General features: G+C 70.6%; 50 protein-coding genes and 1 pseudogene (2 of these 51 running past the window's edge). 24 read left to right on the top strand and 27 right to left on the bottom strand.

The window, feature by feature from the left end:
* Window positions 1-925, top strand: the 3' portion of a protein-coding gene (locus AB0B90_RS09650; protein WP_350944093.1) for a prolyl oligopeptidase family serine peptidase. The gene continues 1,076 nt to the left of window position 1, outside the view; the window shows 925 of its 2,001 coding nt (coding positions 1,077-2,001); its start codon lies beyond the left edge, outside the window; the stop codon is at window positions 923-925.
* A 63-nt stretch (window positions 926-988) separates the two neighbouring features.
* On the opposite strand, the gene AB0B90_RS09645 is transcribed toward AB0B90_RS09650, so the two are convergent.
* On the bottom strand, window positions 989-2,014 hold the full coding sequence (locus AB0B90_RS09645) for a hypothetical protein (protein WP_350944095.1): 1,026 nt from the start codon (window positions 2,012-2,014) through the stop codon (window positions 989-991).
* 160 nt (window positions 2,015-2,174) lie between these two features.
* Between AB0B90_RS09645 and AB0B90_RS09640 the strand changes: the two genes are divergently transcribed.
* Window positions 2,175-2,786 (top strand): TetR/AcrR family transcriptional regulator, encoded by a 612-nt coding sequence (locus tag AB0B90_RS09640; protein ID WP_350944097.1) that lies wholly within the window; start codon window positions 2,175-2,177, stop codon window positions 2,784-2,786.
* A gap of 71 nt (window positions 2,787-2,857) precedes the next feature.
* Here AB0B90_RS09640 and AB0B90_RS09635 read toward each other — a convergent pair whose 3' ends face one another.
* Window positions 2,858-3,769: an oxidoreductase gene (locus tag AB0B90_RS09635; protein ID WP_362921928.1), complete on the bottom strand. Its 912-nt coding sequence runs from the start codon at window positions 3,767-3,769 to the stop codon at window positions 2,858-2,860.
* A 54-nt stretch (window positions 3,770-3,823) separates the two neighbouring features.
* Window positions 3,824-4,192: a MerR family transcriptional regulator gene (locus AB0B90_RS09630; protein WP_350944252.1), complete on the bottom strand. Its 369-nt coding sequence runs from the start codon at window positions 4,190-4,192 to the stop codon at window positions 3,824-3,826.
* 127 nt (window positions 4,193-4,319) lie between these two features.
* On the opposite strand from AB0B90_RS09630, the gene AB0B90_RS09625 reads away from it, so the two are divergent.
* The 5 genes from AB0B90_RS09625 (at window position 4,320) to AB0B90_RS09605 (ending at window position 8,864) form a co-directional block, all read left to right on the top strand.
* Complete coding sequence (locus AB0B90_RS09625) at window positions 4,320-5,393, top strand: alkene reductase (protein ID WP_350944100.1); 1,074 nt, start codon at window positions 4,320-4,322, stop codon at window positions 5,391-5,393.
* A 355-nt stretch (window positions 5,394-5,748) separates the two neighbouring features.
* On the top strand, window positions 5,749-6,279 hold the full coding sequence (locus AB0B90_RS09620; RefSeq protein WP_350944102.1) for an EF-hand domain-containing protein: 531 nt from the start codon (window positions 5,749-5,751) through the stop codon (window positions 6,277-6,279).
* Window positions 6,280-6,328: 49 nt separating this feature from the next.
* Complete coding sequence (locus tag AB0B90_RS09615) at window positions 6,329-7,399, top strand: isocitrate/isopropylmalate family dehydrogenase (RefSeq protein ID WP_350944103.1); 1,071 nt, start codon at window positions 6,329-6,331, stop codon at window positions 7,397-7,399.
* Window positions 7,396-8,019 carry a cysteine hydrolase gene (locus AB0B90_RS09610; protein ID WP_350944105.1) on the top strand — a complete coding sequence of 208 codons (624 nt, stop codon included), beginning with the start codon at window positions 7,396-7,398 and terminating at the stop codon, window positions 8,017-8,019. Before AB0B90_RS09615 ends, AB0B90_RS09610 begins: the two co-directional genes overlap by 4 nt.
* On the top strand, window positions 7,989-8,864 hold the full coding sequence (locus AB0B90_RS09605; protein ID WP_362921924.1) for a class I SAM-dependent methyltransferase: 876 nt from the start codon (window positions 7,989-7,991) through the stop codon (window positions 8,862-8,864). Before AB0B90_RS09610 ends, AB0B90_RS09605 begins: the two co-directional genes overlap by 31 nt.
* A gap of 57 nt (window positions 8,865-8,921) precedes the next feature.
* Here the strand turns inward: AB0B90_RS09605 and AB0B90_RS09600 are convergent, their stop codons facing one another.
* The 5 genes from AB0B90_RS09600 to AB0B90_RS09580 all read right to left on the bottom strand — a co-directional run bounded on the left by AB0B90_RS09600 (window position 8,922) and on the right by AB0B90_RS09580 (window position 13,318).
* Window positions 8,922-11,312, bottom strand: coding sequence for an AAA family ATPase (locus AB0B90_RS09600; RefSeq protein ID WP_362921922.1), 2,391 nt, complete (start codon window positions 11,310-11,312; stop codon window positions 8,922-8,924).
* A 223-nt stretch (window positions 11,313-11,535) separates the two neighbouring features.
* Window positions 11,536-11,820: a hypothetical protein gene (locus tag AB0B90_RS09595; protein ID WP_362921920.1), complete on the bottom strand. Its 285-nt coding sequence runs from the start codon at window positions 11,818-11,820 to the stop codon at window positions 11,536-11,538.
* Window positions 11,817-12,302: a hypothetical protein gene (locus tag AB0B90_RS09590; protein ID WP_362921918.1), complete on the bottom strand. Its 486-nt coding sequence runs from the start codon at window positions 12,300-12,302 to the stop codon at window positions 11,817-11,819. The genes AB0B90_RS09595 and AB0B90_RS09590 overlap by 4 nt, the downstream gene beginning before the upstream one ends.
* Window positions 12,299-12,616: a hypothetical protein gene (locus tag AB0B90_RS09585; RefSeq protein WP_350944112.1), complete on the bottom strand. Its 318-nt coding sequence runs from the start codon at window positions 12,614-12,616 to the stop codon at window positions 12,299-12,301. The genes AB0B90_RS09590 and AB0B90_RS09585 overlap by 4 nt, the downstream gene beginning before the upstream one ends.
* Window positions 12,617-12,658: 42 nt before the next feature.
* Complete coding sequence (locus AB0B90_RS09580; RefSeq protein ID WP_362921916.1) at window positions 12,659-13,318, bottom strand: DJ-1/PfpI family protein; 660 nt, start codon at window positions 13,316-13,318, stop codon at window positions 12,659-12,661.
* Window positions 13,319-13,441: 123 nt separating this feature from the next.
* Between AB0B90_RS09580 and AB0B90_RS09575 the strand changes: the two genes are divergently transcribed.
* The gene (locus tag AB0B90_RS09575; RefSeq protein ID WP_362921914.1) at window positions 13,442-14,395 is read left to right on the top strand and encodes a helix-turn-helix domain-containing protein; all 954 of its coding nucleotides are present in this window, start codon (window positions 13,442-13,444) and stop codon (window positions 14,393-14,395) included.
* 284 nt (window positions 14,396-14,679) lie between these two features.
* Here AB0B90_RS09575 and AB0B90_RS09570 read toward each other — a convergent pair whose 3' ends face one another.
* The 3 genes from AB0B90_RS09570 to AB0B90_RS09560 all read right to left on the bottom strand — a co-directional run bounded on the left by AB0B90_RS09570 (window position 14,680) and on the right by AB0B90_RS09560 (window position 16,337).
* The gene (locus tag AB0B90_RS09570; RefSeq protein ID WP_362921912.1) at window positions 14,680-15,177 is read right to left on the bottom strand and encodes an HAD domain-containing protein; all 498 of its coding nucleotides are present in this window, start codon (window positions 15,175-15,177) and stop codon (window positions 14,680-14,682) included.
* Between the two features lie 205 nt (window positions 15,178-15,382).
* Window positions 15,383-15,946 (bottom strand): hypothetical protein, encoded by a 564-nt coding sequence (locus AB0B90_RS09565; RefSeq protein ID WP_362921910.1) that lies wholly within the window; start codon window positions 15,944-15,946, stop codon window positions 15,383-15,385.
* A gap of 106 nt (window positions 15,947-16,052) precedes the next feature.
* Complete coding sequence (locus AB0B90_RS09560; RefSeq protein ID WP_350944119.1) at window positions 16,053-16,337, bottom strand: hypothetical protein; 285 nt, start codon at window positions 16,335-16,337, stop codon at window positions 16,053-16,055.
* A 199-nt stretch (window positions 16,338-16,536) separates the two neighbouring features.
* On the opposite strand from AB0B90_RS09560, the gene AB0B90_RS09555 reads away from it, so the two are divergent.
* Both AB0B90_RS09555 and AB0B90_RS09550 read left to right on the top strand, forming a co-directional pair.
* Window positions 16,537-17,106, top strand: coding sequence for a GNAT family N-acetyltransferase (locus tag AB0B90_RS09555; RefSeq protein WP_362921908.1), 570 nt, complete (start codon window positions 16,537-16,539; stop codon window positions 17,104-17,106).
* A gap of 258 nt (window positions 17,107-17,364) precedes the next feature.
* Complete coding sequence (locus AB0B90_RS09550) at window positions 17,365-17,913, top strand: hypothetical protein (RefSeq protein ID WP_350944123.1); 549 nt, start codon at window positions 17,365-17,367, stop codon at window positions 17,911-17,913.
* Between the two features lie 141 nt (window positions 17,914-18,054).
* Here AB0B90_RS09550 and AB0B90_RS09545 read toward each other — a convergent pair whose 3' ends face one another.
* The 3 genes from AB0B90_RS09545 to AB0B90_RS09535 form a co-directional block, all read right to left on the bottom strand.
* On the bottom strand, window positions 18,055-18,732 hold the full coding sequence (locus AB0B90_RS09545; RefSeq protein WP_350944124.1) for a response regulator transcription factor: 678 nt from the start codon (window positions 18,730-18,732) through the stop codon (window positions 18,055-18,057).
* A gap of 417 nt (window positions 18,733-19,149) precedes the next feature.
* The gene (locus AB0B90_RS09540) at window positions 19,150-19,533 is read right to left on the bottom strand and encodes a hypothetical protein (protein ID WP_350944125.1); all 384 of its coding nucleotides are present in this window, start codon (window positions 19,531-19,533) and stop codon (window positions 19,150-19,152) included.
* A 157-nt stretch (window positions 19,534-19,690) separates the two neighbouring features.
* Entirely contained in the window at window positions 19,691-20,545 is an 855-nt protein-coding gene (locus AB0B90_RS09535) for a helix-turn-helix transcriptional regulator (protein ID WP_350944127.1), read from the bottom strand.
* A gap of 558 nt (window positions 20,546-21,103) precedes the next feature.
* On the opposite strand from AB0B90_RS09535, the gene iscB reads away from it, so the two are divergent.
* Window positions 21,104-22,459, top strand: coding sequence for an RNA-guided endonuclease IscB (gene iscB / locus AB0B90_RS09530; RefSeq protein ID WP_362921905.1), 1,356 nt, complete (start codon window positions 21,104-21,106; stop codon window positions 22,457-22,459).
* 2 nt (window positions 22,460-22,461) lie between these two features.
* Window positions 22,462-22,821 carry a nuclear transport factor 2 family protein gene (locus AB0B90_RS09525; RefSeq protein ID WP_362921903.1) on the top strand — a complete coding sequence of 120 codons (360 nt, stop codon included), beginning with the start codon at window positions 22,462-22,464 and terminating at the stop codon, window positions 22,819-22,821.
* A gap of 127 nt (window positions 22,822-22,948) precedes the next feature.
* On the opposite strand, the gene deoC is transcribed toward AB0B90_RS09525, so the two are convergent.
* The gene (gene deoC / locus AB0B90_RS09520; RefSeq protein WP_350944133.1) at window positions 22,949-23,692 is read right to left on the bottom strand and encodes a deoxyribose-phosphate aldolase; all 744 of its coding nucleotides are present in this window, start codon (window positions 23,690-23,692) and stop codon (window positions 22,949-22,951) included.
* A gap of 123 nt (window positions 23,693-23,815) precedes the next feature.
* On the opposite strand from deoC, the gene AB0B90_RS09515 reads away from it, so the two are divergent.
* The 4 genes from AB0B90_RS09515 (at window position 23,816) to AB0B90_RS09500 (ending at window position 31,193) form a co-directional block, all read left to right on the top strand.
* On the top strand, window positions 23,816-24,580 hold the full coding sequence (locus AB0B90_RS09515; protein WP_350944135.1) for a GntR family transcriptional regulator: 765 nt from the start codon (window positions 23,816-23,818) through the stop codon (window positions 24,578-24,580).
* 371 nt (window positions 24,581-24,951) lie between these two features.
* The gene (locus AB0B90_RS09510) at window positions 24,952-26,169 is read left to right on the top strand and encodes a hypothetical protein (protein ID WP_362921900.1); all 1,218 of its coding nucleotides are present in this window, start codon (window positions 24,952-24,954) and stop codon (window positions 26,167-26,169) included.
* Window positions 26,159-27,508, top strand: coding sequence for a hypothetical protein (locus AB0B90_RS09505; protein ID WP_362921898.1), 1,350 nt, complete (start codon window positions 26,159-26,161; stop codon window positions 27,506-27,508). The genes AB0B90_RS09510 and AB0B90_RS09505 overlap by 11 nt, the downstream gene beginning before the upstream one ends.
* A 154-nt stretch (window positions 27,509-27,662) precedes the next feature.
* The gene (locus AB0B90_RS09500) at window positions 27,663-31,193 is read left to right on the top strand and encodes a chromosome partitioning protein ParA (RefSeq protein WP_362921897.1); all 3,531 of its coding nucleotides are present in this window, start codon (window positions 27,663-27,665) and stop codon (window positions 31,191-31,193) included.
* Window positions 31,194-31,300: 107 nt separating this feature from the next.
* Here the strand turns inward: AB0B90_RS09500 and AB0B90_RS09495 are convergent, their stop codons facing one another.
* A complete protein-coding gene (locus AB0B90_RS09495) occupies window positions 31,301-32,227 on the bottom strand; it encodes an NmrA/HSCARG family protein (protein WP_350944140.1) in 927 nt (308 codons plus the stop codon).
* 104 nt (window positions 32,228-32,331) lie between these two features.
* On the opposite strand from AB0B90_RS09495, the gene AB0B90_RS09490 reads away from it, so the two are divergent.
* Complete coding sequence (locus tag AB0B90_RS09490; RefSeq protein WP_350944141.1) at window positions 32,332-32,901, top strand: TetR/AcrR family transcriptional regulator; 570 nt, start codon at window positions 32,332-32,334, stop codon at window positions 32,899-32,901.
* 257 nt (window positions 32,902-33,158) lie between these two features.
* On the opposite strand, the gene AB0B90_RS09485 is transcribed toward AB0B90_RS09490, so the two are convergent.
* The gene (locus AB0B90_RS09485; protein WP_350944142.1) at window positions 33,159-33,986 is read right to left on the bottom strand and encodes a metal-dependent hydrolase; all 828 of its coding nucleotides are present in this window, start codon (window positions 33,984-33,986) and stop codon (window positions 33,159-33,161) included.
* 210 nt (window positions 33,987-34,196) lie between these two features.
* On the opposite strand from AB0B90_RS09485, the gene AB0B90_RS09480 reads away from it, so the two are divergent.
* From AB0B90_RS09480 to AB0B90_RS09470, 3 genes are all read left to right on the top strand, one after another.
* On the top strand, window positions 34,197-34,988 hold the full coding sequence (locus AB0B90_RS09480) for a carboxypeptidase-like regulatory domain-containing protein (protein ID WP_362921894.1): 792 nt from the start codon (window positions 34,197-34,199) through the stop codon (window positions 34,986-34,988).
* A gap of 289 nt (window positions 34,989-35,277) precedes the next feature.
* The gene (locus tag AB0B90_RS09475) at window positions 35,278-36,441 is read left to right on the top strand and encodes a cytochrome P450 (RefSeq protein WP_350944146.1); all 1,164 of its coding nucleotides are present in this window, start codon (window positions 35,278-35,280) and stop codon (window positions 36,439-36,441) included.
* Between the two features lie 224 nt (window positions 36,442-36,665).
* Window positions 36,666-37,061 carry a VOC family protein gene (locus tag AB0B90_RS09470; protein ID WP_362921892.1) on the top strand — a complete coding sequence of 132 codons (396 nt, stop codon included), beginning with the start codon at window positions 36,666-36,668 and terminating at the stop codon, window positions 37,059-37,061.
* 50 nt (window positions 37,062-37,111) lie between these two features.
* Here AB0B90_RS09470 and tnpA read toward each other — a convergent pair whose 3' ends face one another.
* Complete coding sequence (tnpA, locus tag AB0B90_RS09465; RefSeq protein ID WP_362921890.1) at window positions 37,112-37,540, bottom strand: IS200/IS605 family transposase; 429 nt, start codon at window positions 37,538-37,540, stop codon at window positions 37,112-37,114.
* A 23-nt stretch (window positions 37,541-37,563) separates the two neighbouring features.
* Here tnpA and AB0B90_RS09460 point away from each other — a divergent pair, with 23 nt between their 5' ends.
* Entirely contained in the window at window positions 37,564-38,826 is a 1,263-nt protein-coding gene (locus AB0B90_RS09460; RefSeq protein WP_362921888.1) for a transposase, read from the top strand.
* A gap of 215 nt (window positions 38,827-39,041) precedes the next feature.
* On the opposite strand, the gene AB0B90_RS09455 is transcribed toward AB0B90_RS09460, so the two are convergent.
* The 3 genes from AB0B90_RS09455 to AB0B90_RS09445 form a co-directional block, all read right to left on the bottom strand.
* Entirely contained in the window at window positions 39,042-40,565 is a 1,524-nt protein-coding gene (locus AB0B90_RS09455) for a serine/threonine-protein kinase (protein WP_362921886.1), read from the bottom strand.
* 42 nt (window positions 40,566-40,607) lie between these two features.
* The gene (locus AB0B90_RS09450; protein ID WP_362921884.1) at window positions 40,608-41,306 is read right to left on the bottom strand and encodes a response regulator transcription factor; all 699 of its coding nucleotides are present in this window, start codon (window positions 41,304-41,306) and stop codon (window positions 40,608-40,610) included.
* A gap of 115 nt (window positions 41,307-41,421) precedes the next feature.
* A complete protein-coding gene (locus AB0B90_RS09445) occupies window positions 41,422-42,210 on the bottom strand; it encodes a histidine kinase dimerization/phosphoacceptor domain-containing protein (protein ID WP_350944153.1) in 789 nt (262 codons plus the stop codon).
* Between the two features lie 165 nt (window positions 42,211-42,375).
* Here AB0B90_RS09445 and AB0B90_RS09440 point away from each other — a divergent pair, with 165 nt between their 5' ends.
* Window positions 42,376-43,383, top strand: a complete 1,008-nt coding sequence (locus tag AB0B90_RS09440) for a DUF418 domain-containing protein (RefSeq protein ID WP_362921882.1) — start codon at window positions 42,376-42,378, stop codon at window positions 43,381-43,383.
* Window positions 43,384-43,470: 87 nt separating this feature from the next.
* Here AB0B90_RS09440 and AB0B90_RS09435 read toward each other — a convergent pair.
* Window positions 43,471-44,250: pseudogene (locus AB0B90_RS09435) on the bottom strand (EamA family transporter); the annotation flags it as partial.
* Between the two features lie 75 nt (window positions 44,251-44,325).
* Between AB0B90_RS09435 and AB0B90_RS09430 the strand changes: the two are divergent.
* Entirely contained in the window at window positions 44,326-44,841 is a 516-nt protein-coding gene (locus tag AB0B90_RS09430; RefSeq protein ID WP_362921880.1) for a MarR family transcriptional regulator, read from the top strand.
* A gap of 118 nt (window positions 44,842-44,959) precedes the next feature.
* Here the strand turns inward: AB0B90_RS09430 and AB0B90_RS09425 are convergent, their stop codons facing one another.
* The 3 genes from AB0B90_RS09425 to AB0B90_RS09415 all read right to left on the bottom strand — a co-directional run bounded on the left by AB0B90_RS09425 (window position 44,960) and on the right by AB0B90_RS09415 (window position 50,829).
* Window positions 44,960-45,256, bottom strand: coding sequence for a hypothetical protein (locus tag AB0B90_RS09425; protein WP_350944156.1), 297 nt, complete (start codon window positions 45,254-45,256; stop codon window positions 44,960-44,962).
* A 245-nt stretch (window positions 45,257-45,501) separates the two neighbouring features.
* Complete coding sequence (locus AB0B90_RS09420) at window positions 45,502-49,701, bottom strand: AAA family ATPase (RefSeq protein WP_362921877.1); 4,200 nt, start codon at window positions 49,699-49,701, stop codon at window positions 45,502-45,504.
* Complete coding sequence (locus AB0B90_RS09415; protein ID WP_350944158.1) at window positions 49,702-50,829, bottom strand: exonuclease SbcCD subunit D; 1,128 nt, start codon at window positions 50,827-50,829, stop codon at window positions 49,702-49,704. It lies immediately after the preceding gene.
* An 83-nt stretch (window positions 50,830-50,912) separates the two neighbouring features.
* Between AB0B90_RS09415 and AB0B90_RS09410 the strand changes: the two genes are divergently transcribed.
* On the top strand, window positions 50,913-52,490 hold the full coding sequence (locus AB0B90_RS09410) for a prolyl oligopeptidase family serine peptidase (RefSeq protein WP_362921874.1): 1,578 nt from the start codon (window positions 50,913-50,915) through the stop codon (window positions 52,488-52,490).
* 114 nt (window positions 52,491-52,604) lie between these two features.
* Here AB0B90_RS09410 and AB0B90_RS09405 read toward each other — a convergent pair whose 3' ends face one another.
* Window positions 52,605-55,916: a S8 family serine peptidase gene (locus AB0B90_RS09405; RefSeq protein ID WP_362921872.1), complete on the bottom strand. Its 3,312-nt coding sequence runs from the start codon at window positions 55,914-55,916 to the stop codon at window positions 52,605-52,607.
* 176 nt (window positions 55,917-56,092) lie between these two features.
* On the bottom strand, window positions 56,093-56,721 hold the 3' portion of the coding sequence (locus AB0B90_RS09400; protein WP_362921870.1) for a hypothetical protein. 268 nt of this gene lie beyond the right edge of the window; only the last 629 of its 897 coding nucleotides appear in the window; the start codon falls outside the window, past its right edge; its stop codon occupies window positions 56,093-56,095.

Below are 56,721 nucleotides of genomic sequence, written 5' to 3'. Positions count from 1 at the left end.
GGGCGGCCACGAGGTCTGGTTCACCTACACCGACAGCGTCACGCCCCTGGGAGTGCACCGCTACGACACGCGCACCGGGCGGACGTCGCTGTGGAGCCCCGCGCCCGGCGCCGTGCAGGTGCCCGAGCTCGAAGCCCGCCAGGTGGTCTGCGTCTCCGCGGACGGCACACCGGTGCGGATGGTCGTGCTGGCCCGCCCCGGCTCGGGTCCCCGGCCGACGATCCTGTACGGCTACGGCGGTTTCGGGCTCTCGCTCACGCCGTCGTACTCCAGCTACATCCTGCCCTGGGTCGAGGCGGGCGGGGTCTTCGTCCTCGCCCAGCTGCGCGGCGGCGGCGAGGAGGGCGCGGCCTGGCACCGCGACGGCATGCTGGAGCGCAAGCAGAACACCTTCGACGACTTCGCGGCGGCGGCCGAGAAGCTCGTCTCCGACGGCTGGACCACCCCCGCGCACCTGGCCGCCTGCGGCGAGTCCAACGGCGGGCTGCTGGTGGGCGCCGCGCTGACGCGGCGCCCCGACCTGTTCGCCGCCGCCGTCTGCTCGGCACCGCTGCTCGACATGGTCAGGTACGAGCGCTCGGGCCTCGGCCCCGTCTGGAGGTCGGAGTACGGTTCGGCCGACGATCCCGAGCAGCTGGGATGGCTGCTCGGCTACTCCCCCTACCACCGGGTCGTCGACGGCGTCGACTACCCCGCGACGCTGCTTACCACGTTCGGCGGTGACTCCCGGGTGGACCCCATGCACGCGCGCAAGATGTGCGCGGCGCTGCAGGCGGCGACGTCGGGGACGCGGCCGATCCTGCTGCGCCACGAGGGCGACGTCGGCCACGGCTCCCGCTCGGCGGGCCGCGCCGTCGACCTCGCCGCCGACATGCTCGCCTTCCTCGCCGCCCACACCGGCCTGGAGGTTTTCGAGACGCGGTAGACGATCCCGCCCCCCTCCGATCCGGTGTCGCGCGAAGACCGGATCGCCTCGGTATCGGCGCCCTCAGTCGCGGTAGCGGTCGGCGAGGGCGGCGAACGCCGCCTTGGGCTCCCACGGCATGTCGGGGTAGGTCCGGCCGGGACGGTCTTCGAGCACCTTGACCAGGCCGTAGCTCGCCATGTCGAAGTCCTCGCGAGGGTCCTCGCGGTGCGGCAGGTTGTAGGACGCGAAGGTGCACCAGAACGCGGTGTCGACACCCTCGGCGGCGAAGACCTCCAGCGACTCCCTCAGGTATGTAACCTGCTCGGCCTCGTCACGGATGTAGTCGCCCTTCAGGCCGATCGCCTTCGCACCGTCCCATTCGACCATGAACATGCCACGCGCACCCAGGTCTGCCGCGCCCCGGTGGGTCGTGCACCCGAACTCGGTGATCGCGACGGGCTTCCCCCGCGCGACGAGGGAGCGGATCGCCTCGGCGTACTGATCGGCCACCTCGATCGACGTGTAGGCGTCGACCGAGACGATGTCGAAGGGCGTCCAGTCGATCCGCTCGGACGGCAGCGCGGCGTAGGTGACCTTTCCTGCGAACCGGTCGCGGACCGCGCTCACCGCCTTGGCGAGGAAGTCGTCGAGGAGGGCGGGGACCCGCGCCATCACCTCGCGCAGGCGATGCGGCTCGGCCAGCAGGGCGAGCCGGTCGGCGAGGGTGTCGCCGGGCAGGAACCCCTTGGTGAACAGGGTGAGTTCGGCGCCGGTGACGAGGACGACCTCGGCTCCCCTCCCGCGTAGCCGCTCGGCGCGTTCGGCGCAGTCGGCGAGGAAGGTGAGCAGCTCTTCGGTGGTCAGGTCGCAGGTGAACGGCGAGAACCAGACCTCCAGTCCGGCGTCGGCGGCGTGACCGGCGGCGATCTCCAGCCGGTCCGGGTCACCGCCGGTGATCCGGACCGCGTTGCAGTGCAGGTCCTCGCGAATGACGCGCATCTCCCGCTTCACGACGTCGGGGTCGAACGGTTCGCGGGTGCTCGGCCCCGCGTCGGCGAGACCGGTGTCGATGAAGCCGGTGTCGTAGGTGATGCCCTTGCCTCGCATGACTCGTACCCTTCTCAATGCCGATTGGATACCGCCGCACGTCAGAGCACAGACTCTCCGACGGGGAGGCATTTACGGTACTCATCGTACCTTAATCGGATGACAGCGCCGATTTTCGGCGGAAAAACAAGGTACACAGAGTACCCACTAAGGAGAGAAGATGACCGAGGAGCCCACCGCCGCCCCGACCAGGCGGCGCGGCGCCGCCCTGGAGCAGGCGATACTCCGCGCCGCGGTCGACGAACTCCTCGAATCCGGATATTCGGGCCTAAATATGGATAAAGTCGCCAGCCGAGCCGGTACCAACAAGAACGCGATCTACCGCCGCTGGCCGAACCGGGCCGCGCTCAGCATCGCCGCCTACCGGCAGCTGAGCGCGGCCTCCGCACCACTGCCCGACACCGGCGAACTGCGCGGCGACGTGCTGGAGCTGCTGCGTGGCGCGAACCGCCACTGGTCCTCGCCCACCGGCGACATCCTGCGCAGCCTGCTGTCGGGCGTCGCCGACGATCCGGAACTCCTCGCGCAACTCCACGAACAGTCCGGCGACGCCGGGTCCGGCATGTGGTTGACGATTCTCGGGCGCGCGGTGGCCCGCGGCGAGGCTCCGCCCGAAGTCCTCCACCCCCGGGTGGCCACCGTCGCCGTCGTACTGCTGCGCAACGAGTTCGTCACCCGCGGAGTCCCCACCGTGCCCGACAACGTCCTCGTCGAGATCGTCGACGAGGTGTACCTGCCCCTGATACGCGGACACCGCCGGACCCCGGACTGACCCTTCGTCACCTCACCCGCCGTCGCGGAGCCGTACCGGATCCAGGTCGTCGCGGACCCGGCGAGGGTGCTTCAACGTCCACTCCTCTGGACGGAGCCGAGACGGGTCATCTCCTCCTCCGAGAGCCGCAGGGCGCCGGCGGCCACGTTCTCGGCCAGGTGGTCGGGGTTGCCGGTGCCGGGGATGGCCAGCACGTGCGGCCCGCACCGCAACGTCCAGGCCAGCCGTACCTGCGCGGCCGTCACGCCGTGCGCGCGTGCGACGGCGAGCACCTCCTCGCTCTCGGCGACGCTCGCTCCCGCCTCTCGCCCGGTCCCGGCGATCGCGAAGAAGGGGACGAACGCGATGCCCTGTTCCCCGCAGGCGCGCAGGAACTCGTGGTCCTCGGGCCGTGCGCCGATGCCGTAGGCGTTCTGCACGCAGACCACCGGCGCGACGGCCTGGGCCTCGGCGAGGTGCGCGGGCGTGACGTTGGAGACGCCCAGGTGCCGGATCATCCCGGCGTCGCGCAGGTCGGCCAGCGCACCGAAATGCTCGGCGATCGAGCCGGGCGCCATGCTCCGCGGGATGCGCAGGTTCACCACGTCGAGGTGGTCCCGGCCGAGCTGGCGCAGGTTCTCCTCGACCTGGCCGCGCAGCTGCTCCGGCCCGGCCCACAGCCACTCACCCGACGGATCCCGGCCAGGCCCGACCTTGGTGACGATGACCAGGTCATCGGGGTACGGCGCGAGCGCACTGTTGATCAGCTCGTTCGCCGAACGCAGCGCGGAGAAGTAGAAGGCCGCGGTGTCGATGTGGTTCACCCCGAGCTCGACCGCACGGCGCAGCACGCCGATCGCCCGGCCCCGGTCGCTCGGGACGCCGTTCCCGAACGCCGCACCGCTCTGTGTCAGGCGCATCGCGCCGAACCCGATCCGGTTGACCGGCAGGTCGCCGAGCTCGAAAACGCCCGCGGCCGCGGCGGTTACCGTCTTTGCGGTCATCGAATCTCCTTGTGCGTGGAGCCCCGCCTGCGGGCGGGGGAAGGAAGTCCGGGATCAGTGAGTCGTCAGTCGATCGCGGTGCGCTCGATTGGCGTCGATGAGCCGGTCGAGGGCGTCGCGGGCACTGAGGATCTCCTTGATGTGCTGGTCGATCCGGCCTCGCTCGTACACCAGCCGCTCGAACGCCTCCTCGGAGTTCTGCTCGCTGGGCGAGTCGACGCACGGCAGCAACTCGACGATCGTACGGCTGGAGAGCCCGGCGGCGTACAGCCGCTGGATGAACACCACCCGCTCGACCTCGTCGTCGGTGTAGTGGCGCTGGCCGCTGGAGCTGCGCGTGCTGGTGAGCAGCCCCTGCTCCTCGTAGTAGCGCAGCGACCGGACGCTCACCCCGGCCCTCGACGCCAACTCGCCGATCCGCATCGCGCCTCCCATCGAAAAAACCTCGGCCGAACACTTGCCTCTGACGTCAATGTCAGGTCTTAGCGTAATCGTCGTGTCCAGCCGACGGACGCGACCGTTCTCAGGAACCTCGGAAAGGCGTACGCAGATGACGACCCTGTTCGACCGCTACCGGTTCGGTGCGCTGACCCTGCCCAACCGCGTGGTGATGGCCCCGATGACACGGGTCCGCGCGGGTGCGGGCGGCCTGGCGACACCCTCGATGGCGACCTACTACGCCCAGCGCGCCACCGCCGGGCTCATCGTGACCGAAGGGGTGCAGCCCAGCCTGGTCGGGCAGTCCAATCCGGGCACCCCCGGTCTGTACACCGACGAGCAGGTCGCGTCCTGGCTACCGGTCACCGACGCGGTCCACACCAACGGCGGTCGTGTCTTCGCCCAGATCATGCACGGCGGCAGGGTCTCCCATCCCGACACCACGGGGACGCGGCCGGTGGGCCCCTCGGCCGTTCCCGCCACCGGGGAGGTGTTCACCCCGACAGGCCCCAAACCGGCGCCCGTGCCACGGGCGCTGGAGACCGCCGAGGTGCCCGAGCACGCCCGGTCCTACGCCGAAGCCGCCCTCCGGGCCGTCGACGCCGGCTTCGACGGCGTGGAACTGCACGGCGCGAACGGCTACCTCATCGCCCAGTTCCTCTCCAGCAACGCCAACCTGCGCACCGATGTCTACGGCGGATCGATCGCCAACCGGATCCGATTCGCCGTGGAGGCGGTGTCCGCGACCGTCGAGGCGGTCGGAGCGCACCGGACGGGCATCCGGCTCTCCCCCGGCGCGGGCATCTGGGGCGCGCAGGACACCGACGTCCCCGCCCTGTACGGCGCGCTGCTCGCCGAACTCGCCCCCCTGGACCTGGCGTACGTCCACCTCGAGGCCACCGCCGACGAGGACGTGCTCGTCGGGCTGCGCAAGTCCTGGCCCGCCACGCTCGTCGTCAACCCGGTCTTCCCGATGGGCCCCCGGCAGACCGACAGGGCAGCCGCCGACCACTGGCTCGGCCTCGGCGCCGACCTGATCAGCTTCGGCCGCGCCTTCATCGCCAACCCCGACCTCGTGGAACGGCTGCGCCAGGGGCTCCCGATCGCGCCGCACGACGAGTCCACCTGGTACCAGGGCGGCGACGCCGGCTACCTCACCTACCCCGCCTACCGGCACACCGCCTGAACCCGAGCCGCATCGGTCCTGTGCGAACAGCCACGCCCGCTGCGCACGCGGCACGGGCCGCGACGGCGTGTGCAGCACGCCCAGCCGCTGGGTGGCACAACACCTTTTGCCCGCGCCCGCATCGCCACCACGCGAGGCCGAACAGCGGGCGGCCAACCGGAACGACCCAAAAAATGACTGGAACAATTAGGCTATTTAATGCCTTGGCGTAATTCGTTCCATTATTAACATTTGACTTCTTTTGGTCGCAGATCACGATGTAAACGTACGAGTCACGGCCCCACATAATCGTGTACAGTCGAGGCCACGATTTCCCTCTTCGTTTCGAGTGGCGACCAAAGAAAGGTCATGCAATATGCAGAAAGAAGCAATTGATCGAGTAGGTCTTGTCTTCACCCTGCTCGACGCCGACGGCACCGGCTTCCTGGAGTCCGACGACTTCGAGCTCATGGCGAGCCGGGTCGTCGAGGCGGCCTCCGACTCCGACGACGCGACCAAAGCCGCCATGCTGGCCGCCTTCCGGGGCTACTGGGCGGCCCTCTCCTCCGAACTGGACGCCAACGACGACGGCCGCATCAGCTTCGAGGAGTACGCCGCGTGCGTCCTGTCTCCGGAGCGTTTCGACGCGGCGATCAGCGACTTCGCCGAGGCGCTGGCCGAACTGGGCGACCCGGACGGCGACGGGCTCATCGAACGGCACGTCTTCATGGCGCTCATGACGGCCATCGGCTTCGAGCGCGCGAACATCGACGCGCTCTTCGACGCGTTCGGGCCCTCGGAAACCGACCAGATCACGGTCTCGGTCTGGGCCGCCGGCATCAAGGATTACTACCGCCCGGAGAAGGCCGGAATTCCGGGCGACCATCTGGTCGGAGGACTGATCTGATCGAGACAACGGCAGCCTGACACCCCTGGCCTTCGATGAAGGAGTACACGTGAAACTCGTTATCGGACTTTCCGTCGGCCGGGGAACGGGTCCCGAGCTCGCGACCGTCTTCGAGCGGGTGCTGGCCGGAATCGCCGATGCGTATTCGGTTGAAATCGGTGTCACCCGGTCACAAAGGCTCTATCACTCCTACTCATCACTGAAGGCCGGCACCGACGTCGAGCGGGTCCGTGAACTCACCGGGGAGGACGCCGATCACTACGCGGACTTCTGCCGCACGCTGGCCGCTCTCGGCGTTCCCGCCGTCTTCCGCACGGCTGTCAACGCCCAGTCGCTCTACCTGGTCCGCCGACGCCTGCAGGCGGTGAAGGTCGACGTCATGACCACCCCGGAGGCGTCACTACTGCTGGTTCGGGACCAGGCCCAGGGCTTCTACACCGGGGAGAACACCCACGTCCCAGGCGCGCTGGTCCGCACCATGGCGTTCAGCCGGGAGATCACCGAGAAGGTCATCGCCTTCGCCGTGCGGCGTGCGCGGCAGGAGTGGCCGGACGGCGGAATCGGCCAGATCGTCATGGCGTACAAGTTCCACCTGCTCGACGGGGCCCTCGACGAGTGGGTCGCCGAGAGCGCCGCGCGGCACGGCGTCGAGATCCGCCTGTTCCAGCCGGACACGGTGAACCGCAACCTGATCGAGCACGGCCCGCATCCCCGCACGCTGATCATCGCGGGCAACGAATGGGCCGACATCATGCACGTGGTCCTGCTGGACCGCTTCGGCTCCGAACGCCAGGAGAACCGCTGCACCGAGAACGTCTATCTACATCCCGACGCGGCCGGACTGGTCGAGTACCAGACCGTGCACGGCTCCGCCGACGACCTGGCCGGAACGGACACGGTCAACCCGGTGGCGACCGTACGCGCCGCGGCGGCGATCGCCGAGCGGCACGCGGGCTGCGCCGGAGCGGTTCGGCTGGTAGAACGCGGTCTCGAATCACTCGGCCGCCGAGGCATCGGCACTCCCGACCTCGGCGGACGGCACTCGACCACCGCCATGGTGGACGCACTGCTCGACGCGCTGGAGCCCGCGGGGCTGCCGACCGCGGCGGTTAACTCATGACCACCGCGCTGGTCGTCGTGGACCTGCAGAACGACTTCTGCGTCGGACCGACCGCTCACGCCCGCTACTCCGGCGACCCCGCGACCCTGGAGTCCGTCGCGACGCGCACCGCGCTGGCCGTCGACCGGGCCCGTGCCCGCGACATGGAGGTGATCTTCGTCCGGTTCGTCGGCGACGCCGAACATCAGGGTCCGAGCTGGCGGCGCCGGGATCGCATACAGAACAAGCCGCTCAAGTGTCAGGAAGGTTCGTGGGGCGCGGAGTTCCACCGGGTGTCACCTCTGCCGGGAGAGCATGTCTTCACCAAGCGAGCGTGCTTCGACGCCTTTCTCAGCCCCGGGTTCGAGCAGCACCTCGTCCACCGGGGCGTCGAACGGCTCGTCTTCGCGGGCCTGTACGCAGACGTCTGCGTGGACTCCACCGCCCGGACCGCGTTCCAGAAGGGCTTCCACATCACGGTGCTGACCGACTGCACCACCGGTCGGCACCTACCGGACGCGGACGTCATGCGCTTCATGGCCCGTCTCTATGGCGCTCACCTGAGTGCCCACGACCATCCGTGGGTGCCCCCGACCGGAGAGGAGGACGCGTGCCAGGTGTCGAAGGCGGCGTCGGCCTGACCGCCCTCATGGTCGCCGCCGCGCGGGCGATCGAGACCCACCGGCCCGACGCTCTGGCCGCCGACACCTACGCCGAGCACTTCGTACGCGCCGCCGAGGCGTCCGTGGCCTGGCCGGTCCGCCCGGCACAGGTTCCGGGCGGGGACGCCAACCCCCTTTGGGGCAGGCTGGGGCGCTACTTCGGTCTGCGCACCCGAGTCCTCGACGACTTTCTCATTCGCTCGGTCCACGGGAGCGCCCGGCAGGTCGTGCTGCTCGGCGCGGGCCTCGACACGCGGGCCTTCCGGTTCGGCTGGCCACCGGGCCGGGTCGTCTACGAGATCGACCGCGACGGTGTGCTGGCGTTCAAACACCACGTGCTCGACGACTTCGCCGCCGTCCCGACGACCACCCGGCGCCCGATCGCGGCCGACCTGCGCGAGGACTGGGCCCGGCCGCTGCTGAACACCGGCTTCGACCCGGCCGTACCGACCGCGTGGCTGGCCGAGGGCCTGCTGCTCTATCTCCCGTCGGCCGCCGAGCGGCGTCTCATCGACACCGTGGACCGCCTGAGCGCCGGGGGAAGCACCCTGGGCTTCGAGGTCAAGCTCTGGACGGAGTCCCCGCAGGTCCGCGCCAGTCCCGTCTACGTCGCGACCAGGCAGCAGATCGGCGTGGACCTGCTCGCCCTGTTCGACGGGGAGCCGCGCCCAGACTCCGCCGGCCGCCTGCGGGAGCTGGGCTGGTCCACCGCGATCCACACGCCCTTCGACTTCACCCGCCACCACGGTCGCGGCCCGCTGCCCGAACCGAACGACGCCCTGGCGAGCAACCGCTGGGTGTTCGCCGACAAACCCGGCGCGTAGGTCTGATCGGCTTCTTGGCTGCAAACACCTGATGGCACCACCGCGACCCGAGCCGCCTCAGTCCCGCACGGACAACTGCTTCCGCAGCGCACGCGGCACCGTCCACGACGACGTGTGCAGCACGCCCAGCCGCTGGGTGGCGCGGGTCAGGGCGACGTAGAGGTTGTTGAACCCGCGTGGCGACTCGGCCACGATCAGACCGGGCTCGACCACCAGCACCTCGTCGAACTCCAGGCCCTTGGCCTGCCGCACGTTCAGCACGACGACGGGCCGGGGCGCGTCGGGGTTCTCGCCGACCGACGCCTCCGGCACGCTCGCCGCGATCGCGAGTCCGAGCGGCTCCAGCAGCGAGTCCGGCACGATGACCGCGAGCCGCCGGTCGACCAGTCCTGCGGCCTCGGCCGCGACGACCTCGACCAGCCGGTCGGTGAGCTCCTCCTGCGGCACGCGAAGTGCCCATGGCCCGACCCCGCTCTCCCGTACCGAGACGGGTGCCTCAAGGTCGGCGTCGATCTCCGTCAGTACCTCGGCGGCGACGGCCATGATCTCCGCGGGCACCCGGTAGTTCCTGGTGAGGTTCGCAAGGCGCCAGCGGCCCTTGACGTAGGGGTCGAGCACCCGCCCCCACGACAGGGTGCCGCCCGGCTCGCCGCTCTGCGCGGTGTCCCCGACGACGGTCATCGACCTGGCCGGACATCTGCGCATCAGCAGCCGCCAGGCCATCTCCGACAACTCCTGCGCCTCGTCGACGATCACGTGCCCGAACGTCCAGGTCCGGTCGGCCGCCGCGCGCTCCGCCGAGGTGCGGTGGTCCTCCTCCTCGTGCCGCCCGGCGAGCGTCTCCGCGTCGATCAGGTCGTTGACCGTGAGGATCTCGGCCTCCTGGTCGTCCTCCAGGTCGGTGGCCCGCGACCCCATCGCGACGTCCAGCACTCCCTGCGCGTAGCGGACCCGCTCACGCCGTTCGCGCTCCCACCGGATCCGCTCCGCCCTGGTGTCCTCCCCGAGCAGTTCGGCCGCCTCGTCCAGCAGCGGCACATCGGCGGGCGACCAGCCGCCGCCGGGCTCCCGCAGCAGCGACGCCCGATCCTCGGGGGTGAACCCCGGCGTCGCCGAGGCGATGCGCTCCGGCGAGCCGAACAGGTCCGTGAGCAGTCGCTGTGGCGTCAGGTCGGGCCAGAGCTCGTCGAGTGCCGCGAGGACCGCCTCGTCGGTGAGCATCTCCCTGCGGATGCCCTCCACCTGGTCGGCGTCCAGCAGGAGCTCACCGTCGAACGGATCGGTGGCGACGCGTTCGGCGTACTGCTGGGCGAGGACTCCGCTGATCTCCCGTACCACGATCGGCCTGGCCGGGTTGTGCAAGAGCAGGGAGGACCGCGCCAGGTCGCGTACCCGCTCGCAGGTCCGCCGGTCCAGGCGCAGTGTCTGTCCCTCGTACTCCACCTCAAGGTGGTCCTCGGGCACCCACTCGCGGTCGCGTACCGCGGCGGCGACCACCTCGGCCATCGCCGACCGGCCCTTCACCTCAATGGTCTCCGGTCCTTCCTCCCGTTCCGCGGTCACCCCGGGATACAGCTCGCCGATCGTCGACAGCAGCACGCTCGTCTCCCCCAGCGCGGGAAGCACGTTTCCGACGTAGCGCAGGAACGTCGCGTTCGGCCCGATGACCAGCACCACCCGCCGCGCCAGCTGCTGCCGCCGGGTGTAGAGCAGATAGGCCGCGCGGTGCAGCGCCACCGCGGTCTTTCCCGTCCCCGGCCCTCCCTGCACGACGAGCACTCCGGTGTGCTCGGAGCGGATGACACGGTCCTGCTCGGCCTGGATCGTCTGGACGATGTCGGCCATCCGGCCGGTTCTGCCCGCGTTCAGCGCGGCCAGCAGGGTGGCCTCGCCCGCCAGCCCCTCGTGCCTGGTCCCCGCCGCGGATTCGAGGTCGAGCACCTCGTCGTGGACCTCGATCACCGTACGGTCGCGGTCCTTGATGTGCCGGCGCCGCCGGACGCCCTCCGAGGTGACCGCGGTGGCGAGGTAGAACGGGCGGGCGGCCGGTGCCCGCCAGTCGATGAGCAGCGGGGCAGCGTCCTCGGCGTCCTCGGCGTCCTCTGCGTCCTTTGCGTCCCCGGCGTCCCCGGCGTCGTCGGTGCCTTTGGCAACGGATGCGGTGGTGGCGTCGTCGGCGAGCAGGCCCATCCTGCCGATGTGGCGGCGCTCGCCGTCGAGCATGTCGAGCCGTCCGAAGCACAGGCCGTGCTCGGCCGCGTTGAGCTGGGCGAGGCGTTCGGCGTGGGCGGCGTGGGCGGCCTCCCTCTCGACGCGCGCCTGAGCGTTGCCGCCGGTCGTCGCGAGCACCCGGGTCAGCCGTTCGGTGACGTGTTCGCGGAGTTCGTCGAGCCGGCCGTACAGCATCGACACGTACTCCTGCTCCTCGCGCAGCACCTCGATTGACAATGGCACTCCCCGTGATATAATTGACCAGTAGACGTGTTTGTTTTTATTTTTTGAACGGCCAGCAGTGTAGCTTTCGCCGACGCGCCCGTCTACTTTCTCCCCTCTTCAGTCAATGCCGGGCAGCGCCCCTTTTTTGCGGGCCGATCCCCCTGGGCCCGAGCATCACCGGAGAAACGGCCGACGTAGTCTCAGAACGTGGCGTGACGAGGTGTCCTGCGGTCGCCTACAGTTCGTTGTCCAATGGCCACCGTTCCAGTTGCTCAGGTGACGCGGCTCGCGACGCGAGGAGGCCGCCGATCCCGGGAACGAGCGCGAGCCCCCACACTCTGCGGCGTCCGCCCATGACGAGGATGGCCGTGATGACCGTGGCGGTGTAGGCCAATCCGTGCACAGGGCCGAGGACTCGTGAGACTTCCGGCAGGTGAACGGTGACGATGTTGGTGAGCATCAGCACGAGCGTGACGAGTTCCACCGTGCCGACGATTCGCAGTATGCGACGCGAGCTCATAGTCCGACTCCCGTGGTCGAGCCGGGCCGGTAGATCATGAGGACGACGACGATCACCCACAGCAGGTTGAACACGCCTGTCAGCATTCCGAGTCGGCGGGCGATCCTGTCAGGCACCGCCTCGTCCACGTCGTCCGAGCCCGCGTCGAGCGTGCGGACGACGCGCGTCTGATCGGGCAGGATGAACGCGATCAGCAGCGCAGCGGCGGTGGCGGTCAGGATCATGGAGACGATCAACCATATGTCGTCCAGCACACCGATGCTCGCGCCGGTTGCGATGCCGAACACGGGAACGAGCACTCCGATCACCGTGTAGACGCGGGTGATGCGGTGCAGGATGCGCACCACGGCAACGTTCCTCGGGTCATCGGGTGCGGCGAGGGCGAGGCGCGCGAAACGTGGGAGCATGCTCGCAGCGATGGCGACCGGGCCGATGGTGAGGATGACCGCGAGCACATGGACCGAGAGTAGGAACGCGCTCACGCGCCGGTCCGCTCGCCGGTCACGCGCGCGCGTGGCAGTCGCCCGGCGCGGGACTCGCCGGTGAGGGCATCGCCGTTGACGGTGACGTCGTATTCGAGGTTCAGTCGTAGCGGCTTGGTGATGCACTGTCGCCAGGTGACGCGCTGACCGTCCGGGCCGTCCTCGGCCGCGATATCCGTGAGGGACGTGGTTTCGCCGCCACCACTCGCGCTACCGCGGATCACCCCATCCTCTTGCTCGAAGTGGTAGTCGGCTTCGATGGTGCCGACGGGTGTCTTCATACGCAGCAGCCAGGTTCCGGCGATGGTGCTCATGTGTTCGGGACTTCCGTTCTCTGAGGGATCGGGGTGAATGGATCAGGCCGCAAGCCGGCGCGCGCTCTTCCAGGTGGTCCCGCGGCGCTCGTATTCGAAAAGCTCCTCGACCGCGTGCGCGGTGTGGGAGCCGAAGTCGCGTTCGAGCAGGTACAGGGCGACGTCGAGGCCCGAGGTGACACCACCGCCGCTGATGAGGTCACCGTCGTCCACCACGCGTGCGCGGATGGTGTTCACTCCCGTGGCGTCGAGCATGTCGATGCCGAGCACATGCGTGGTCGCGGTGCGACCCTCGATGAGGCCGGCCATCGCAAGCGCGAGTGAACCCCCGCAGTGAGCCGCGACGGTGATGTCCGGGTTGTCGAGCGCGCGGCGCATCAGGGGCATCGCGTCGCTCGACACGAACCGGCCCAGAAGAACGGGGATGGTCTCGTCTCCGGCATCGGGATCTCCCTCGACGGGACCGGCCGCTCCTGGGACAAGCACATAGCCGGGCGCATCAGGGTCCAGCGCGGCGACGGCCGTGAGGGATATCTGGGGCGTACCGGATCGCACGATGCCGGGACCGCTCGCGCTGACGAGTTCCACCGCGAACGCTCCGCCGAGGAAGTCACTGCCGGCGGTGAGCGCCTCGAACGGGGCGATGACATCGAGCGGGTCGAACCCGTCGAAGAGCACGAACTGGGCGCGGAGCTGAGGCATGGATGGTTCCTTTCAATGGACGGCTCCTTCCCATCCTCGCCTTCGCCGGCAGGTCAGACCAATGGCTATCGAGACAGAGAACACCTGAATCCAGCCACACGCTGAGATGGCTATCATCCGAGGATGTACACGGTTGTCGTGCTCGCGCTTCCCGATGTGATCGCCTTCGATATGGCCACACCCATTGAGACCTTCGGACGCGTACGCCTACCGGACGGAAGGCCCGGATACCGGCTTGTCGTTGCCGGCCACGAGCAGTCGATCCAGGCAGGCCCCCTGCGCCTGGCAATCGATGAGGGACTGGACGCGCTCGAACGTGCCGACCTCATCGTGGTACCGGGGAGGAACGACCCGCTGCAACCGTCGCCGCCCACGGTCCTCGCAGCCCTTCGTGCCGCAGCGGAGCGGGAAACACGGATCGCGTCGATCTGCGTCGGCGCCTTCACCCTGGCCGAGGCGGGCTTGCTCGACGGCCGGGACGCGACGACCCACTGGCTCGCCGCGGACCAGTTCGCATCCAGGCACCCCGCTGTCCGACTCAACCCCGACGTGCTTTACACGGACAACGGGAACATCCTGACATCCGCCGGCGCCGCATCCGGTCTCGACCTGTGCCTGTACATCGTCCAGCGCGACTACGGAACGGCGGTCGCGGCAGACGCCGCCCGCCTCGCGGTCGCGCCGCTGCACCGCCCGGGCGGGCAAGCACAGTACATCGTCCGGAACCGAGCGACCTACCGGACGACGACTCTTGAGCAGGCGCTCTCATGGATCGAGGCGAACGCGCACCGCGACGTGGTACTTGCGGACATCGCCGCCGCGGCCGGTATGAGCGTGCGCACACTGACCCGCCGATTCAAGGACGAGACAGGGCAGAGTCCTATGCAGTGGGTGTCGGGGGTGCGCATCCGTCACGCGCAGGAACTACTCGAAACCACCGACCACACCATAGACCGGATCGCCGCCCAGACCGGATTCCCGACGACGAGCAACTTTCGTGCGCAGTTCGGCCAAGTCCTCGGCGTCACACCGGGCGCGTACCGCAAGGTGTTTCGCCCACAGGTGTCCAGGACATGAACGGCCTTGGATACGAAAGGAACCACATCAGTCCTTCATCGTCTTGATGGTCACCGGGGCGTCGGGACTTGGCATGTCCGCCTAGGCTGCTGGCCTGCCAGCGGGCGCGGAGCCTGCCCGTACCGCCGCTCCGGAGCCTTCCCCACCTGGAACACCAACGCCTCCGGACCCATCGAAGCCAGAAACGTCCAGGACCTGCTGGCTCAGATCAACGACACCGAACTTCAACACCCATCATCAGGAGGATCTTCCAGCCTGCTGGGCGCACGAAAAGGGGCGGGGGCTTACAGAGCTCGAAGCCATCGATCAAGGACTGCGAAGTCTTCGTCCGCGAGTCCTCGGTATGACTCCACGCGGTGGAGGAGAGCCCGGCCGCTATGGTGCCTGGAGACCCACCCCCTGTCGGCGTCGGTGATCTCGTCGTCGACCCAGGCGAATGGGCGTCCGTCCGCCCACTCCACCAAGGTCCGGGTCTTCCAGCAAAGCCCGAACCATTGGTCTTCACGTTCATGCCGGCCGTTTGACTCCGGCCAGCTCACGACAGGCAGCCGTGGCAGCCCGACTCGGGGCGCTATCTCGGCATTCGCCGCGTCTTCCCAGGTCGTCGCCCAGACGAGTTCACAAGGCAGCGCCGCCAGCCGACGCCCCGTCTCGGAGGTGAGCCGCGCCAAGCCGGAGTCCGGTGCGGTAGCCCGTGGTGCGCGTTGCGGGTCCTCCCCAAACGGGAGAAGTGGCCCGTCGACGTCGAGGAAGAGCAGCGGGCGTACGGTATGGCCGGTCATACCGCGATGACCTGGTCACATTCGATGAGTACGCTGCGCTCGAAGCGGGCTCCGGCACGTACGAGAGCGACCAAGCGGGGCCCACAACGCATCGGGACTGTCAAGATTCCTCTAGAAGCTCGGCGGCGGCCTTGGGATCCATGATGTTGGACCAGACCTGTTCTGCGGGCAGGAGGTCACGTTCGGGCAGTGCGTATTCGGGGAATCAGCCGTCCGTCTCGCAGCCGGGAACCCGGCCCAGGATCATCGCGACCAGGTTCGCCGGGACTGAGCCGGTAATGCGAATCGCCGCGTAGGTTTCGTTGCCGTTGTCGGCGCGGACCTGGATCCCGAGGCGGAAGCCGGAGAAGTCAGCAGCGTGTTCGTGGCCGTCGTGCAAGGATCCACGTGCGAGAGCGCGGATCGTGGAGTTGAGTCGTAGGGCGAATCTGGTTGCCGCTTCGAGCTGGTAGCGGTCTTGGTCGTCACGGGTGGGTAGGAGATGCCCGCTGTAGGTGCCGGTGGTCAGGGCATGATCGTGCTCGGCGTTGTAGCGGGCACGGGCCGCTTTCCCACTGGTTTCCAGAGCGGTGTAGAAGTCATCGTTGGAGCCGTCTTCGCGGGTCCCGGCGGCGACCATCCACATTGGGATCTCGGCCTCGGGGTCGTCCGCCCATACGGCTCCGCGCCAGCGTTGCACCTTCACCTTGAACAGCACCACATCATCGATGGCACGGATGCGCTCATGCGCGGCGCCAAGATCGGCAAACTGCTCGGATGCCTTGTCCAACAGCGGGTGGCAGACCATGTCCAACGGAGTCCGCGCGGACGGTATGAGCAGTTTCAGGTCGTCACGGAGGACGCGCAACGTAGGACGGACGCGGTGCATGGAGATTTCATTCCTCCCAATCGCCGGTGCCACCGAGTTCGTTGATGCGGTCGGGCGTCAGGCCAGTGAGCAAGGACACGTTGGACGACAAGGAACCGTCCAGGACCTTCATCGACTCGATCATCCCGCGGCGGATCTGTTCGCGCTGCTGGTCGAGGTAAGTGCGGACCGCTGCAGCGACCAGGTCTTTCTTGGTCATCCCAAGGAAGTGGGCTGCTTGGGAGATCAGTTCGTCGGTCGCCGGGTCGACTTTCAGCGGTGATTGCCGCTTGGCCGGGTGGGGCATCGTCATGACTTCCTCCTTTCCGCTCCCACGGTACCCAGGTACCTCAAGGTAGGTAAACATCAGGTGAAGTGCTCCAGAGATTCCGGACAGCCTCCCAACATCGGGGAGCGCATGTCGAAGGTGGTCACTCCGGCCACCGGGCGCTGGAAATCCGCGCCGCCTCTCGTCGACCCGTCGCATGATCCCCGGTGGTTAGGATCGCGGCATGCCCGCCTTCCTTGAGACCGAGCGGCTCGTGTTGCGGCCGTTCACCGAGGCCGATGCCGAGCATCTTCTCGCGCTGGACAACGATCCCGACGTCATGCGCTTCATCAACGGTGGCCGGGCGACGACTCTTGAGACGATCAAGGCACGAAGCCTGCCACGGCTCCTGCATGTTCACCCGTGCTTCGGGACCCGTGGTTACTGGGCCGCGGAGGAGAAAATCGGCGGTGTCTTTCTGGGCTGGTTCGAGTTCAGGCCCCTGGCCGACCACAGCCCCGCCGTGGTCGAACTCGGCTACCGCCTGCACAAGGCCGCCTGGGGCAACGGCTATGCCACGGAAGGGGCGCGAGCCCTGATCCACAGGGGGTTCACCGACCTCGGGGTGGAACGGGTGACCGCGAACACCATGGCGGTCAATGCGGGATCCCGGCGGGTGATGGAGAAGGCGGGCCTGTCGTTCGTCCGAAGCTTCACCGAGGACTGGCCGGAGGCCATCGAAGGTTCCGAACACGGTGACGTCGAGTACGAACTCACCCGGGCCGAGTGGGAGCAACGAGGCCGGGACAAATAACCCTGAGCTTCCCGTGGCGACCCGGCTCTGGGTGCTGTCTCGGCATTCGCCTCGTCCGAGTGGTGCCCATGCTTCATGCCTGAAGGCGTGGGTCGCGTCGCGATCGCGGATCGTCCGGCTTGATCCGGGCGCCTTGTGATCGCGGTTCGCAAGTCTCCGTAGGCGGTGCTCAAGCCTCCGGTAAGCGGGACGCCGTATCACTGGAGGACGACACCCGCAGCGAGCAGAACGGCGGGTCTCACCTTCCAGGAGTCCACCATGAACCGTCGCGCGATCCTCTCGGTGACCACCGCCCTCGCCTCGGCCGCGGCCCTGGCCGTCGCCCTCCCCGCCCACGCCGAGACTACCAAGGCGAGCGGCTGCAGCATCCAGCCGTACGGTCTCATCGGTGCCCGCTGGGCCCAGCTCGGCGGCGAGAACGGCAAGCTCGGCTGCCCGACCACGACGGAGCGCGACATCTACCAGAACAACGTCGGCTGGGCGGGCCGCCGCCAGACGTTCGCCCGCGGCCAGATGGCCTGGTCTCCCAAGAACGGCCCCAACCTGGTGGTGGCCGCCTGGTCGAGCAACGGCTACGCCTACTTCGACTGGCGCACGACCGATCGCGCCTTCGACAAGTTCCTCGTCCGCTGGACCAGTGCCGCCGACCCGAACGGCGCCCAGGAGGACTTCATCGGCGGCATCCGGGGGCGCTCCTACACGCGCATCCGCACCAACAGCGGCTACCGCTGGAACGTCAAGGGCTGTGACACCGGTGTGTTCGGCTCCAGCTGCCAGAAGACCTGGACCATCTCCGTCACCGGCTGACCTGCGATGGGCGACCCTTCGCATCCGCCTGCCGTCGGTGCGATGCATGCGGGTGTCGCGGGTTTCGTTTCCTGGCCGGCTCGTCCGCACGACAGGAGTCCGTGCCCGCTCCGCCCTTCTGCCACTCGCCGGTGATCACGCCTAGTTCATCCGGCTGGACGAGCCTCCCGTGTCCCGGCAACGGAGCAGGCCGAGTTCGGTCAGGTCGTCGAACCACAGCCAGCCCGCCTCCCTGGCGATCCGCACCGCCTCGACGCGCGTGCGGGCGTCGACCTTGTTGAGGATCCGTGCCAGGTAGTTGCGTACCGTTCCGCCGGACAGGCAGAGACGGTCGGCGATCTCCCCGACCGGCGCCCCCTCGGCCGCGGCCTGCAGGACCTCCAGTTCGCGTGCGGTGAGCGGGTTTCTCTTCGCGTTGAGTGCGGCGACGGCCAGCTCGGGGTCGACGACCCGCTCGCCGGCGGCCACGCGGCGTACGCAGTCGGCGAGCTGGTCCGCGGGGGCGTCCTTGACGACGAAGCCGCGCGCCCCGGCGTCCAGCGCCCGGCACAGCGCGGCCGGGGTCGCGAGCCCGGTCAGGATCACCGTCCCGCACTCGGGGAGCCTGCGGTGCAACTCCGCCGTCGCGGTGAGGCCGTCGGTGCCCGGCAGGCCGATGTCGACGAGCGCGATGTCCGGGCGGTGCAGCAGGCAGGAGCGGACCACCTCGTCACCGTGGCCGACCTCGGCGACGACCTTGATGTCACTCTCCGTGGAGAGCAGGGCGACCATGGCTCCCCGGACGAGATGCATGTCCTCGGCGATCAGGACACTGATCATGAATCGTCTCCCCTTGCTGCATCGCGCGCTCTCACCCGGCCCGGGGACACTACCCAAGGAAGTCGGGTGACTACCGCAAGTCCGAGTTAAACACGAAACAGGGGGCGTTGAACCATGATTCGCGCAGGTAGGAGACTTCAGCGCGCGGAAAATAGGGGTAGGCGGTCATCGAGTGCGCTCTCAAAAAGTACGCGCTACCCGTACGAAACGACCTAAAAGGCCGTAAGAATCAGGGACAAAAAGCGGTGCACCCCCTTCCCAGGAGCGGTCGGTTTCGTGTTCGCCGAACGCCGGACGCCGATTCCGGGGAAGGACTTTCGACTGCGGTCCGTTACCGGAACGCCGCCGCGCCGGACGCGGTCGGACCGAGACGCCCCCGATGGACGCGGTCAGACCGGCGCACCCCGCTGTGCGCGTTCAGACCGGCGCCGCGGCCTCGTGATGTTCCAGCAGGACGTCGGTCAGCAGGTAACCGCCGTGGATCAGGTGGGCCAGCGGACGAGTGCGCAGTTCCCGGTAGTGGTCGGCGATCCGGACCGCCGCCGCGGCCGGAGTGGCGGCACTCGTCCACAGCGGCCTGTCCCGTTCCTCGCAGACGGGGACGATCCACCAGAAACGACACGCGTCGTCCAGGCGGGCGACCAGGCCGTAGTAGACGGAGATGACGACCTTTCCTGACGGCAGGCGGTGCACGTCCGCCGGGATGTTGTGGGATCGGGCCAGCAGGGCCGCCAGCTCACGAGCCCGGAGTTCGACTGAGGGGCACTCAACGTCTTCTGGGGTTCTGTGATCAACGGTCACGCTGGCGAGAGTAAAGATCCAGAGGCTCCCGCCTCAACGATGTTGCGCGATGTTGCGAGTCCGCTCCTCGCGAAGAATCGCCCATCACGAGACCGCACCGCTCAAAGGGGCGTCTCGCGGGGCATCGTTCTCACGAAACTCCGCTCCTGATGGCGCTTCACCTCTCGCGGAACGCACTCGCCGCGGTTCGCAGCAGTGCGCGGGCCTCCTTCCCGTACACCGCGGCGCCGCTCAGCGCCTGGAACGCCTTCTCGTACACGACCACGTCGCCCGGCGCCTTGTGCTGGATCTGACCCGGCACGGTGTCGACGCGGACGCGGTTGGCGTCGTATATCCAGAAGTTCTCCGGTGGCATGAGCGGCGGCCTGATCGTCGCGGGGACGATACCGAAGGACACGTTCGCGGTGCCGGAGGTCAGATCCGCCAGCCGGTCGAGTTGGGCGACCATCTGCTCGGGGCCGACCAGTGGCGTGCGGAGCGCCTGTTCCCCGACGACGAACGCGAACCGCTTGCTCCCGTTGCGCAGGATCTCCTGCTGTTTCAGCCTCGCCGCGACCGCGGCGTCGATGTCGTCGGGGATGCCTCGGAAGTCGATGACGGCGCGCAGGTGACCGCGGGCGTAGTCGCCGGTCTGGAGCAGGCCGGGGACGGCCGAGTGCTGCCAGACGCGGAACTGGTGGGTCTTGTCGTACAACGGCTGGAACGAGCGCTGGACGTGGCCGAGGCCGCTCTCCTCCAGGCGGCGCCACTCGGTGTACATCGCGTCGATGTTCTGGGCGGCCGCGATGAGGTCGACCACCTGCTCGTCCGCGTCACAGGCCTCGCACCAGGTGCGGATGTCCGCCTGGTTGGGCATCTGGACCGCGTTCTCGATCTTGGAGATCTTGGTGTGGTCCAGGCCGGTCTTCGCCGCCAGCGCTCGCCCCGTCAGCCCGGCGTCGGCGCGGAGCGCCCTGAGCCTGGCGGCGAGAATGCCTTTGGCCTCGTCGATGCGTGCTGTGGAGGTCGCCATCTCCATCACCTTGTCACCGCGAAGGGTTACTGCTCCGACAGTACGGCGGATGTTGCGATCTGTCTCAAATGTTGCAAATAGTTGCGAGCACGCTCCCATCAAACCCGACACCCGCTCACCGACGACCGGAATCCCCGGATCGGACTGTCAAGATCAGCCGAGCGTGAACGTCCTGGCACGGATACGGTGTCGGCTGGAAGGGTGGCCCTCGTCAACGACCCCCTCCTGAAGGAGGGGGCTTGAGGCGCAGCGATGCGCTTTGAAGCCCCGCGTTGACCAGCCCTGGTCATCAGCTCAAGGAGGTGCATTTTGATGGCCACGTTGAACACAAGATCGCAGACCCACCGGCGGGTGCTTCCTCAGCCTGCCGCTCTGGAATCCGTGGGAGCAGACACGCCCGAGGGTGGGCACGAAACGGCTCACGGAGACCGCCGCCAGGCGGTACCTGGTGTTCAACCCGGGCGAGGGGAGATCGAACGGACCGGCACCCGGCCTGTTCGGCGTCACCCCCAGGGCGCTTCGGCGTCCGAGGGAGCGAACCGTGAGGTTCACCCGGCCGTGTTCGTCCTGGACGCCCACGGCCACCCGCTCGACCCGTGCCATCCCGCCCGTGCCCGCCGCCTACTGGCGGCCGGGCGGGCGGTGGTGGCCCGTCACACCCCGTTCGTTATCCGCCTCAAGGACCGGCTCGTCGCCGACTCCACCCTCCAGGGCGTCGCGGCCGGTATCGACCCCGGCTCCAAGCACACCGGCATCGCGGTGTTCACCGACCAGGCCGCAAGCAGGACCGGACGGTATGCGATCCAGCTTGACCACCGAGGCGGGCGGATCCGTGACAAGCTCACCACCCGCTCGCGGTATCGAAGGCGACGCCGTAGCGCGAACCTGCGCTACCGTGCCCCCCGCTTCAACAACCGCACCAAACCGCAAGGGTGGCTGACACCCTCCCTGCGCCACCGCGTGGACACGACGATGTCGCAGGTGCTCCGGCTGGCCCGGCGGGCTCCCCTCACCGCCGTGTACGTGGAGAAGGTCTCCTTCGACACCCACACCCTGTCGGCCGGAAGGCCGCTCGAAGGAGTGGAATACCAGCGGGGCACCCTCGCCGGGTACGAGGTCCGCGAATACCTGCTCGCCAAGTGGGGGCGCGCTTGCGCCTACTGCGGTGCGAGCGATGTGCCGCTGAACCTCGACCACATCCACCCCCGCGGCCGGGGCGGCTCCGACCGTGTCAGCAACCTCGCCCTGGCCTGCATCGGCTGTAACCAGGCCAAGAACGCCACCCCGATCGAGGAGTTCCTGAAGGGCAGGCCCGCACTCCTGGCGAAGATCCTCAAGCAGGCCAAAGCGCCGCTGCGCGACGCCGCCGCCGTCAACGCCACCCGCTGGGCGCTGTGGCGGGCACTGCAGGCGACCGGCCTGCCGGTCGCGACGGCCTCCGGCGGGCGCACCAGGTGGAACCGGTCCCGAACCGGCGCCCCGAAATCGCACACGTTGGACGCCCTGCACGTCGGCCACCTGGAGACCGTGACCGCCTGGCCGTCGAAGGTCCTGGTGGTCACGGCGACCGGGCGCGGCACCTACGCCCGCACCCGCACCGACCGCTACGGCTTCCCCCGCCTACGGCTACCCCGGACCAAGCAGGTCAAGGGGTTCGCCACCGGCGACCTGGTCCGCGCGACCATCCCGACCGGCAAGAACACCGGAGTCCACACCGGACGGGTCGCGGTCCGCACCACCGGCAGTTTCAACATCACCACCCGGCACGGCACCGTGCAGGGCATCGGCCACCGCCACGTCCGCCTGCTCCAACGAGCCGACGGCTACGGCTACACCACCCACCCAGAAGCGCGGCATCGTGCCGCGTTTCCTCCCCCGCCTGAAGGCGGGGGTATCCACGCTGGAGGTATCTGATGATGGAGGACTTGCGGAACGCCGAGCGCCGGCTCCAGACCGCGCAGCTCGCTGGAGATGTCGAGGCGCTGGATCGGCTGCTGGACGATCGGCTGATCTTTACCTTCGGTGCGAACGTTGCGACCAAGGCGGACGACCTGGAGCTGCACCGCACTCGGACGCAGGTGATGACGAGGGTGGCCGAGGAGGAGTTGACCGTGCTCGCCGATGGGCGCACCGGAGTGACGTGGTTTCTCGGCACCGTCGAAGGGACCGTCTCCGGCGCGCCGTTCGCGGCCAGGATGCGCTACACCCGTACTTGGCTGTACAGCGAGACGCACGGCTGGCGAATCATCGCCGTGCACGCCGGCACGGCCGATTGACACAGCCGACACGTTGTCCGACGAGCGGCCGGCCGGATGGTCGCCGGCGAGGTTCGACCGCCCCCGGCTCCGGGCCTTCATGGCCCAGGACCCCTGAAGCCACGGCGAGCCGCAAGGTAGCCCGCCGTCAGTTCGGCGCGCTCGCGGTGGGCGGGTTGCCGTTGCGGCGGCTTTCGAGGTCGTCGAGGATCGCCGCGGTGGCCGTGACTCCGAAGCGGGTGGCGCCGAGCCGGTGCAGGTGCAGGAGCGCGTCCAGGGTGCGAACGCCTCCGGCCGCCTTGACCTGCATGTGAGAGGACACGGTGCGTCGCATCAGGGCGATGTCGGCGGTCGTCGCCCCACCGGGGGCGAACCCGGTGCTGGTCTTGACGAAGGCCGTGCCCGCGGTCTCGGCGGCCCTGTACCCGGCGGTCTTTTCCCGATCGGTCAGGTAGGCGTTCTCGAAGATCACTTTTACCGGGCGCCCCTCGGCGGCCTGGGCGACGGCGGCGATCTCGTTCTGGACGAACGCCACGTCGCCGCCACGTAGGCGACCAATGTTGATCACCATGTCGATCTCCTCCGCCCCCAGGGAGATCAGCTCGGCGGTCTCGAAGACCTTCGCCTGCGTGGTGCCGCCGCCGTGCGGGAAGCCGACGACCGTGCCGACGAGAACCCGGCTGCCGCGCAGCGTGGCGACCGCAGCCGCCACGTCGGCGGGCCGTACGCACACCGACGCCGTGCGGTACTCCAGGGCGGTCGCCAAGCCGTCCTCGACCTCGGCCGGAGTCAGTTCGGGTCGCAGCAGCGAATGGTCGATCATCTTCGCCACCTCCTCGCGTGAGGGCAGGGGGCCCTCCCAGCGCGGGACGTCGATCGAGGCCACGGACATGATGTTCTCCTTCGGGTCGCCTCAGGTAAGCTGTATATACAGCCTATACAGATCTCGATGACGGTGTCGACTGACGTCACACTGGGAACCGACACCATCCGACCGAGGAGGAGCACACCCGCCATGGCCGCGTCGCAACCGCTGTACGAGCGCATCGAGAAGCAACTGCGACGGCGTCTCGAAGGCGCCGCCGACGGTGATCCGTTCGCCTCCGAGTCGCAGCTGGCGCAGGAGTTCGGTGTCTCCCGGATGACGGCGCGCGCCGCTATGGTCCGGCTGGAACGCGACGGCCTGCTGGAGCGGGTGCCGGGACGGGGCAGCTTCGTGCGCCAGGTCGCCGCCGCCCGGCCGGTCGGCACCCTGCTGAGCTTCCACGACCAGGCCCTCGCCCTCGGCAAGACGCCACGTTCCCGGGTCCTGGAGGCCGCCGTGCGCCCTGCCTCCCCTCAGGAGGCGGCCGCCCTCTATCCACCGGCCCTCACCACGCGACCCGCGTCCGTGGTCGTCATCAGCCGTGTCCGGCTCTTCGACGACCTGCCCGTGGCCATCGAACACGCCACCTTCCCTGCCACCCTCGACGCGCTGCTCACCGCGGACCTGGAGACGGGATCACTGCATCAGACCCTCCGCCGCCTGGGACTGCATCCGACTCTCGGCTCCTCCGTCCTCACGGCGCGCACAGCCGACGACGACGCACCCGAACTCGACGTCGACCCCACGACACCGATGCTCGTCGAGACGCGCTCCATCGTTGATCAACACGGGAATCCCCTCGAATACACGACCAGCTCCTACGTGGCGCACCGCTACGCGCTCAAGGTCGACTTCTCCGTCTCCGCGCCCGGACACCCCTCGCGCCCGGCCCTGCCACCCGCGGCGAGGCGGTGAGGCGGTGAGGCGGTGAGGCGGTGAGGCGGTGAGGCGCCCAGCCTGACGCCTCACCCGATCCCCAAACACCCGGTTGGGTCGGCAAGGTGTTGGAACAGGGCAGCAAAACTACTCAAGCTGCGCCATACGGTGTCGGGAAACGATCGCCCGCCCGGGCATGACGCCGACCCCATCCCGAGTCGCCCGGCGACCACACCGAGCAGGAACACGCCCCGCTCTCCGAGCACGTCGTCGCCTACCGCCTGGACGGTCCGCTGTTCTTCGCCGCTGCCCACCGTTTCCTACGGCCCGTGTTCGGCCGCGTCTCTCCGTGGAGCGCTTCTCCGCGGTCCGGGTCAGGATTGTCGGGCACAAGCCTTACGGTAGGGCGCGTGCCAGAGACGAACCACGAGATCACGCTCGACTCGGCCCTCACCGAGGAGGCCGTGCTCTCGACCTACCGCCGCATGTTCGCGGCGCTCGCCCGCGACAGCGGCGCGGTGGTGGACGACCCCGCGCTGGTCGACATCGCCGAGACGCTGTTCGCGGCGTTCGCCGAGGCGGGCGAGGAGTGGCTGACCCACGAGCAGATGCGCCACGTCTGCCGGGCCTACCCGCTCGACCGGTTCGAGAACCGGCTCAGGGTCCTGCGCGGCCTCGGCGCGATCCGGGAGGTGTTCCCCAAGCCCAACCAGCTTCGCTACCGCGCGTCGTTCACCAGTGTGGTGGGGCTGATGTTCATCCGCCGGATGATGGACGACGGCGGCCAGTCGGAGATGCACCGCCTACTCGCTCTCGAAGACCTCAACGTGGCCGACCCTCGCACGACGATGGAGGAGGCTCGCGCCAGCGCGCAGAACCTGTCGCGCGCCTTCCGGCTGTGGGCGCTGGAGCTGATCACGCTGACCGGCGGCACCATCGAGGAACTGCGCGAGCAGGCGCCCAAGCTGTGGGGCACCGAGGAGATCGCCAGGCGGGCGCAGAGCCTGCACGGCACCATCCTCACCCGCTGGCCCGACCTCGACCGCACCTGCACCGAACTGCGTGCCGCGATCTACTCCTACAGCGACGCCTCGCGCCGCGCCGCCGGGCGCCTGGCCGACTCGGCGGGCACGACGAGAAACCTCACGCTGCTTCCCGCGGAGACCTGGCGCACCTTCGCGCAGACCGCGAGCAAGGAGCGTCTGGCCTCCGTGCTCGACGGCTTCGTCTTCGACGCCCCCGCCCCCTGGCACGACCCGGCGGCGATCGTCAGGGCGGTGGACGAGAGCCCTCGCCCGGCACCCGCCCAGCCCACTCCCCCGCGTTCGGCCCTGCCCGACCCCGGCACCGCCGACACCCACGACCCCGGCACAGGCGGCCTCGACCGCCTGGCCGCGGTGGCCGAGGCCGCGCTCGCCGGGCGCTCCACCGCCCGTCTGGAGGAGCTGCTCACCGCCGACGGCGAGTGGGTCTCCGCTCGCAGGCTGCTCGCCGACCTCGTCTCGGCCGACCTGCGTCCCGACTCCCCGTACCGCCTGCGCTGGTCCGACGGCCTCACCGCCGACCCCGGCGGCGAGCCCGCCTGGCTCTCCCACGGCCATCTCGAAAGGACCGGCGGTGCCGGCTGATCCGCGACACACGTCGCCCACGACGTCTCCCGCGCACGACCGGGTGGTCGCCACCGGGACGGCGCACGAGCGGGCGGCGGGATCGGCCGACGCCGAGTCGTCCGGGATGGCGCATGTCCGTGCCAGGGCGGGCGGACCTCTCACACTCGCGGCGGGGGAGGCGGCTCCCGCCGGGATGGCGCGGCTGGGGCGCGGCGACGGCACGGGGCTCGCACTGCCGGTCTGGCCCGACGGGGCGACCCCGTCGCTCCTGGAGGAATACCAGGTCGCGCCGGTCGCGGTGGAACGATCCGGGGAGACCCGGCGGGTGCTGGCCGCGGCCCTGCGATGCTGCTGGACCGATCTCGCCTCCGACCCCTGGCCGGGCACCCCGGCCAGGGTGGACGACGTGCTGTCGGCGTACCGTGCGCTGATCGGGCGCGGCGACGACCTCATGCGCAACTGGGCGGTCGGCGCGCTGCGCCGCCTGCACGACTCGGCCTGGCTGGAGGTCGCCGACGGGCTGGTACGGCTCGGCCCCCGGTGCGCCTCCTGGCCCGCGGCGTCCCACGCCCAACTGCGGGAGCTGATGCGCCGCCTGCCCACGGGTGAGGAGGTTCCCGGCGGCCTGGAGGTGCTCCCTGTCGCGGAGCCTCTCGACGACGCGGAGGCGGGAGCCGCTGTCACGATCCCCGAGGAGGTCGACGAGGATCTGCTCGGTCCGTTCGACGAGCGGCGCAGGGCCGAGGTCGTGGCGGCGTTCATGGCGGTGGAGCACGCGGCCGAACCGGTGCACGAGGCCCGTTTTCCCGCGCTGCGCGACCCGGTGCTGCGCCGTACGCTCGCCGAGATGCTGGAGCGTCGCGGCCGGGTCCTGATCCACGACCGCGACGCGTGGATCTCGGGTTACGCGCCCGAGACGCTCACGGGAACGAGAACGGGGACGGGGACGGGGACGGGGACGGGAGCAGGCTCGGGAGCGGGAACAGGCTCGGGCTCGGCTCTGGGTGAGTCCGAGCGGGCGGTTCTGGTCCTCGTGCTGATCCACTCGGTGGCGATCCCGCGGGCCGACGGCCTGCTGCCCGCCGACAGCTGGCTCTCGCCGTTCCCCGCCCAGGTCGACGAGCTTCGGCGGCACACCAGGTTGCCGATCGGCGAGCTGGACGCCGCGCTGCGCACCCTGCGCCACGCGGGTCTGGTGACCCAGGTGAAGACGGGCGAGGAGGCGGGGGGTTACGTGCCGGGGCCGCAGTTCCACCGGCTCACTCCGCAGGCCAGGCGTCACCTGCAGGAGGAGCTGATCCTCGCGGCGGGGCCGCACACCCCGCTGGCCGCGGCCGTACGGGCCAACCGGCGGTGAGCGGACCCGATGACGGGGTGCCGGGGTCCCGCCGGGCCGACCGCCTGGCGGGTGTGAGGTGGCCCTCTCTCATGACGAGCCGAAGCCGGGACGAGGTCCCGGAGATCCGGTGCTCCGGGCGCCGGAAGCCGGATGGAAGAAAGGAACGACGGGGTTGACCGAGCAGCGGAACCAGGCCGCGAAGAGCTCGCGCGAAAGCCGAGCCCGGGGCGCGGAAACCCGCGCCGACACGGCCGGGGCCGAAAACGCCCAGGCTGCAACCTCCCAGGGCGAGGTCACCGGAGCCACCCGCGCCAGGAAGGTCGGGGCGGAGGGCACTCGGAGCAAGGACGTCAAGGACTCCCGGGGGGAGAGCGGCGGGAAGACCCGGCCGGAGGGCACTCGGAGCGAGGAGATCAAGGACTCCCGGGGGGAGAGCGGCAGGAGGAATCGGGCAAAGAGCACCCTGAGCGGGGAGGTCACGGTCTCCCCGGGGGAGGGCGGCGGAAAGGCCCGGCGGAGCGGGGAGAGCGGAGGCTCCGGGGACACGGGCGGGACGCAGGCGACCCTGGTCCCCGTGGAGCCGGCCCGCGCCACCGCCCCGAGCGAGAACGTGGTGGGCGACCGGGTGCTGATCGCCGTGCAGCCGGTCAACATCTCGCGGCTCTCGACCCATCCGGTGCCGACCGTTCCCGGCACGCTGATCGTGGTCGCGGGCGCGGGGCCGAAGGACTCCAACGGCGCGGGCAAGTCGTCGTTCATCGCGATGATCACCGCGCTGCTCGGAGACGAGCAGTGGCGGTTCGCCTCGGGCGCGAAGGCGGTCTCCGAGCTGCTGTTCAACGCCGAGCTGGCGGCGGGCGGGGGTGGCCGGACGTGGGCCAGTGCCGACCACGGCTACATCGTCGGCGTTTTCGCACCGGCCGACTCCGTGTACACCGGACGCAACGGCTCCTCGCGGAGCGGTCCCGTCCGCACCGGCTCCGGCCACACCGTCGCCGAGAGCGCCGACCCCGTGGACGACACCGGTCCCGCGAACGGCGACTCCCCGGGCATCGGCCACCCGAACAGCGACTCCCCCGACCACGCCTCCCTGGACGACGCGGTGACCGTGTGGCTGCGGGTCAACCAGGAGGCCCCGCACCTGGAGATCCGCTGGATCCAGGGGGTGCACCTGGCGGTGGCGGCCTCGGAGGCGGAGCGGGTGACGCGGGCCGACGCGCTGTGGGCGACGCTGCCCCGCTCGGCGGGACGCCGCGACGTGGTGGCGCGTGACCTGACCAGGTTCCTGTACGGCGACCGCGTCAGGTGCGTGTCGTTCCTGTCGACCTCGGTGCGCAGCAAGGTCGCCACCAACCTGCTCTCCCAGCCGCTCAACGAGATCTCCCCCGAGCGGGTCTTCGAGGCGATCGCCGCGCTGACCGGCCTGGACGCCGAGCTCGACCAGGAGCGGGAGGCCCGCCGCGACGAGCACGCCAGGCGGGTGCGGGCGACGCGGGCCGTGGAGCTGCTGCGGGAGTTCGAGGCCGAGTCCCACACGCTCCTGGAGACCTTCGACAGGCGTGACCGTGCCCGCGTCCGGCTGGCCGGTGCGCTGCGCTGCTGGCGGGGGCGGCTGGCACGCAGGCTCACCGACGCCGGGCAGCGGGACGAGGCGCTCGCGGCCGAGTTGGAGCGGGTCCACGCGGCGGGCGCGCGTGCCACCGAGGCGATCGGTGAGGTCAGGGCCGAGATCGCCACGCTCAAGGACGACACGCTGGAGCGCGGGCTGGCCGAGGCCCGCAGGGAGCTGAGCGCGCTGCAGGCACGCGCGGCGAAGCTGGACGCCGACCGCGCGGTGGCGGAGAACTCGGTCGACGAGCTGCGCGGCTGGATCCCCGGTCTTGAGGAGCAGCGCCGCCTGGCCGACGGGCGCGACGTGACGACGGCCGGTGCGGAGCTGACCGAGGCGAGGACGCGGCTGAACGAGGCGCTGAAAGCGCTGGGCGTGGCCGACCGGGAGGCCGAGGGGGCGAAGGGCGCGCTGGACGACGCCGAAGGTGGCCCGGCGGCGGCCCAGCTCAACGCGCTCGCCGCCGCGGGTGTCGGCGCGACCGGCCTGCTCGACGCGATCGACGTCGCCGAGCAGGCGCGCGACGAGGAGGGTGCGCCGGGCCGGGACGGCCGGGTGGGGCCCGCGCTGGGAGCCCGCGGATGGCCGCACGAGCACACGGTCGTCGTCGACGCGGCCGACCTGGAGGCGGCGGCGCGGGCGCTGGACGCGCTGCCGGGGTCCGTGCTGGTCAGCGCGGCGGGCGTCACCGTGGTGGGATCGTTCGAGGTGGCCGTCACCGGCAGGGAGGCCCGCATCAAGGCGGCCGAGCAGCGGCTGCACCGGGCGCGCGACGCGCAGGAGAGCGCGGCGGCGGTCGTGCGGGCCGCCGAGGACGCCGTGGCCGAGGCGGGCAGGAGGCTTGAGGGGGCGAAGGCGTCCGTGCAACTGGCCGACATCGAGCGGCGGCTCGCCGAGCGCCGGGCCGCGCTCACCGAGCTGTCCGAGGCGCTGGCCACGATCGCGCCGAAGGTCGACGAGGCCGAGCGCCGGGCGAGCGCCCTGGACTTCCGCGCCCGTACGAGAAGCATGGAGATCGAGCGTCTGGAGGGGCGCAGGGCCAGGTACGAGTCCGACCGTGACCAGGCCGCGGAACAGGCGGCGAGGATCGCCGCCGACCGCGACGCGCTCGGGCTGGACGCGCTGGCCGGCGACTGGGGCGGCACCCTCGACGGAGCCCGCGAGTGGCTGGGCGCCCTGGAGGAGCAGGAGCGTCCGCTCACCTCCGAGGAGTGGTGGCGGGCCGCCGAGCGCCACCTGGACGAGGCGCTGCGCGACACCTTCCCCGCCTTCCCCGGCGAGGACGAGGAGATGCCCGAGGAACTGCGCTTCCTGGTCGGCGAACGGACCGCGCCCGGTGCCGGGCGCACCGCCCGCGAGCAGGCGACGTTCCCCGGCGTGTGCTCCACGCTCGCCTCCTACCTGCGCGGCCAGGAGGAGTACGAGCGGCATCGGCGCCGCCAGATCGAGACGCAGATCGTCACCCGGCAGCGCGACCTGACGGCCGCGGCCAGGGGTGCCGAGGAGGCCGCCCAGTCCACCGCCGTGCACCGGGCCGCGCTGACCGCCGCGATCAAGGCGCGGCTGACCCGGGTGGCCGAGGAGTTCGACAAACTCGACACCTCCTACGGTGGTTACGGCGCGACGCTGGAGTTTCCCGTGCCGCCCGCGCCCGCCGACCCCGAGCAGCGCTGGGCGTGGCGGGTGACGCCCAAGTGGCGCAGGGGCGAGGGGCAGGGCTTCGTGCCGTACAACCGGCGGGCCAACACCGCGCTGATGGACGAGAAGGCGGTGAAGCTGGTCTGCGCGGCGGCGATCGCGTCCTCGGGGGGCGGGCACCTGTGCCTGGTCCTGGACGAGCTGGGCCGTAACCTCGGCAAGGAGCATCGCAGGGAGGCGGTGGCGCTGTTCCGCAGGATCGGCGAGACGTACGGGATCACGGTGATCGGCGCGCTGCAGGACGACATGGAGCCGTACGCCGTCGACGCCTGCGGGCAGTACGTCAAGCTGCGCCGCTCCTCCGACGCCATGCCGTACAACGAGCCGCCGGTCGTCATCGGCCACGACCTGCACGCCGAACGGGTGCGCGCCCTGGCCTCCGCGGTGAGCAGGTGAGCAGGTGAGCGTCCCGCGGTCGCGGCGCGGACGCGCGCCGCGACCGAGGACCACCCGCCGGAGGCCGGGGCCGCCGAGCGGGGACCCCCGCTCGGCGTCAGGTGGTGTCAGGCGGCGAGCCGCATGTGCTCGTACGCCCATTCCTCGAAGGTCGTGAGCGGGATGCCGAAGGCCCGCGCGTACTCCGGACGGGCGGGCTGCTCGACCGTGTTGAGGAACTCGTGGGAGGAGACGCCCGCCCACGGCATTCCGGCGGCGACCGCCTCCTCCATGGTCATGTCGGGCGCGGTCACCTCGGTTCCCAGGGTGCGGGAGAGGACTGCGGCGACCTCGGCCATCGTCAGATGGTCGCCGGCCAGTTCCAGTTCGACCTTGTGGAAACGTTCCGGCTCGGCGATGGCCGCGGCGGCGGTCGTGCCGACGTCGGCGGCCGCGACGAGGGAGAGCCGGGTGCCGGGCTTCAGCACGGTCGCGAGGCCGCCCTCGATGCCGCGCGGGAACAGGTACGCCAGGGACGGGAGGAAGTTCTCCATGAAGAAGCCCGGTTTGATGATCGTCCAGTGCGTGAAGCCCGCCTCACGCACCCGGTCCTGTGCGCCGGACTTGGCGGCGAAGCCGGGCTCAAGCATCGCCCAGCGGCCCTCGGCCCAGCCGGGGGTCTCCACGTGCTGGCCCGCGCCGGTGACGGAGGTGTGCACGAACTGCGGCACGTCCGCGGCCAGCGCTCCCTCGACCAGGTTGGCGGCCTGGGTCAGCTCGCCCTCGAAGTCGAAGGCGTCTCCCTTCAGCGCGGGCATCTGCATCGAGAAGACGGCCCGTGCTCCTCGCGCGGCTCTCACCAGGGAGTCTCGGTCGTCGAGGTCGCCGGTGACCAGTTCGGCGCCGAGCGCCTCGACCGCCCGTGCCCGGTCGGTCGTGGGGTCGCGGACCAGCGCCCGGACGGGAACGCCGTTGGCGAGCAGGGCGCGGGTGGTGGCGCCCCCCTGCCGTCCGGTGGCGCCGGTGACCAGGACGGGTGCGGGATTGGTGGGCATGAGGCCTCTCCTCGGGTGATCGCCGATTAAACGGCGGACCCCGCCGTTTATATTCGAGTAAGATACGGCGGACCCCGCCACTTAGCAAATGTTGAGGTGAGACCATGCCCGTCAAGCGGGCGGACGCCCGGCGCAACTACGCGCGCCTGCTCGCCGTGGCCGAGGAGGCGGTCGCCACGTACGGCGCCGACGCGTCCCTGGAGGAGATCGCCCGCACCGCGGGGGTCGGATCCGCCACCGTGCGCCGCCACTTCCCCAGCCGCCACGCACTGCTGCAGGCGGTCTTCCGCGAGCGGGTCGAGGCCCTGTGCGCCCGTGCCCGCGCGTTGACCGAGAGAACCGACACCCGGGCCGCACTTCTGGAGTGGCTGCGCGCCGTCACCGCGGACGCCGCGACCATCCGAGGGCTGGCCATCGCACTGACCCGCGAACGGGCGGCCGGCCCCGACGTGGCTCCCGAGAACTGCTGCTCGGCGCAACTCACCGAGGCGGGCGCCCCCCTGGCGCGCCGCGCCGCGGACGACGGCGCCCTCGCACCGGGCGTGACCATCACCGACCTGCTCAACCTGATCACCGGCATCGCCCTGGCCACGGAGCACCACCCGGACCCCGCCACCGAGGCGGACCGGCTGTTCGCCCTCACCGTGGCGGGGGTGAGCCCTCCTCGGCGGTGAGCGCCACGCCCCGGAGTGAACGCCGGCGCGTGGTCACCGGCGGAAGCCGGCGACGTGTGCGGCCCAACGGGCGTGCAGGCTGTTTTCTCCGGAGCGCACGGGCCGTTCGGACGCCGCTCACCGGCCCGGATGATCCCGTTCCGGGATGATTCGGTGTTCTTCGGTGTTCTTCTGCGTCCTTCTGCGTCCTTCAGTGTCCTTCAGTGTCCTTCAGTGTCCTTCAGTGTCCTTCAGTGTCCTTCAGTGTCCTTCCGCTGTCACGAGGGAGGGCTCACGATGCTGCGCATCGTGAGCTCCGCGTCCTGGAGGGAGAGGGAGACGCGCACGGAGCCCAGTTCGGAGGTTCGGGAGACGTGCGTCCCGCCGCAGGGGATGCTCGCCTCGCCCTCGGGCAGCGAGCAACGCCACGTCCGCCGCCCCGACAGGGACGGGGACGGGCTGTCGACCGTGACCGGCGCGTCGGCCGCGATCCACTCCATGAGCTGCTCGTCGATCCGCCGGGTGAGGTCGCCGAGGTCGAGGTCCCCCGCCTCGAACCCCTTTCTCCGCAGGGACTTGCCCAGGCGGTAGACATCGCTGCTGCCGTGTTCCACGATCCGCGACGTGGTGATCGCCGCCTGGTCGAAGTCGGGACGGCCGAGCGAGTCGGGCTTCACCTCCTTGCGCCACCGGTCGGCCAGTGCCGCGTTGAGGGCCAGGGCGGTGAGGTGGCACGCGGTGTGCCCGGCGGAGAGCGCCGAGCGGTACGCCTCGTCGACGGCCAGCACGACCGGTCCGGCGTCCCCGGTGACCGGTTGCTCCAGCACGTGCACCACGAGCCAGTCCCAGCCCTCGGCGCCGCGCCGCACCGGGATCTCCTCCCCCAGATAGAGCCGCTCGCCGTCCGACGCACCGGTCACGCAGTCGAGGACCGGCAGCCCGTTCACGGTCCCCCGGTCGGCGGGCTGGTCAGGCCAGGTGTGGTCCAGCGGATGGAAGGGGGTCTCCGCCGTGACCACGCCGTAGCCGCCGTCGAGCGCCGTGGTCGAGACCACCCGCGAAACTCCGCGCACGTCGCCGTGCGGATAGGTGACCTGGGTGTCCATGACTGATCCGTGACTCCAATCGTTCCGTGTCGTCCCCGATTCGTGAGGACCGCGCCGGACACGATAGGGCCTCGCGGTCCCCTCGATCCGGACTCCGAGCATCAGGCGGTCTTCGCGGCGGCGGCACGACCGAGGCGGGCAGCGCGCGGACGATCCGCCGGACCGTCACTTCCAAGTGAATTACAAGATCGTGCGCCTAGGGTCACCGGCGTGCGAGAAGTGGTTGTCGTGGGTGTTCTCATCGCGGCCCTGAGTGGCTGCGCGTTGGAAGGCGAGGAACGGATGACGGGTACGGCGGATGCCGGGCGAGAGACCACCGCTGAGCGGCAGGCCGGGGCGGAGCAGGTCGAGGCCGGAGTGCTCAAGGGGCGGGTCGTCGACGCGGCGGGCAGGCCCGTCCCGGGCGCGGAGATCGTCGCCGACAACCAGCTGCTGTACAACAGCAACCTGGTCGTGACGACCGACAAGGACGGCCGCTACCGGGTGAGCAGCGACGTCGCCGCGGCCACCTTCCGGGTGACAGGCACCGTGACCCGCCGCTTCGAGGGCCGCGCCTACACGATGGACCTGACCCCCCACGACGACGCCTCCTTCGCCGGTGCGGACGGTGCGATCCGCGACTTCACCTGGCGGCTCACCGGTGAGCGATCCGACGGGCTGGGTTTCTACGGCGGCATGGTCCTCTTCCACCTGGAGTTCTACAACCCGCAGAACCCGCAGACCTTCCTGCAGGACGAGGACGTCACGCTCACCCTGACTCCGCAGGGGCCGTTGATCGACGGCTCGGCCGGCGAGGTCATCACCCGCCGGGCCGAGCGCGGCGGCGACGGCTCGGGACTGATGGACGTGCCCATCGGCCGCTACCGGATCACCGCCGAGCATCTCGGACACCCTCTGAAGATCCGGATTCGCGACACCGGCGAGTACGGCGAGGCCGTCGTCGCCGACTTCGAGCGCCTCCTGAGCACCGTCTACCAGATCCAGCTCGATCTCAAGCCTTGACGAGGCGCCCAAGGCGCCGGGCGCATGGCCGAGAGGCGAAGGTCGCGCTGGAGGACGCCGAGGGTGGCCCGGCGGCGGCCCGGCTCAACGCGCCCGCCGAGGCGGACCGGCTGTCCGCCCTCACCGTGGGAGCCCTCCTCAGCGGTGAGCGCCACGCTCCTGCGGCGGGTTCCCTCGCCCCTCTCCGACGACCGCGAAGGACACCGTCGAGTGCCTGGTCCGGCTGGGATTGCACACTCGTTCCATTGACGAGATCTTGTGGGGTAGCCGATCCCCCTCAGGAGCCGACATGCTGCCCCTTCACATGCGCCGCCAGGAGTTTCACCCCGATCCCGAACTCGCCACCGCCCGCGAGGAACCCGGCCTGCGGCGTGTTCCCACGCCCTACGGCCAGGAGGCCTGGCTGGTCACCCGTTACGACGACGTGCGCGCCGTACTCAGGAACGCCGAGCTGTTCAGCTACGCCAGCGGCATCAACCTGCCGCCGATGAGTGAGGAGCAGGCCAAACGTATCCGCGCGGGTGCGCTGCTGATGATGGATCCGCCCGACCACACCCGGTTACGGCGCATGCTGACCCCCGAGTTCACCATGCGCCGTATCCGTCGGCTGGAGCCCCGGGTCCGCGAGATCGTCGCCGACCACCTGGACGCGATGGAGCGTACCGGCGCGCCGGCCGATCTCATCTCCCGGTTCGCCACCCCGATTCCCGCGCTGGTCATCTGCGAACTGCTCGGGGTGCCCTACGAGGACCGAGACTCCTTCCAGGCCAACAGCATCGTGGTCCTCGACTTCAACCGCTCGCCCGAGGAGCGCGGAAGGGCTCAGATGGAGTTGGTCGCCTACATGACCGGGCTGGTCGGGCGGGCGCGGGCCGAACCGGGTGAGGACCTGATCGGCATGCTGGTCCGCGAACACGGCGATGACCTCACGACCGACGAACTGGTCGGCATCGGCGGGTTGTTGCTGGTCGCCGGGCACGAGACGACGGCCAACATGATCGGTCTGGGCACGCTGGCGTTGCTGCGACACCCCGACCAGCTCGACCTGTTCCGCGAGGACCCCGGCAGGGCCGGCGGCCTGGTCGAGGAGCTGCTGCGCTGGCTGACGATCGTCCACCAGGGCGCCACCAAGGTGGCCATGGCCGACACCGAGATCAGCGGCGTGCCGATCGCGAAGGGCGACGTCGTGGTGGTCTCCCTGCCCGCCGCCAACCGCGACCCGGCGCTGACCGAGGACCCGGAGCGGCTCGACATCGAACGGCCCGACCTGGCCCACGTCGCGTTCGGTTACGGCGCGCACCACTGCATCGGGGCTCCGCTGGCCCGGATGGAGATGCGCATCGCGTTCTCCGCCCTGTTCGACCGTTTCCCCGGGCTGCGCGAGGCGGGCGAGCCGGAGTTTCGTTCGTTCAACGTCGTGTACGGCCTGTCGGCGTTCCCCGTCGCCTGGTGATCCACCGTCCCGGGGGCGCCGGTGACGGCCGGCCCGCCGGGCGGCACGGGTTCGGGCGGCACGGACACCCGCCACCCGCGCTCGGCGAAGTTGCCGGTCCTCATGGACCCGTACGGGTGGCATGGGCACCCGCCACCCGCGCCCTCTGTCGTCAGGAGTTATCCGAACGTCTTTCCGGGCATCACGCGGCCATGCGTGGACGATCGATTGCTCACAGATGGGGCGTGGTGCTCGACGCACCCGACGCGCAGGCGCTCGCGCGGTTCTACGCGCGCCTTCTCGACTGGAGGATCACCAAGGACGAAGTCGACTGGGTCACGGTCGCACCGGCCGACGAGGAAGCGTATCTGGCGTTCCAAACCTCCACCGACTACATATACCCGGTCTGGCCGTCCGCCGACGGCTCGCAGCAGATGATGATGCACCTCGACCTGGAGGTCGGCGACCTTCACGACGCGGTCGCCCACGCGCTCGGAGAGGGCGCGACACTCGCCGCCCACCAGCCGCAGGACGACGTCCGAGTCCTTCTCGATCCCGCCGGGCACCCGTTCTGTCTCTACCAAGTTCGTCGGCTGTGCTCCGGCCTTCAGGCCGGGGGTGAAGCCGACCGTCCCGCGTAGCGGGGCAGGAATAGCCGATTCGCCGCCAGGCGAACCGGCGTCTGCCTTGCTCAAAGTGGTCGTTGCTGCTGCTCGATGTACTGGCGCAGGACCGTCAGCGGTGCTCCACCCACCGATCCGGCGAAGTAGGAGCCGGACCAGAAATGCCCGCCCCACAGATATTGGCGGACGTGGGAGGTGTATTCCTTGCGGAGCAGGCGCGCCGAGACGCCTTTGAGGCTGTTGACCAGTTTCGAGAGGGCCACTTTGGGTGGGTAGTGGATGAGCAGGTGGACATGGTCGTGTTCGCCGGTGAACTCGCGGAGTTCGGCCTCGAAGTCCGTGCACACCTCCCGCATGATCTCCTCGCAGCGGGTCAGCATCGCGTCGGTGAACACCCCACGCCGATATTTCGTGACGAACACCAAATGAGCGTGAAGGTTGCAGACGACATGGCGTCCGGTGCGTACATCGGGATTCGGTTCCCATCGCGGTGACATAAACCAAACGCTACGATCATCAAGTGAAGCAGGAGAAGCGGGTCCGGGCGCACGTGGCGCGCCTCGACCTGACCGCCGCGCAAAGCGCGCTGCTGGACGGCCAGGCGCACACCGCTCGCACGCTATGGAACCTGCTGCACGAATACACCACGTTCCGCCAGGGCCGACTGGCTCCAGTGAAAGCGTGCGACGAGGCAATCCGGGTCGCCCGCCACCAGATCGACTGGATGGCCCGGCTTCCCGCCCAGGCCGCCCAGGCGGTGCTGAAGACCTACCGGCAGGCATGGGCGAACTTCTTCAACCCCGACCATCCGGCCGAACGTCCGACCTTCAAGTCCCGGCGTTCCCGGATGGCGGTCGACGTTCCCCAAGCCCGTGACCTGCACATCGGGAGGATCAACCGGCGGTGGGGAGCGGTCAACCTGCCCAAAGTCGGCCGGGTCCGGTTCCGGTGGACCAAAGACCTGCCCGGCGTCACCCGAGGCGGGCCAGCCGGGCGGATCACCGGTGCCCGGCTGGTCAAGGACGCCTACGGCTGGCAGATCGTCTTCCGTACCGAGATCCCAGCCGTGATCCCGGCACCGCACCCGGGTGGCCGGATCGGTATCGACCGGGGCATCAACGTCGCCCTGGCCATGTCGGACGGCACCACCCGTGAACACGGGCCGTGGCTGAGTGAGGGGGCGAAAGAACGGCTGCGCCGGTTGGACAAGAAGGCCGCCAGGCAACGGGCCACCCATCGCACGGGCCAGCCGATCTCGAACCGGCAGGCCCGCACCTACCGCCAGATCGGCAGGCTCCGCGCGACAGCCAAACGCCGAGCCGTCTGCTGGCAGCACCACACCAGCACCGAACTCGCCGAAGCGTTCAGTGAGATCGGGGTGGAAGACCTGCAGATCACCAACATGATCCGCTCAGCACGCGGCACCGCCGAGCAGCCCGGCCGTAACATCGCACAGAAAGCCGGGCTGAACCGGGCGATCAGCGGCGAAGCCTGGGGCCGAACCGTCACCATGCTGGAGTACAAGACCGCTGATCGCGGCGGCCGGGTGGTGAAAGTCCCGGCGGCAGGCACGTCGCAGACCTGCCACCGATGCCGTCACCGCGACCCGGCCGCCCGCGACGGGATCAGGTTCTCCTGCACCAACCGCGCATGCGGGTGGACCGGTCACGCCGACACCAACGCCGCGATCAATATCGAAACCGCCGCAGGAACTGTGGTGGCAGGACGTGGAGACTCAGGGGTTACCCGGTCTGTGAAGCGTCAACCCCCGCGCGCCGCTTGACCGCGACGTGACGGGAGAATCTCCGGCCTTCAGGCCGGGGAGGAGTTCAAACGGACGGGTGACGAGCCACCCGGGGAGCGACGCCGCGTGAACACCGGCATGCCGGTGTTCACCAGGGAATCTCCGGCACGGAGCGGACGGTATGGCCTCTCTCCGGAAGGAGAACGGGCCGACGCCTTCGCCTCGTCCGCGAAACGCACGCCTGAGCGGGCCGGCTAGTTGTTCTTGCCGTTCCCCTGGTTCCCCTGGTTGCTTCCTTGGCCTTTGCCGCGCTGCGCCGGATTCCGGTACTTGTTCGGGTTCGCCTTCTTCACCGTAGGTCCGGACGTGCCGGCCCTGGGAGCCCCGGTGGCCGTCCTGGGGGCGGCCTCGGTCTGTCCTGTGCGGCGAGACACGACGGTGGATTGCCGTTCGTCGAGCACCTGCCGTGTCTTCGAGGGCTCCGGGCTCTCCGAGGGCCCCGGGGCCTCTGAGGTCTTCGAGGGCTCCGGGGTACGGGAAGGTTGCGGCGTCGCGGCGGAGGCGGCACCGGAGGGAGCGCCCCGCTCAGGCCCGCCTGCCCCGCTCGTCCCCGCACCGCGCCATTCGGCGGTGACGGCGGCGGCGACGATGATGCCGACGGCCAGGGCCGCGACACCCGCCGCCAGGTGCCGACGTTCGGTGTTCCGCTGACGCACCGGGGTGTGCCGGGCGTCCTCACGGGCGCGGCCCCCCGTGGAACGGCGACCGGCGTCCTCGCGAAGGTGCCGATCCGTGTGACGGTCGGCGTCCTCGCGGAGGTACTGCCCCGTGGAACGCAGGTCGGCCTCGGACCGGCCGGTGGGCCCCTGGTCGAGGGTCGGCTCCGCGACGCGAGCGGCGAGGAGAGGTGCGTCGGTGCTGCCCGCCTCCCACTCCCAGAGCGTGGCCACCTCCTCCAGCTGTGTCCTGGCACGGGCGATGTCGGTGCGCCGGGCGGGATCCTTTTCGAGCAGGCCGGTGATGACGGGCGCCAGGGGGCCGGCGTTCCGGAACGGTTCGGGGTCGGCCGTCAGTACGGCGGCGAGGGTGGCGAGTGCGCTGCCTCGTCCGAACGCGGAACGGCCCTCCACGGCGGCGTACAGGGTGGCCCCGAAGGACCACAGGTCGCTTTCCTCGTTCGATTCGAGACCGGCGGCACGCTCGGGGGCGATGTAGGCGGGCGTGCCCACCACCATTCCCACACTGGTGAGCGACACATCCTCGTCGACGGCGATGGCGAGCCCGAAGTCGGTCAGGATCGCGTGCCCGTCATCGGTGAACAGGATGTTGGCGGGTTTGACGTCGCGGTGTGTGATGCCGACCTCGTGGGCGGCCTCCAGCGCCGACAGCACCTCCAGCCCGATGCGCGCGGCGGTGGGAGCGAGCAGAGGTCCCTCCTCCGCGAGGATCTCGGCGAGGTTGCGTGAGCGCACGAGCTGCATCACGATCCACAGGCAGTCGTCGTCGGCCCGCACCACGTCGTACACCGCGGCGATGTTGGGGTGGCTCAGCCGCGCGGCGAGGCGAGCCTCCCGCATGGTGCGCTCCAGCAGGACCTCGCGCTCCGGCACGGTCAGGTGGTCCGGGATCGCGACCTCCTTGACCGCGACCTCACGATCGAGCAGCTCGTCGTGGGCCTGCCACACCGTGGCCATGCCGCCTTTGCCCAGCCCTGCCACGAGGCGGTACCGCCCAGCCAGTAACCACCCCTCGTGCCGTGAGGAAGATGAAGAAGCCATGGGGCATGCCTACCCGATGATTGATCCCGCATGTCGCGGTTATCACCGCATCCGATGCCGACCGGTTATCGGATCGTCCTCCAAGGCGCCCTCGGCACTCCGTGTCATCTCGCGGCTCTCCCAGGCCCAGGCCACGATCTCGACCCGGTTGCGCACACCGAGCTTGACCATGATGCCCGAGACGTACCCCTTCACCGTGCTCAGCGAGATGAACAACCCGTCGGCGATCTCCTGGTTGGTGTGTCCCCTGCCGATCGCCCGGACGATCTCGGTCTCCCGCGCGGTCAGGGGCCGCGCGGGCACGCGGATCTCGGTTCGGGCTCCGCGGTCGGCGAGGTGGTGCAGCAGTCGCAGCGTGATGGACGGTGAGATGAGCGCGTCGCCGGTGTACGCGGCCCGTACGGCCTCGACCAGCAGGCGCGGGCCCGCGTCCTTCAGCACGAATCCGGCCGCGCCGTAGCGCAGTGCGCCGTGGACGTACTCGTCCAGGTCGAACGTGGTGACCATCACCACCTTGGTCGGGGCCTCCGCCAGGGTGCGGGCGACCTCGATCCCGTCGAGGCGGGGCATCTGGATGTCCACCAGGCACACGTCCGGACGCGTCCTGCGTGCCTGCTCGATCGTTTCGACACCGTCGCCGGCCTCGGCGACCACGGTGATGTCCGGCTGGTCTTCGAGAATGGTCCGCAGGCTGGCCCGGATCATCGCCTGGTCGTCGGCGAGCAGCACCCGGATGGTCATCCGCGCCTCCTGCCGGGCTCGGGCGGTGTCGTCCGACGCCGAGGTGCCCTGACGGACACGAACGGCACCGTACGGCACGTACGGCACCGACGCCCTCCGGCAGGTACGGGCGGTGTCATCGGTGCTCGCCGAGCTCGCCGAGCCGTTCGCGGCCCCCGGCCCGTTCGCGGCCCCCGGCGTCGGGAGCGGCGGCAAGAGCGGCGTCGCGCAGGAGACCGACCGCGCGACGGGTGGCGGCCAGGGCCTCCGAGCCCGCCGTTTCGATGTCGGCGAGGGAGTCGGTCGCCTTCTCCGGGTGCCTGGCGGTGACGAGCTGGGCGGCCTGGGCCTGGAGCACGATGCTGGTGACATGGTGGGCGACGACGTCGTGCAGCTCCCTGGCCAGTTCAAGGCGTTCGGCACGCCGTATCCGCTCGGCGACGGTACGCCGCCGGACGGCGAGCAGCCGCAGACCGGTCCCGGTCACCACGGCGGCGAGCCAGAGCAGACCGTTCAGCACCGGCACGGCCGAGCCCGGGTTGGCGAGAAAACCACTCGCCACCACGGCCAGACCTCCGGCGCCCACCGCGCAGGCCGCGCGGACGGGCAGTGTCCTGACCGCGGAGCCGACGAGCACCGCGAGCCCCAGGGACGCGGCGGGACTGGGTTCCGCGGGCAGGTGGACGAGGCGGGTGGCGAGGACGGCGAGCGCGGCCACGGCCAGACCGGCGACGGCGATCCACAGCGGGTCGCGGCGGCGCATCAGGGCGAGCGCGCACACCGAGGCCGCGACCACCGCGCCGAACGGCGAGTGCTCGGCGCCCCAGCTGCCGGCGACCTGGTACGCCTGGAAGGCCACGGCGACCGCGAACACGACGCCGAGCCCGGCGTCGGCCGCCGTCTTGAACCGATCGGGAACACGCACGGCGTTCAGGCTAGGCGAGGCACCCCGCCGGCCAGTACCGGCCGAAAGTACGGTCCTTTCCCTGCTTTCTGCCGATATGGGAGCGAGCTCGGGTCCGCAGGATGGGGTCCCATGCCACCCGAAACTCCTCCCCCGACGCCGGAGGCCACCGGACAGGGACACCCCATGACGACCTCCTCCGGCCGGTCGCGGGTCGTCGCGCTCGACGTGCTGCGCGGGTTCGCCCTGTGCGGAATCCTGCTCGCCAACGTCAAGCCGATCGCCCACATGATCCACACCACGGACGCCATGCGGCCGGTGGTGACGGCTGGTCAGGACGACTCCTGGCTGGGGCTGGGCCTCTTCGTCGACCAACGCTTCTTTCCGATCTTCTCCGTGCTGTTCGGCGTCGGCTTCTCGCTGCTGCTGGACTCCGCGGGACGCCACGCCCCGCGCCCCCGGGTGCTTCTGCTGCGTCGGCTTCTGGTCCTGCTCGCCGTGGGCCTGGCGCACATGTTCCTGCTGTGGCGGGGCGACATCCTCACCGTCTATGCCGTCGTCGGCCTGGTGGTGCTGCTGCCCTCGACCTGGTTGCCGCGCCGGGCCGTCGCCGGGCTCGCCGCCGTCCTCGTCGCGACGCCGTTGATCCTGGGCGGCAACGGGGTGCCGCTGGTGCCGGGACTGTTCCTGCTGGGCTCGGCGCTGACCCGGTACGGCGTGATCGACCGGCTGGAGCGCTCGGTGCGTGTCCCGGCCGCGCTCGCCCTGCTCTTCGCGGCGGGGGCGGTGCCCGCCGTGTGGTTGCAGGTCGGGACGCGGGCCGACGAGGCGTACTTCAACACCTGGTTCGGCCTCGCCGGACTGCTGATGGCGGGCGGATACGTGTGTGTGCTGCTGCTCGCGCTCAGGACGCCGTTCCGGCCGGTGCTGCTGAGGGTCTTCTCGCCGCTGGGCCGGATGGCGCTGACCAACTACCTGTCGGCCACGCTCCTCGTCCTGGGGGCCGCCCGCCTCGTGGGCGGCTCGCCGGACGACTGGTCATCGGCGACGGTGCTCCTGATCTCGGGAGCCGTTCTCGTCCCCCAGTGGCTGGTGTCCACGCTCTGGTTGCGCCGCTACCGCCAGGGCCCGCTGGAGTGGCTCTGGCGCTGGGCCACCTGGGCCCGGCGTCCGCCCCTGCGCCGCACCCCCTGACCGGTCCACCGGGCGCGTCCGGTGTTTCCTGCCGGCCGGGACGAACGCGGCGAGGCGTGCCGCGACGGGTTGCCCGAGAAGGATCCCGAGGAGGGCCAGCGCCAGCCCGCAGAGCTGTCGCGCGGTGAGCACCTCCGCGGCGATCACCGTGCCGAGCAGCACCCCGGTCACCGGGTTCAGCAGCCCGACGAGTCCCACCGTTCCCGCCGTCAGGTGTCGCAGTCCGGTGAACCAGGCGACGAAGGCGAGTGCCGTCGCGACGACGCTGAGATAGACGAACCAGAGGGTCTCGGGTCCGTCCAGGCTCGGCGGGGCGCCCTCCACCGCGACGGCGAAGGGCAGCAGGACGAGCCCTCCGGCGACGAGCTGCCACGAGGTCGAGGAAAGCACGTCGACCTCGCTGCTCCACCTCTTGGTCAGCACGTATCCGAACGACGACATCACCATGGCCGCGACGGACGCGAGAACGCCGAGGGGGTCGGCGGCGGTCGCACCGGTGAGCAGCATGAGGCAGACCCCCGCGATGCCGACGCCGGCTCCGGCCAGGTGCAGGACCCGCGGGCGCTCCGAGAGCAGTGACCAGGCCAGGAGCATCATCACGATGGGCGACGTCGCCATGATCGTCGAGGCGACGCTCGTCGGGAGCAGCTGGGCCGCCAGGTAGACGAGCGCGAAGAACGCGCTCATGTTGAGAGTCCCGAGGACCAGGGACTTCCACCACCACGTCCCCCGGGGAAGCCTCCTGCCGATGAGGAGGAGCAGCAGGCCCGCGGGCAGCGCCCTGATGACCGCCCCGTACAGCGGATAGCCGGGCGGGAGGAACTGGTGGGTGACGAAGTAGGTCGTCCCCCACGCGATCGGCGCCATCGCCGTGACCGACGTCCAGCGGAAATTAGCTTCCATGGAAGACAATATAGCTTCCCTGGAAGCTACACTCCAGACATGAGCGAACCCCTGGACCACGTGGCCCGCATCCAGCAGGAGTGGGCCCGCGAGCGGCCGGACCTGGATGTGAGCCCGCAGGGGGTGATCGGGCGCCTGCACCGCCTCGCCGGACACCTCACCGAACAACTCTGCGTCGTCTACCGGCGCTACGGGCTCGGCGAGGGAGAGTTCGACGTCCTCGCCACCCTGCGACGCGGCGGACCGCCCTTCGAGCGCGCCCCCGGAGAGCTCGCCGCCTTCACCATGGTCACCACCGGCGCGATGACCAAACGCATCGACCGGCTCGAACGCGACGGACTGGTCACCCGCCGCCCGAGCGAGAGCGACGGCCGCGGACGGGTGGTCGCACTCACCGACGCCGGCAGGGAACTGATCGACCGGGCGTTCGCCGAGCACATGCGCAACGAACGCCGCCTCCTCGACGAGTTGGCCCCCGAGGAGGCCGCACACCTCGAATCACTGCTCACCACCTGGCTGACCCGCTTCGAGGCCCCGCTCCGGACGGACATCTGAAAAGCGAGGGCCCGCTCGTCGTTCGAGGTCGTTCGGACGGTGGACACGTCCTAGGTCGTCCGGACGGCGCGCATGGCGCGCGTCGACCCGCGTACGGGGCTGTCAGCCGTTGGGTCTGTCAGCCGTCCAGACGGACGGTGACGGTGACACGACCCGCTTCGTCACGTCTCGCGACCGCGTGCCCCGCACGATCGACGCCGTCCAGCTGCAGCGATATCGGCCCGCCCGCCCCCAGGAAGTTGCGCCACCACGTCTTGGCGTCGGGAAACTGAACACCGATCGTGACGGTGTCGGCCACGCGCTGGAAGGCGACGGGTGTGCTGAAGGTGCGTCCCGAGCGGCGTCCCGTATAGGTGATGACCGTGAGGCGTTCGCTGATCCGCCGGCCCCATCGAGGAGAGGAGCGCAACGTCATGACACACGAATTGAAACGGCCGATCGCCCGCTTCGGAAGCGGCGCCCGAAATACCACAGAACCTCCACATGATGAGTGTCTCTTGCCGACCATCGTAACCGGCTAAGCGGAGGGCCCATCCGTTTAGCCGGAAATGGGAAACACAGGCACCGAGACATCTCAGATGTCCTCCCTCCGACGCGCCCACAGGGGCCGCGCCGGAATCCTGCACCGACCGTCCCCGGGCCGTGTCGTCGTCGGGCGCGTCACTGACGGACCGTCGAGCCTCGGCGTTCCTTGCGGATGTGCAGCTGCGCGGGCACCCGGGTGCGCAGCTCGGCGACATGGCTGACGATGCCGACCGCACGACCGCCGTCGCGCAGGCCGTCGAGGATGTCGAGCACCCCGTCGAGGGTGTCCTCGTCCAGGGTGCCGAAGCCCTCGTCGACGAAGAGCGTGCCGATCTCCACTCCCCCGGCCTCCGCGCTCACCACGTCGGCCAGGCCGAGGGCGAGGGCGAGCGAGGTGATGAAGCTCTCGCCGCCGGAGAGGGTCGCCGGGTCGCGGCCCACACCGGTCCAGCTGTCCAGGATGTGCAGGCCGAGCCCGCCGCCGGACCTGCTCCGGTCTCCGGCGGAGCGGTCACGGTTGTGCTCCAGGAGATAACGCCCGCCCGACATGTGGTCGAGCCGTTCGTTCGCCGACGCGACCACCTGGCCGAGGCGCTCGCCGAGCACGTAGGACGACAGCCGCATCTTCCAGCGGTTGTCGGCGGAGTTGCCGCCGGTCAGGGTGGCGAGCCGTTCCGTCAGGCGGTGCCGCTCGTCGGCCGGCTCCCAGCGTCGCAGGCATTCGGCCAGTTCGGTGCGGAGCGCGGCCAGCCGCGCGAGGCGGGCCTCGCCCCGGTCCCGTTCGGACAGCAGGCGGGCGTGGGCGGCGTCCGCCGCGTCCCGCGCGTCACGCAAGGCCGCGAGGTCGGGTTCCGGCTCGGCCGCCGCGGCGACCAGCTCGGGGTCGGCGAGCATCGCGGCGACCGCGGCGCCCTCCTGGGCGAGCTCGCGGAGCCGGGCGGTCTTCTCCCCCCGCTCGGCGGAGGAGCGGACGGCCGCGCGGGCGTCGTCGAGCCCGAGGAAACCCACCTCGACGACGGCGCCCAGCGCCTGGTTACGGGCCGCCACGAGCTCCTCGGCGGCGACCCGCTCGTCCCTGACCGCCTCGACGGCCTCCCGCAGCAGCTCGGCCTCGTCGGCGAGCCGGTCCAGCCTGGCGACCAGCGTCGGGTCCTCGCCGCGCGCCTCGACGAGGCGCGCGGTCAGCCGCTCGGCCTCTACGGCGAGCCTTTCCGCGTTCGTCCGGCGGGAGGCCAGCCCGACGGCGAGCTCGCGTGAACGCTCCCCGAGCCGTTCGGACTCGGCGGCGACCTTCTCGACCTCGGCCGCCAGCGCCGTCTCGGCCCGCGCCGACTCGCGCAGCGCGGCCAGTGCCCGCTCCGCCCCGGTGAGCTCGTCCGCGGCGTCCCGTACGGCCAGGCCGGTCCTGTCGCTCGCCTCACGGTGGGCGGCGGCGAACTCGATCACGCGGGTCGCGGCGGCGAGCGCGGCGGACAGGTGCGCGATCTCCCGTGCCAGGCGGTCGCGGCGGGCCCGCACCGTGGGGTCGGCGCCCCGGGCGTCGTCCAGGCGGGCGGTGAGACGCTCGCGCTCGGTCTGCCAGCCCGCGCGGCGGGCGCGTCCCTCGGCGAGCCGCCCGGCGATCTCCGCCGCCCGGCTCCTCGCGTCCTCCAGCTCGGCGGTGATCCGCTCCACCTCGGCGGCGAGGGTCTCCTCGGTGCTCGCCGCCGAGGTCAGCGCCTCAAGCTTCCTGCCGGCCTCGGCGAGGATCTCCCCCGCTTCCTCCCCGGTCGTCTCACCCGCGACGGCGAGAGCCTCGTCGAGGCGCAGGGTCAGCGTCGTGACGGTGTTGTCCGCGGCCTGACGGCGTTCCATGGCCGCCTCGTAGGCGCTCTGGGCCACGCGCTCGTCGTCGGCGGTGGGTGCCTCGTCGGCCGGGGCGGCGGGAGCGGGGTGTTCGGGTGAGCCGCAGACCGCGCAGGGGTGGCCCGAGGTGAGCTTCGCGGCGAGTTCCGCGGCCATGCCGTCGATCCTGGACTGCCGGATGTCCAGGTGCCGGTCACGGAGCGTCTGGGCGAAGTCGGCGGCGTCCGTCCGCGCGGCGCGGGCGGACTCCAGTTCGGCGCGGAGAATCTCGCGGCGCCGTGCCGCGGCGAGCACCGCGGTGGCGGTGTCGACGCTCGCCCGCGCCGCCGGGACCCCCGCCGCTGCGGCCCTGGCCTCACCGAGCCGAGCCGACACCTCCGCCGACGCGGCGGGCAGCCTCTCCAGGATCTCGCGGACCTCGGCCTCCTGCCGAACCGTCTCCGGGAGCTCCGCGTCGAACGCGGCGATCAGCCCGTCGACCTCGGCCAGCCGGTCCTCCTCGGCCCGCAGCCCCTCCAGCGCGGCCAGTTCCCGCCCGCACTCCCTCTCCCGGACGGTGAGAACCTCACGAACCTTCCCGGGGTCGAGGTGCTCACGTATCTCCTTGAGGCCGGGAGCCTTGCGGCCCTCGTCGGGGTCGAGAGGCCCACCGGGCTCCAGGGCTTCACGGACGTCCTCGAGACCGAGGACCTCGCCGGCCTCGTCGAGGCCCAAGGGGTCGCGAACCTCGGGAGAGAGGACGGCCAGGCCGGCGGCGAGGTCGGTGCGGGCCGCGGACAGGTCGGCGGCGAGGCGGTCGCGCTGCTCGGCCGCCCGGAGACGGGTGACGGCGGCCTCCACCGCCGACTCGGCCGCGGGGACGCGGGCCGCGTCCAGGCGTGCGGCGGTGAGGCGTTCGTCCAGTTCCCTGCGGAGGCCGGGGAGGACCTCCAGGCGGGCGTCGGTCTCCGCCTGCGCGGCGACCAGCTCGGCGATCTCGCGAACGGCCCTCTCCCGCTCCTGGACGATTCCCGCCAGGCGTGTCTCCTCCGCTCGCAGCTCGCCCAGGCGGGTGATCTCGCCCTGGCGGTCGCGTTCCAGCGCGACCAGGTGGCCGAGCACCGCGTGGCGGCGGTCCGCACCGGCATCCGTATGGTCACGGACGTCACCGCGAGCACCCGCACCCGCGTGGTCACGAGCCTCGCCGTAAGCATCGGCGCCCATGCCGGCACGGGCGCCGCCAAAAGCGCCACCGTCCGCGTGGGCGCTGGTCCCGTCGCCGTGGCCCGCACCCGCCGCATCGTCACCGTCGTGCGCGGTGCCGGTGCGGTCGCGGACGACGCCCCACCGGCCGACGGGAGCACCGAGGAGGGGAAGGGCGCGGGCGACGGCGTCGGCGGCCAGCCGGTGGGCCTTGGACTCGGCCTCGGCGCGCTGCTCGGCGCTCTGGATCAGCGGCAGCACCCGGTCGGCGGCCGACGCCTCCTCCAGGATGATCTCCAGGTCCGCGCGTTCCTCGGCCGTCTCCTCCAGCGCCCGGCTCCGGGTCAGCGCCTCGGCGTGACGCCGTCGCCGGTCGGCCAGCGCGGCACCGCGCTCCAGGCTCTCGCGTGCCCGCCGTACGGCGCCCTCGCCCTCGGCTCCCTGCCCGTCCAGCCGCGCGGCCTCCAGGCGTGCGAGCTCCTCAAGCGCGCGGGCCCACCCCAGCGGGTCGTCCTCCACGGAGTTCGCGGAGTCCACAGGGTTCGTGGGGTTCGCGGGGCCCGCGAATCCCACCGGCTCCATCGACTCCGCGGGGAGCCCCGAGTCGGGGAGGGCGTCCAGCGCGGCCAGCAGGGCGGGACCCGCGGCCTCCTCCAGTCGCTTGACGGCGAAGTCGACCTCCTTGCGGAGGGCCTGCTGCTCGCGGTACGCCTCGGTGCGCTGCTCGGCGAGCCAGGACTCGGCAGTGGCGTAGACCTTCACCGAGAACAGGCGCTCCAGGACCCTGCGGCGTTCCTCGCCGTCGGCGCGCAGGAACTTGGCGAAATCTCCCTGGGGCAGCATCGCGACCTGGAGGAACTGCTCGGCGTTCATGCCGAGCAGGGTGCCGACGAACTCCCCGGCCTCGTCGACCCTGGTCGTGAGCCCCACCCATTCCCCGGAGGGCGCGAGCTCCTGGAGCAGCGCCTTCTCGTTCTCCCTGGTCGTGCCGGTGCCCCTGAGCTTGGGGCGCTGCCAGGCCGGCGACCGGGTGATCTTCAGCCTGCGGCCCCGCACCGTGACCTCCAGCGCCACGCTGGGCCCACGCCCAGGGGGCGCGTGGTCGCAGCGCAGGCTCTTGGCGCTGTCGCGCCTGCCGGGCACCCTGCCGTACAGGGCGTAGCAGAGCGCGTCCAGCACGGTGGTCTTGCCCGCGCCGGTGGGGCCGTGGATCAAGAACAGCCCCGCCTCGGCGAGGGCGTCGAAGTCGACCTGCTCCTCACCGGGAAAGGAGCCGAAAGCGGTGATCCACAGACGGTGCGGGCGCATCTACGCCTTCGCCTCCTTCATACGGGAGAACTCCACGGCCTCCCGCAGCAGCCGGGTCTCAGCGGGGTCGGCGGCCTCGCCGCGCACCTCGCGGACGAAGTCGAGGGCGACGTCGATCTCGGGGCGCCCGGCCGCCCTGGCGCGGGTCACGGTCTCCTCGCCCCCGCCCTCGGGCTCGAAGGACAGGGCGAGCGTGTGCGGGAAGCGGGCCCTGAGCCGCTCCATCGCGCCCTTGGGCCTGATCCGGTCGACGAGCGTCACCTGGAGCCAGTGCTCCTCGTGACGGGCGTGCTCGGGAGCGGTCAGCAGGTCGTCGATGCGGCCGGTGAGGCGGCTGACCGGCCTGGGCACCGGGGCCTCGACGAACTCGGCGCCCTCGTACCCGCCGGGACCGATGTCGACCACCCAGGAGCCCTTCGTCTGACCGGCCTCGGAGAAGGAGTAGGCGATCGGGGAGCCGGAGTAGCGGGCGGTCTCGCTCATCCGCTGGCGGCCGTGCAGGTGGCCGAGCGCCACGTAGTCGACCCCGTCGAAGGCGCGCACCGGGACGTGCGCGACGCCTCCCACGCTGATGTCGCGCTCGCTGTCGCTGCCCCGCCCTCCGGTCACGAACGCGTGGGCGAGGACCACCGACCGGGGACCGCGCCGGGCGAGGTCGGCGCGGACCAGGGACATCGCGTGCTCGATCGCGGCGGTGTGGGTGCGCTCGGACAGCTCCCAGGGCGCGCGTACCAGCTCGGGCTCCAGGTAGGGGATGCCGTAGAAGGCGACGTCGTCGACGACGACCGGCTCGCCGACCCGCCCCGGATCGGTGCGCAGGTGGACGCCCGCCGCGTCGATGAGGTCGGCGCCGAAGCCGAGGCGGCGGGCCGAGTCGTGGTTGCCGCTGATCAGCACGGTGCGCACGCGGGCGTCGACCAGCCGTCGCAGCGCCTGGTTGCACAGATCGACCGCGTCGACCGAGGGAAGCGCCCGGTCGTAGACGTCACCGGCGACCGCGACCACGTCGATCCGCTCCGACCTGACCGTCTCGATCAGGTGGTCGACGAAGACGCCCTGGGCCGCCAGGAGGCTCTCCCGGTGGAACGATCGGCCCAGGTGCCAGTCCGATGTGTGCAACACCCGCATGTCGCACGAAGCTAACAGGACTCAGCGACAAATGTGGCCACTCACGTCACGCCGATCCCCCGCTCTGTTCGGGGATGGCGGCGATGAGTACGCTTGAAGATCGGAAGGAACGATACCGGAGCCAACGACGAGCACGGAGGCGGATCGCCATCGGGGATCGCGGTGACATCCAGGTGGGCCGTGGCGTCCTGAGCGTCGCGTCCGGGCTGATCCTGGTGATTCTCGCGACGGTGGGCTACACGCTGCCGCCGCCGTTCGACCCGACTCCCCTGCACGCCGATCCGGTCTTCCAGACCCTTCCCCCCCAGCCGCCCGCAGAGCTCCGTCCGGTCGCCGCGAACCGGCAGATCACCACGCAGGACATCACCGTCACGGCCGAGGACGGTACGCCACTGGGTGCGACGATCCGCGCGCCGGTCGCCCCCGGACGGCACCCGGCGCTGGTCTTCGTGCAGGGCGCGGGCCCCGGGGTCAGGGGCGAGTTCACGACCCAGGCCGAGTGGCTGGCCAGGTCCGGGATCGTCACCCTCGTCTACGACAAGCGGACCGTGGGCTACGACTTCCTCAAGCGCGACTTCGGCCTCCTCGCCCGCGACGCCCTGCGCGTGCTGAAGGAGCTGCGCTCACGCGAGGACGTCGACCCGGCCAGGGTGGGACTCTGGGGGGTGAGCGAGGGCAGCTGGGTGGTGCCCATCGCGGCCAACGAGAGCAGCGCCGTCGGGTTCACCGTGCTGGTGTCGTCCCCCAACGTCTCCCCCATGCGGCAGGTGACGTGGGCGCTGGGCGAGCAGCTCCAGCGGCTGTACGCGCCCAGCGGGGTGCGCGAGCTGCTCATCCGCGCGATCGGCGCCGTCGACGCGGACTTCCTGCGCTACGACGGCCTGCCCGCGCTGCGCGAGATGCGGCAGCCGGTCCTGGCCCTGTACGGCACGCGCGATCCCTCGATCCCGTTCGTGGAGAGCAGCAAGGCGTTGACCGACGCCCTCACCGAGGGCGGCAACGACGACTACACGATCCGCTACCTCGACCGCGCCGACCACGGCATGCGCTTCCACGGCGGTCCCCTCGTCCCCGACTACCTGCGGACGCTGTCCAACTGGGTGACGGGCCTGCCGGACACGGCCAAGCCCTCGGTGCACATCGCCGGCGCCACACCGGTCCAGCGCCTGGAGGCGAGCGACGTTCCCGCCGCCCCCTGGTACGCCGGGGGCACGATGATCGGCCTGACGCTCTGCCTGGCCGTGGTCGGCTACGTGGTCGGGCCGGTCGCGGAGATGGCGGCGCGACTGCGGGGTCGCGCCACCGCGGCGCAGGCCGACGTCCTGATCTGGCCGCCGATCCGGCGGCGGTTCCGCCGGATGGCGTGGACCGGGGTCGGGCTGCTCGTCTCGGTGGTGGCGTTCATCACGCTGCTCGTGCTGTTCTCGGTCAACCAGGCCGGGGCGTGGCCCGCGGTGCTCGCCGGGTGGCTGGTCATCAGGATCCTGGCGCTGCTGATGCTGCTGCAGGAGGTCACGGGCGTGGCGGCCGTCGTGTCGGGACTGCGCGAGGGTTGGCAGCCCTCGCGCCCGCAGAGCTTCGCGGTCGCCGGGGTGCTGGGCGGCACCGGCCTGCTGCTGGTGGCCGCCGCCTACTACGGCCTGTTCTCCTTCCCCTGGTAGGGCTCACCGTTGGACCGGGAATCGCCGTCCGGGGACAGTCCGGGGACAGTCCGGGGACATCGTCACGGAGGAAAAAGCTCGGCCCGGCATCGGCCGGGCCGAGCGTGGATGCGCCTACGGCCGCTTCGCCGGAGAGATCCGGTAGGCGCGGATGACGGTCTGCTCGACGGTGTTGCCCGCGGTGTCGGTGGACGTGGCCCGCAGGGACGCGAAGCCCCCGGCGGCGGGGTGCCGCAGGGTCACCGCGCCGTTGTGGACCTTCGCCCGGCTCCAGGTGGCGCCGTCGTCGTAGGAGACCTCTACGGCGAGGTCACGGGGCTTGCCCGCGCCGGAGCCCGCCTGCTGCCGTACGATGACCGGCACGCTGTAGGTCCGGCCGCCCGGTGCGCTGTTGTGCGCGTCCAGCGCGGGAGAGAACCCGACGACGGAGATCGGCAGGGGCAGCGGGCTCTCACCTCCGACGTGTTGCGAGCGGAAGGTCCAGGCGGTGGAGGTGCGGGTGGACAGGGTGGCCGGGGCGCCCCGCTCGGACTCCATGACCAGCCGGTAGTCCGCCGCGCCTGCCGGGACGGTGAACTCGCCCCACGTCGAGGGCTCCTCACCGACCAGGACGCCGTCACGGTAGAGGGCGATGCGCGCCTTGGTGGTCGCCGCCCGACCGGCCCGACCGGCCCCGTCGCCGTACGGCGGCACGGCCGCCCAGATCAGGTCGCCGGTACGGGACATGCCCGCGGATCCATCGCCCACCGGAGGCAGGGTGGGGCCGAAGACGCCCCGGTTCCACGACTCCCGGTAGGTGCGGCCGGGGGTGTAGCCGGTGAACGGCGACTCGAACCGGGTCTCCTCCCCTTCTGGACCGTACTCGGCGAAGTAACGTATCCAGCGAGCCCCCGCGTCGGTGTTGACGTGGTGCGTGGAAACCGACGGTGTCGCGATCCTGACGTCCATCAGGTAGACGTTAAGACTTATCCCGGCCGGCCGGGCGCCGCTGGCGGCCCTGCCGTAGACGCCGGTCAGGTGGGCGGCGTAGTCGGTGTGAAGGGTGGCGAGCTCACTCCTGGCGACATCGCGCCGGAACCCGGTGACCATTCCGCCCCTGTGGAACCACGCGAGACCGTAGGTGCGAGGACTGTTGTCGGTGCTGCCGCTGGCGTCCGCCTGTGCCCACAGACCGGTGACTCTGGTGATCGCTCCGTCGTAGGTCCGGGCGGGTCCGAGTTGCGCTGTCGCCATGTTCTCGAACCGGTCGCTCATGTAGGTCCTGCTCGCCATCCACCCGGTAACGGGAGCCGCGTAGGTCACCTGTGCCGCAAGCTGCACGGCGGCCGCGTTCGGCACGGTGGCCGAGAGCGGCCGGCCCAGCCGGGCGTCCAACTCCACGGTCTGGTCCCCGGTCAGGTCCAGACCCGGGTGAATCAGATGGGTGACGTGGCTGTTCCCCTGGCTCCTGTCGAGAAGGCTGCTCGACAGAAGCCACCTGCCCCTCGGCAGCCGCAAGGTGACGGTCTCCCCACCTTCCTCAAGGAAGATCAGTTCCCGGGTCGGGTCGTCGACACTTTCGAGGACGGTGAAGTAGGAGGCGGTCGGCCTGCCGTCGCGAGCGGTGTGCCGCAGGGTGAGGTCGTAGCTCTCGACCTCGTTCTCCACCGCGAGCGGGGTGCTGATCCGCAGGTCGTCGTCGCCGGTGGCGACGAGGTGGCCGCCGACGCCGCCTTCAGGGGTCCGGGTGCCGGTGGTGGCGGTGACCGAGACGTCGGCCTGACCGCCCGCGGGCACCGTGACGGTCGCCGGGCTCACCGTGAACACGCCGTGCCCGTCCTGCCCTTCGACGGACAGCGCGAGGTTCACCGGCGAGATGCCCGGGTTGTAGTAGGTGACCTTTCCGGTGATCGGCGTGTCATCCCCGTGTGGCCATTTCTGCAGGCCGAAACTCACCCCGCCGGGTTCGGCGGTCACCGACATCGTCGTGGCCCGCGCCACGTCGACCCGGCCGGCGCCCTGCTCGAAGATCCCCAGCGCCGGGTTGGGGCGTGCCGAACCCATCAGCACCGCCTTCAGCGTCCCAGGCGTCCAGTCGGGGTGCTGACCTGCCAGGATCGCCGCGGCGCCCGCCACGTGCGGGGTGGCCATCGAGGTGCCCGACATGACGGTGTAGGAGCCGCTGCCCGGTGAATCCTTGGAGCGTGCGGCGGTGATGTCCACCCCCGGCGCGGTGATCTCCGGCTTGAGCGCGGAGTCACCGACGCGCGGACCCCGGCTGGAGAACTCCGCCAGTGCCTCGGCCCCGGTGACGGCGCCGACGGCCAGGGCCGCGTCCGCGCTGGCCGGCGAGCCCACCGACCGCTCGGCGCCGTCGTTGCCCGCGGCGACCACGAAGAGCGTTCCGTAGCGTTCGGTCACCTCGGCCACCGCCAGCTCCAGCGGGTCGGTCTCGGGGGTGTCGGAGCCGCCCAGGCTCAGGTTCGCCACCTTGGCGCCCTGCTCACCGGCCCACTGCATGCCCGCCAGGATCGCCGACTCCTCACACCAGACCCCCTCGCAGACCCGGCCGTTGAGGATCTGCGCGCCGGGGGCGACTCCCCTGTACCTGCCGTCGGAGGCGGCGCCGCTGCCGGCGATGGTGGAGGCCACGTGGGTGCCGTGTCCGACCGGGTCACCGGTGCCGGGCTCGGTGGTGAAGTTCGCCTGCGCGCCCATCCGGTCGGCCAGGTCGGGGTGAGTGGCGTCCACTCCGGTGTCCAGCACCGCCACCTTCACACCGGTGCCGGTGTGGCCCTTCTCCCAGGCGGCGGGCGCGCCGATCTGCGCGACGCTGGTGTCCAGCGACAGCTTGCGCAGCCCGTCCAGCCATATCTTCGTCTTCGTCGCGCCGCCGGAGCGGGCGTGGGCGCCACTCACCACGTCGTCCCAGAACCGGGCGCGCTCCTTTCTCGGCGTCCGTACGGCCACCCCGTCCACGGCGGCCAGGTCGCGTGTCACCTTCGCGCCGCTCGCGGACATCTCGGTGCGCAGCGCGTTCCGCGCCCCCGCCCCCCGGCCGGTCACGATGAGCGGCAGGTCGTCCCTGCGGTCGTCGTAGCCGAACTCGGTGAGCGCGCTCACGTCGAACAGCCGGGGATCCAGGCGGCCCTCGCGCAGCGGCGCGAACGCGTCACTGGGGAGGACCCTCAGTCGCCCGTCGCGCTCGTCGGTGGTGAAGGAGATGCCCTCCCGGCCCTCACCCCGTTCCACCAGGACTGCTCCGGAGCCGGTCACCGTCACCCGGTCACCGGTGATCAGCGTGACGGTGACCGGCGCGGCGGCCGCCGGGGAGGTCCGGCTCACCGGCGCGGGTCCACTCGCGGCCCCCGCCGCCGATGGTCCCGCCGATCCCACCGCCAGCATTCCCGCGACCAGCAGGCTCGTCGTTCTTCGTGCGGTTCTCACGTCTTCCCTTCACTGGATGATTCGATGCGCGTTCTTCCACCGGCAGGAAGCCCTCTTCCGCCGAATGGTGGTGTTCGCGTGCCTGTCTCCCCGCGACGCGTTCCCGGGGTCGCGTGGGCCCCGGGACCGCGAAGGCCCCTTCTGGGGAGATAGCGGTCGGCGTACGGAACGCGAGGTCAGCCGGCGGCCGGGATGGCGGGCTTGTCGTCGGTCCAGCCGACCCTGTAGTAGTCGACCCGGCTCTTGCCCTTGTCAGAGGAGTCGACGTAGTGGGCGAGCAGCGTCATCGTGGCGGTGTCCACGACGAACCGCTCCTCCAGCGACCAGCCCTTCTGGTATTTCTGGGCGAGGGGCGGCAGGGCGAGCTTCTGGCCTGAGCGGTTCAGCGGGTCCTTGGCCCGGCCGAGGTCCTTGACACCCTTGGTGGTCTTCAACACCTGGTAGGCGGCGGACCTGACCTTGAACGGCACCGGGTTCCTGTAGAGCAGGTCGATCGCGTACTCGGCCACGTACCGATCCAGGTTGTTCAGCCAGTTGTCGATCGTGGAGTTCGGAGAGGTGGTCTTGGCCTCCTCGGCGGATTTGTCGATCCAGGCCCGCACGTCCTTGACCATGTACGCCCGCAGAGCGGCGGGATCGGTGGGCAGCGACTGGAGCTGCCGGTAGGTGACGAACCGACTCTCGCGCAGCATGAAGCCGCCGGGCCACTTCGGCGTCTTCTTCACGTACCCCTCGCCGGGCTTGGTGGACAGGGAGATCTTCATGCCCTCCGTGCGATAGGTCCACGAGGTCGGCGACCCGTCGG

The organism is Streptosporangium sp. NPDC049078 (assembly GCF_040648855.1).
GTDB lineage: Bacteria > Actinomycetota > Actinomycetes > Streptosporangiales > Streptosporangiaceae > Streptosporangium.
Note: the sequence above shows the minus strand (reverse complement) of the source record. Positions and strands in the feature narration are given on the sequence as shown.

Coding starts and splice junctions, on each gene's coding strand:
- AB0B90_RS09485 (WP_350944142.1), bottom strand. CDS start 33,986: ATGGACACCCAGGTCACCTATCCGCACGGCGACGTGCGCGGAGTTTCG.
- AB0B90_RS09535 (WP_350944127.1), bottom strand. CDS start 20,545: ATGGCGACCTCCACAGCACGCATCGACGAGGCCAAAGGCATTCTCGCC.
- AB0B90_RS09620 (WP_350944102.1), top strand. CDS start 5,749: ATGCAGAAAGAAGCAATTGATCGAGTAGGTCTTGTCTTCACCCTGCTC.
- AB0B90_RS09475 (WP_350944146.1), top strand. CDS start 35,278: ATGCTGCCCCTTCACATGCGCCGCCAGGAGTTTCACCCCGATCCCGAA.
- AB0B90_RS09425 (WP_350944156.1), bottom strand. CDS start 45,256: ATGACGTTGCGCTCCTCTCCTCGATGGGGCCGGCGGATCAGCGAACGC.
- AB0B90_RS09495 (WP_350944140.1), bottom strand. CDS start 32,227: ATGCCCACCAATCCCGCACCCGTCCTGGTCACCGGCGCCACCGGACGG.
- AB0B90_RS09585 (WP_350944112.1), bottom strand. CDS start 12,616: ATGAGCACCATCGCCGGAACCTGGCTGCTGCGTATGAAGACACCCGTC.
- AB0B90_RS09420 (WP_362921877.1), bottom strand. CDS start 49,701: ATGCGCCCGCACCGTCTGTGGATCACCGCTTTCGGCTCCTTTCCCGGT.
- AB0B90_RS09595 (WP_362921920.1), bottom strand. CDS start 11,820: ATGAGCTCGCGTCGCATACTGCGAATCGTCGGCACGGTGGAACTCGTC.
- AB0B90_RS09575 (WP_362921914.1), top strand. CDS start 13,442: ATGTACACGGTTGTCGTGCTCGCGCTTCCCGATGTGATCGCCTTCGAT.
- AB0B90_RS09570 (WP_362921912.1), bottom strand. CDS start 15,177: ATGACCGGCCATACCGTACGCCCGCTGCTCTTCCTCGACGTCGACGGG.
- AB0B90_RS09640 (WP_350944097.1), top strand. CDS start 2,175: ATGACCGAGGAGCCCACCGCCGCCCCGACCAGGCGGCGCGGCGCCGCC.
- AB0B90_RS09610 (WP_350944105.1), top strand. CDS start 7,396: ATGACCACCGCGCTGGTCGTCGTGGACCTGCAGAACGACTTCTGCGTC.
- AB0B90_RS09550 (WP_350944123.1), top strand. CDS start 17,365: ATGAACCGTCGCGCGATCCTCTCGGTGACCACCGCCCTCGCCTCGGCC.
- AB0B90_RS09415 (WP_350944158.1), bottom strand. CDS start 50,829: ATGCGGGTGTTGCACACATCGGACTGGCACCTGGGCCGATCGTTCCAC.
- AB0B90_RS09455 (WP_362921886.1), bottom strand. CDS start 40,565: ATGGCTTCTTCATCTTCCTCACGGCACGAGGGGTGGTTACTGGCTGGG.
- AB0B90_RS09625 (WP_350944100.1), top strand. CDS start 4,320: ATGACGACCCTGTTCGACCGCTACCGGTTCGGTGCGCTGACCCTGCCC.
- deoC (WP_350944133.1), bottom strand. CDS start 23,692: ATGTCCGTGGCCTCGATCGACGTCCCGCGCTGGGAGGGCCCCCTGCCC.
- AB0B90_RS09525 (WP_362921903.1), top strand. CDS start 22,462: ATGGAGGACTTGCGGAACGCCGAGCGCCGGCTCCAGACCGCGCAGCTC.
- AB0B90_RS09560 (WP_350944119.1), bottom strand. CDS start 16,337: ATGACGATGCCCCACCCGGCCAAGCGGCAATCACCGCTGAAAGTCGAC.
- AB0B90_RS09450 (WP_362921884.1), bottom strand. CDS start 41,306: ATGACCATCCGGGTGCTGCTCGCCGACGACCAGGCGATGATCCGGGCC.
- AB0B90_RS09430 (WP_362921880.1), top strand. CDS start 44,326: ATGAGCGAACCCCTGGACCACGTGGCCCGCATCCAGCAGGAGTGGGCC.
- AB0B90_RS09635 (WP_362921928.1), bottom strand. CDS start 3,769: ATGACCGCAAAGACGGTAACCGCCGCGGCCGCGGGCGTTTTCGAGCTC.
- AB0B90_RS09490 (WP_350944141.1), top strand. CDS start 32,332: ATGCCCGTCAAGCGGGCGGACGCCCGGCGCAACTACGCGCGCCTGCTC.
- tnpA (WP_362921890.1), bottom strand. CDS start 37,540: ATGTCACCGCGATGGGAACCGAATCCCGATGTACGCACCGGACGCCAT.
- AB0B90_RS09515 (WP_350944135.1), top strand. CDS start 23,816: ATGGCCGCGTCGCAACCGCTGTACGAGCGCATCGAGAAGCAACTGCGA.
- AB0B90_RS09555 (WP_362921908.1), top strand. CDS start 16,537: ATGCCCGCCTTCCTTGAGACCGAGCGGCTCGTGTTGCGGCCGTTCACC.
- AB0B90_RS09630 (WP_350944252.1), bottom strand. CDS start 4,192: ATGCGGATCGGCGAGTTGGCGTCGAGGGCCGGGGTGAGCGTCCGGTCG.
- AB0B90_RS09645 (WP_350944095.1), bottom strand. CDS start 2,014: ATGCGAGGCAAGGGCATCACCTACGACACCGGCTTCATCGACACCGGT.
- AB0B90_RS09410 (WP_362921874.1), top strand. CDS start 50,913: ATGAGTACGCTTGAAGATCGGAAGGAACGATACCGGAGCCAACGACGA.
- AB0B90_RS09545 (WP_350944124.1), bottom strand. CDS start 18,732: ATGATCAGTGTCCTGATCGCCGAGGACATGCATCTCGTCCGGGGAGCC.
- AB0B90_RS09580 (WP_362921916.1), bottom strand. CDS start 13,318: ATGCCTCAGCTCCGCGCCCAGTTCGTGCTCTTCGACGGGTTCGACCCG.
- AB0B90_RS09440 (WP_362921882.1), top strand. CDS start 42,376: ATGACGACCTCCTCCGGCCGGTCGCGGGTCGTCGCGCTCGACGTGCTG.